The sequence below is a fragment of the Halobellus sp. Atlit-38R genome (assembly GCF_003665925.1).
GTDB classification, from domain to species: Archaea; Halobacteriota; Halobacteria; order Halobacteriales; family Haloferacaceae; genus Haloquadratum; species Haloquadratum inordinatus.
In genome coordinates, this window is sequence record NZ_QXIJ01000004.1 from 1 (window position 1) to 57,671 (window position 57,671).

A 57,671-nucleotide genomic window follows, 5' to 3' on the forward strand; every position below is an offset into this window, starting at 1 on the left:
CCGCTGTGTCGGTTTCTTTCCCTCGACCTCCGCCAAGACCTGGCGGAGGTCGTCGGTAGACACGTTGTCGAGGGAAGCCATATCGAAGCAACGTACTCCTGTTTGAAAAATATTCAGCCGTCAGTATGAACTGAACGATTCCTGTGTGGGTGTGGGAAGTCTTCTATGACACCCTGTCCACGAGCACAAGCAAGACGAGCCCGAGTAGGACGCTCGCCAGTGCGATCCGTCGTTCACGCGGGGTGAGTAGACGCGTGTCGAGAGTTTGTTTGATGACGACGCCCAGCACCGTGCCCGTCGCAGCGAACAGAATCACTCCGAGGACGACGTTGCGGGAATAGATCCAAGTGAATCCTCCAACCAGGGCGCCGAGCAGGAATCCGACAGCGAACCCCACCCTCTCTGGGTACGCCTGTGCGGACGATTCAACTTCCATATACAGGGTGTCATAGATGAGTTGCCACGGTGTGTATTTCACGGCTCGACAACTGAATTGGCCGTGAGAATTTGATTGCATATCTCGCATTGTGTGAAACTGAAGCCCCCGATAAATGGCATTCTTTGTGGTAAACAGTCGTTTGACCCAAGACTGGGTTTTTGATTGGACCGTCTCATCAATGAATTATGAACCGACGCCAGTATCTCGCTGTTTTGACGAGCATACTCTCTCTTGCTGGCTGTACCGGAAGGCCAGGGGATCCCATAACGATGCTCGCCGTCAACCAGGATGACGCTTCCCATACTGTGACGGTCTGGACTATCCAGAGGGAGAAACTGGCCGTGGCAAACACGGTTGACGTGGCGAGCAAGAAGACCGCCCAAATCGGTCAAATGACGTGGAAGAGTGGCCAGTACCGAGTAACGGTTCAGCTAGACGGCGATGTCGCTTTCGCCAGGGAGTTTCAGTCCGATGAATGGTTCAATCAACTCGATGTTTTTATCGACAGCGATGGATCAGTCGAGTTGAACCGAGGGCGAGCAGCGTGAACCCCCTTTCTATGGCCAGCCTGTAGTGAACGATTCCTGTGTGGGTGTGGGGAGTCTTCTATGACACCCTGTCCATATATACAATACACGCGATGACAGAGAATACGTGACTGTGCGTCTCACTATCTGAGAACCGTCTCCACCGAACTCCCCTCGGGGCGGCACTTGCGTTCCTCCAGCACGCACGGCTTTCGAGGTCCTCTTGGTCGCTGTTTCTACAGGCGGAGCGGGCCGAGTGCCTCGGGGCTTGACCCCGAAGGTGAAGGCCGTAAGCGCTTTGCAGCTATCCACTCTGACTCTCTTATCTGAACAGTACCCCACCAGAACAGGTTCATTCGCTTTAGTAACGAGGACGGTGGTGCTCAGGCGTTGGTCGTGTTCTGTGTTTCTTTCCAGCGGAGAGCCGGGGATGCGATCTCCGGTACGACGTGTATTCCATCCCGCGTAGCGTGATACCACCAAGCCACCACAGCGATTCCTATGACAGCACCCACTAGCCGAACCAAAACCGCCTCAAGGGGGAAGACGAGCGACTCCTGAACAGTCGTCGCTGCAGTCAGTTCAATGAGACTCGCATACTGTGGGTTTGAACCAGCGAGGACACCAGCGAAGTTGAACCCGAAGTGAATCCCGATCGGGACGGAAAGTTTACCACTGAGAACATATCCAAGGCCCAGAAGAATGGAGATGACCCCGACCATACTCCCGTACACAGCGCCTTTCGCCACGGTATGGGTCTGATAGAAGAATAGTGAAGAGACAGCGATTCCGACGGCCGCAGCCACACCTCGTGGGATTGATGGGACGCCATCAAGCCCTTCTGTAATGTTCGTGATGATGTAGCCACGGACGAAGAGTTCTTCGGGTACGACGAAGAGTAACTGGAAGAGTGCGCCACCGACTGCGACTACAACCCAGACACCAAGTCCCGTTGGCAGCCCCACGCCGGTGAGTTCGTAGTAGCCGATTCTCAAGCCGACGATAATCGCTAAGAGAGTGACGCCGGCACCGACCAGTGTCCCTCCGGCGAGTCCACGCCACCACTGCCGGTTAATTTCAAGGCCCAAGTCAGTGATCCGACGACGATCAACGAGAATCGCTGCAATGATAACGGCGAAACCGAGTCCTAGTGCGTTCGGTAATTGGGCGGTCAGCATATTGATGACCTCCCCGATTGCGTTGTTCCCTGTTATGGGTCGTGGCTGATACTGGTTCCCGGCCCCGGCCAGCACCAAGAAGAGTAGAAAAGCCACTATGAGACGGATGGAAGCGCGGGGCCGCCGTTCAGCTGGAAGCCAGATCAACCGAACCACTCCGTGGAAGCGGTGACCAAGCTTGCTGCGAGCAGATGACTCAGATTTGTCGTCCATATGACTCAACACCCTATCCGGAAACCGATGCTGGACGGTATTAAAATTCGGCTCTTACCGTCTTTGACCGCCAGTAAACTAGAACGTATGCAGTGGATCGGGTCAGTTAAACGCGCAGTGTCTTCTCCCGGCGGGAAACCAAGATTTGCTGAATACATTCTCTGTATCTCGCACGCCCCTTGTGTCAACTGTTGAAATGCTCAACAGAGCCATCGGTCGGATCTCCCCGAAAAGTCGGACACGATCAGGACCGTGGTGGCATTGTGAGTTCAAGTGCGAACAGCATCGCGAGCCAAAACGTGGCAAGTGGCCACGACAAAGAAAATTCCTTGACGACGAGCGCAGTCGAAAGCCACAGCAGACCCGCATACACGGCTGCAACACCTGCCCGCCCAAACTGTTCCAGGGTCCGGCCAGTAGGATCGTCGACAGCCGCGTCCAACGCGCGACCAGGCATCAGTAGTCGCTCTCCCAGACGGATCCAGCACCGCGGACTACCAGCCCTCCGTCCTCGGTCGGACGCATCAACACTGTCTCACCTGCCTCGAAATCAACCTCGCTGACGACTTCTGCCGGAATCGTGATGCGAACCGACCCATTGCTCTTCTGGACCTTTGCGTCACGCGTCGGCAATCCAGCACTCATAATCGATGGCACGGTGGTAACGGTCAAAAAGAGTCAGACGGGACGATTCCCGGCTCACCCGTAGATGGGTAGAACGGGCAGATTCTGGCTCTTTTCGCTCTAAATCCCGCTTTCTGAGGCGACGGCCGGCCCGGTCGCTCCGGATCACCGGTCGGAGCCAGACTATGACTGGAAAACGCGGGGCTTCCGCCCCGAACCCCTCCTTTTCAGACAACGAGGAGGGCCGAGACGACAGGCGAACAGATTCCAAGCAACGCGAGCGTGTCGAACCGTCTGCCACGTGGCAAGAGTTCGATAACGCCGGGAGGCCGCTGTGACTGGCGAGGTCGCAGTCCGCGAGAACGGCGGAGTCACGGCTATCGAGGCAGACTCACTCGACGGCAACGTCTCCGTCGACCTCGATCACGACCCGCCGATGGTCGGCGTCCCCGAGGAGACGGCAGTCGTCTACGAAGCGGACGAGCTCGAGGCGACCGACGCCGACGAAGCCGTCGCGACCGATGGCGGCTTCGTCCGCGATCGTGTGACGATGCGCCGGTACGGCCTCGGACTCAGCTCCGGCAACCGCAACATCATCCTCACGGTAATGGCATTCGCCTACGCCGCTGCGGGCTATCTCGTCGGCGTCGGTGAAGGAACGGCCGCGATCGTGACGTTCGCCGCAGCCGCTGCGGTCACGTTCTTCCTACAGTACCGGAGGCCCGACCGTGACTGATCTGCTCGACGAGACGCAGCAGTTGCGCCAACACGTCGAGCAGACTGAGCGCGATCGGCAGGAACGAGCGCTTTCTGATGCCGAGGAGGCCGATGAGTGACGTCAGCCAAGTCGACATCGGCCTCGACGCGAGCGACGAGTTCCGGCAGTATATCGCCCGTCTTCGACGCACGTGGCCGAAGCGACAGTACAGACAGGGCCTCCCGCGGCCCGACACGCGGGCACACTTCTGAGGATGCCATCCTGGGAATCCTACCAACATCACGACGCAGGCAAACAGGCCCACGAGGGCCGCATACGGACGAAAGCACGGCGACTCAAAGAGCGACTTCTCGGAGTTCACAAATGAAATCCAGTACGCAGTATCGGCAGTGGCATCGACAGCGATCACACACACCTTCTGACGGAGGCTCGCGATGAGCCTCCGCGAGCGACTTCCGAGCATCGGCGCTCGTGGGCTCGCGATCGCGCTCGTTACGCTCGTGCTGTTTTCGAGCGTGGGCGCGGCCGCGGGCACGGTCATCTTCGGGAACGGTGCGACACCCTCGCCGTACATCAACGAGGACCAGCTGACGAAAGCAGCCCACCCGACCGGCCAGGCTGTCACGACCTACGAAGCGAATGACGGCTCACAGGCCAGTCTCGACGCCATCGTCAACGAAACCGACTCGCAACCGAACGTCTACACCTTCTCACCCGCGCAGATCGAAGCCGCCGACTACGGAGCCTTCCCGCACGACAAGAGCGACGTGTCGGCGCTGACGGCGAGCGAGTGGACGACCTCGGGTGCATCGGTCTCCGATACCGAAACCGGGCCTGGCGTCGAGGCCGTCCAGATCACGACGTCGGCCGCGGGCGACTCCGCGTCGTTCTCGAACTTCTCGGTCACGAGTGACGAGAACAAGAAGTTCGGCCAGATCGGCGTGGTTGTCCACTCGATTTCCAGTGACGGCACGGTGAACGTGAACTTCACCGACGCCGACGGCGACTACAAGCAGGCGACGATCAACACCTCTCAGGACGTCACGGGCAACGCAGCGGTCATCGCGAACGGCACCGGGACGTACGTCTGGCAGGAGCAGTTCGGTCAGCTGACGACGAACTCCGTCAGCGGCTCGGACGGCACGTTCAACGACATCGAGTCGATCAGCGTCACCTCCGCGACCGGGACGGTCGACGCGTCGATCTTCGCGCTGAACGCCGAGAAGACCGGCGAGTGGCAGTTCGGTGATCACCACTACCAGAATTCAGACGACGAATGGGAGACCGAAACCGTGACCGAGCCGATCGGTGACGTCTCGATCGCTTCGATGGGCTCGCTCGGGCCGACCTTCTCGGGCGACAACAACGTCACGGTCCACGACCTGCGCTTCCCCGTCCACTACACGAGCTCGGCGCTGCCGGCCTCGGACACGCAGGCAACAGTCTCGGACGCGGGCAACACCTACCCCGCCTACGACAAGCAGGCGACGATCTACACGCGCCTGTCCGTGCCTGAAGCGTACGATCTGGGCCACCAAGGCCTCTCGCTTCGCGTGAACCAGTCGCTCCCGAGCGACCGCTACGTGAGCGTTGAGGTCGCCGAAGGCACCTCCGACACGAAGTTCTCGGAGATTTCCAACACGGCGTGGACGGACGTCACGGGGCAGTTCTCCGGTGAGAACGAGACGCACGTCCTCGACGACACGATCCAGCCCGGTCAAGAGATCGTCGTCCGGTCTCAGCTCCGGCTGACCCAGGATGACGTCACGGCGATGCAGCAGAGCCCCGCCGGCGGTGGCGGCGGCTTCTTCAGCAACGCCGGTGGTAACGGCGGCATCTGGGGCGCGATCGTCGGTGGCGTCGGTGGCATCGTGGCGATCATCGGCAACTACCTCCGGAAGGCTCGGAAGGCGGTGTGAGCCAATGAGTTCGAGCGGCAGTGACGTCCCGAGTTCGAGCTCGCTCGTCGACAGTGCCCGGAGCGCATCGTCCCTCTCAAAGTTCCTTGCCGGCGGCGCTGGCGGCGTGTTTATGGCAGCCATCTACGTGATTGTCGCGCCAGTTCGAGCGACTGCAGCGGGGCTTGGTGGGTTCGCCAGTGGGTTCTTCGCAGAACTCGATTCGCTGTTCAACACGAACTTCATCGGCGGCCTCTCAGGACTGCTCTCCGCCGGTCAGGAGGGAACGGCTGCGTGGCTGAGCACCGAGGCGTTGGGGTTCATCATCGCGTTCCTGATCGTCCTCGTGCTGGCGTGGCTCTACAGCCTCTGGCAGGACCTCACCAACCAGGACGTCCCGTTCCTGGGGAGTGTCCCGTTCTTCGGCCCAGACGACGCAGAATAATGATCGCACCATCAGTCCCCCGACAGCGAGGTGATCGCGGTGGCCGATAGCGACCGCTACCTCACGAACTGGGGCGACGATGGATCGATCTTCGACCGCGTCGAGGATGGGGACGGCACTCCCAGTGTGAAAGTCGGGCTGCTGACGAAGACTGCGGCCGGCTCAGGCCTGATGACTGTCCTCTACGGGATCATCGCGTACTACCGCGCGGCCGCGCAAGCACTCAGTGACCTCGTCGACGCAGGATTCGACTTCCTGAACGACCTGGTTGCGGTGCTGTTCGGCGACGGAACGTGGATCCTGCGCGGAATGGACCTCATCTCGATCGATGGGCCAGGAGACTACGTCGACGCCGTCTTCGACAGCGCAGAAGCCTCAGTATCGGACGCAGCGCTGGGTTTTCTGCTCGCCTTTGCGCTGATCATCGCACTGGCAACCGTGTTCTGGGGGGTGCGCAAGTATGCGCTGTGACCCGCTGGAGGTGCGGTGATGTCTGTCCCAGATTCAGGCGCGTACGTCAGTGACGACGGCGACGAATCGTGGGACTCCGATAGCGGATCCACCAGTGACGACACGACAAGCAGCGGCGGCGGAGGTATCTCGGGCTGGGGCGACCTCTCGCTCCCGGGCTGGCTCACGAACCTCAAATCCGTCGCGAACAGCCCTCGCCGCTTCGTGCTGGGTGTGCTGCTCTCGACGCTCGTCGGGTACGTCCTGACAGCGTTACTGCTGGGGATCAACCTCTCCCGGTGGATTGCCGGCTTCGAGGTCCCCGGCCAGATCACCGTCGACGGGAGTTCGGTGAACGTCCCGTGGTGCTCCTCGAACGAGTGCGATCTGTTCTCGTTCGTGGACATTCCGGGCTACGTCGCTGACGTCCTGATCGACGAATTCGGGCTCGGCGGGATCCAACTCCTGCAGGGCATCGAGACGGTCTGGACGTCCATCCCGAGCGACGGTGGCCTCGCCGGTCCGGCGATCCTCTTCCTGCTCGGACTCGGGTTGACTGTCGGGCTGTTCTGGCTCGTTCGCATCATCATCGCGGCCGCACCAGTGAGTAGACCATAGAATGAGCGTAATAGACATCTTGAAATCGCCGTTCGCGTGGGCGACGGGGTTCTTCGGAGCCTTAGGGCTCCAGCAGTTGGTCCCGTTTCTGACGGCCAACGCGGGGACGCTGTTCGCCGGCTGGTCGCTGTTCTCGATTCGGATCCTCCCGAGTCTGGATATCGACCCGTCCGTCCAACAGCAGCTGATCCTGATCGGCGCGGGGGCCTACCTGGTCTTCCTCGTCCGTCGGCTCTGGCTCCGTTGGCGCACGCGCACGGATGGAGGCACAGCGTGACGACTACTGCAGCCCGCTCTACCGGGGGTAACCTCTGTCGATCCGGACACAGAGCGGCCGCAGTCTCCCGACAACCGATCCAATCGATATGCAACGCCAGACTCCGCAGTCGATCGGACAGCTTCCAGGGGGACCGTAGCTGATGTCCCTCCTCGGTACTCTCGGTGCGATCCTCGGAGGGTTCCTGATCCTCCTGCTGATGGTCGTGCTGTTCGGGCTCGCCTACGTGAAGAAGGGACGGCTGCCATCGATTCCGTTCCTGTTGAGCGTGCTCTTGGTGGGCCTGCTCGGGTCGCTGCTGCTCCCGTGGAACGTGTCGATCATCCCGACGTTCGGACTCGGCGAGCGGCCCGTCATCGTCGGCGTCGCGCTGCTGATGCTCGCGTGGATGGTGCTGGAGGCCTGGTGGGCGTCCTCGGGGAATCCCGAGACGATCGCCCGAAGCGTCTCCAGACGACTGCAGCGACTCTTCTCAACGTGGGTAGCGATCGGGACGCTCGGCATCTCGCTGGGCTTCTCGCTCGTGGTGATCCTCGCCGGCGAAGGCGCGGAGGTCGCGGGTATCGTCGCCCAGGTCGTCGCCGACGTCCCGCTCATCTCGTCGAATATCGGCGCGATCGGGATCGGCTGGCTCGGCGCTGGCGGACCTCTCCCGCTCGTCGGCGGGACGCTCCCAGCACAGTACCAGACACCGGCGCTCATCGCGGGCACGATCGCGTTCGTGTTCGTCCTCGCAGTCGGGGTGACCTACGCAGATTAACAAGACAATGATACTACAGACAGAATCCCTCACGATCGGCCCGCAGGCCCGCCTCGCACTGGCGAGTCTGCTGGTCGTGGTGATGTTGTATTGGCTCGTCCGGCGGCTCCGAGGCAACGGCGAAGATGCCTCTGTCCGGTCGCAAATGACCTCTGAAACTGGTACGATCAGTTTCCTCGCGTCGGGGACGATGGCGTTCGCCATCCTGGCTGGACTGGCCGGCCTGTTCCTCTCGCCGGAGATTCTCCGGCGACCCATCCTCGGTGTCGCGCTGCTCGTACCCGTGCTTCTCGCGTGGATCCTCAACAAGCGGGAGGTGTCGTCGTGACCCGCCGGAAAGACGTCGCGACGCTCTGTGCGTCGATTCTCGTCGGCTTCGCGAGCGTCGCAGGCGCGCTCGTCACGCTGTTCGGGAGCGGACCGGCGATCCTGCTGTGGGTCGCACTCCCGCTCGTACTGGCGCTCGCGCTGGTCGTCGAGGCCGGCGTGGTCGGTGAGACTCCGACCGACGACTCTGCTCCGGAGGTGAGCGAGTAGATGCGCCTCTGGCGTTGGCTGTTGGTGCTGCTGATCGCTCCGACAGTCTTCTTCGCAGCGCTGGTGGCGACCGGCGCGATCGGTGGAGCCGTCACGGGCCTCGTGGGCGTGAAGATGCCGCTCGCAGTGCTGGGCTTCGCGCTGATCGTGGCGCTCGCAGCGGTCTACAAGAGCGGGAGGATGGTGCTGGACTGATGCGGCGAGTCGCCTTCGCATCGCTCGCGATCCTCCTGCTCGTCGGCCCTGTCGGGATGGGCGTCGGGACGGCAGTCGCTGATCTGTCGGCCGACCAGCGGCCGATGCAGGCGACGTCGCCCACTCAGGCTGACGCGGGCTACACGATCGACGAGCTGCGACGACAGGGCACGAAACCCGATCCGGACTCACCAGACTCAGTCCGCAAACTCGACACGTACACGTCGCTCGCCGTCCGCTACGACGGCGTCGGGTTGCTCCACGCGACCGATAAGTTCCTCGAACACGGGACGACCGTCCGGCGCGATCGCGTCAACCTCGATTCGATTCGGTACGGCCGCCCCGAGAGCGACGAGACGCTCGTGATTGTCTACTGGGAAGCCGAGCAGCGCGAAGTCGCTGCTCCGAACGGGAACGGCACGATCCAGAAGACGGTCGCCGTCAACCAGACGGTCGCGCGGCAGAACCTCACGATCGAGGAGAACCGCGACCGGGCGAACATCTCGCTGCCGAGCCACTCCGAGCCGACGCAGGTGACGATGTGGATCGAGGGCCATCCGGACGTCCGCTGGCACTTCACCCATCACTCGGTGCCGTTCGCTCAGAACATCCTCATCACCACCGAGGGCGGGTTCTGGGAGCGGGCGCTCATCCAGATCGTCTTCCCGACGCTCGGCACGACCGCCCTCGCCGGGTTCGCCGTGCCGGCCGCGATCCGTCGCGCCGGAGCCGGTCCGCAGTGGGGGCTTATGCCGTGGCTCGTGATCCTCGGGTTCGCGACGTTCTTCGGCCTGTTGTTCGCCGCGACGTGGCTCTCGGGCATCATCGTCGCGTTACCGTTCGCCGTCCCGCTGTTCGTCGGCGGGCTCGTCGGGATCGTCTTCCTCGAACGCTACGAGGACGGCGTCAGGCGCGTCGTGCTCTTCCGGATGGACACGGACGCGAAGAAGACCCCTTCCGGTGACATCGCCCGTGAGGGCATCGCTGGGCAGTTCCGCACGATCAAGATCACCAAGACTGCCGGCGGGGCGCTCGCGGTGATCCCGACGGGCCTGCGGGCGTTCTTTGCGCGTGTCTTCGGCGGCGCGGCCGTGCTGGCCGGGGCGTCTCGGATCAACTCCGAGATCGACCTCTACAACTCGCCGGCCGACAAGATGCTGTTCATCGCGACAGATGCGGATTCGCTCGTCGACGTCGAACGCGAGCACTTCAACTTCCGCTCGCCGATCTACGACGAGGAGGGCAACTTCGACATCGGCGGCCTCCTGGAGGCGCTGGTCGTCTTCGCGATTCCGGCGACCGTGTTCTTCCTGCTCGTCGGCCCGATCGTGGCCGTGCTGGCTGGCGTGGTCGGTGTCGCGCTGATCTACACAGAAGCGCACAACGGGACCGCGCGGATCCTGCCCGCAGTCGGGCAGGCCCAGGATGCCTACGCGACCGCGATGTACCTCGAAAAGTCGCTCGAAGAGTACCAGACCTTCGAGGGGCTCATCCAGGAACTCCGCTCGGAGAAGAACCGCCACGAAGACATCCTCGAAATGATCGAGGAGCAGGGCGCGGAAGCGCTCATCCAGCGCGCCCACGAGCGCGAGGATCCGGAAGCCCTCGACGAGCTGTGGTCTGAGGAAGCGAAGGGGGTGACCGAAGCGTGAGTTCGGAACCCTCCGCCGCTGCACACTGGGACGTCGACCCCGACGCGAAAGACCCGCTCGACGAGCCGGACCCACGTCGCCCGGCGCTCAACCGCCTGCGCGAGGAGCAGCTCGAAGCGCTCCAGACGTTCCGTGAAGACGGATTTGCTTCGAGGCAAGCGCTGCTGAAGTGGCTGCATACGTTCCAGTACCGCACGCTCGGGCGTGTTGCCGACTGGGTGTACTATCTGCTGCCAACGCAGGACGTCACCGTCGCGTGCTGTCTGAACAACGCAGAAGCCCGTCGACGACACCATCCGCGGTCGTTCCTCACAGCCGAGCAGCGGGCCGACGAGCGTCACCGACAGGCGGCGAAGCATCTTCGCCCGGCCTGCCGGAAGGCGCTGCGCGACCTCCGAACCCGAGCGACGGAGTACGTCGACGAAGACAACCCCGCACCAGATCCAGACGAATCGCCGCACTCAGTCCTTCGACCGACACTCGACGAGTATCAGCAGCGCCAGCGCATTCGGCTCCAGCGCTGGTTCGACGGCTTCGAGTCGCTGTCGGAGCTCGAGAACTGGGTCCACCAGTTCGACTACGACACGCTCGGGGAGATCGAGAACATCCCGGGCGGCCAGGAGTTCGACTTCGAGCTCATCCAAAAGCGCGCAGGCAGGCGCGTCGCGTTGGGCGGGACTGAAGCGTACGCCCGCGGGCGCGAGCAATTGGCCGCCCGCTATCTTCTACCCGCAACGAACCGCGCAGTCCGTGAGTTAGCGGCGAGTGCAGGGGAAGCGACTGACGAACGATCCGCGGATATGCACATTCCTTCAGGATGACGAACAACAGACTCACTCCGACCGAAAAGAGCGCTCCAGAAGACCGTGACTGGGGCCAGAAAACGCAACAGTCCGTGCGGACGCACTCCGCACCGAAAGACGAACCGACGGACGCCGACGAGATCCGACGCCGATACGGCATCGGTCAGCTGGACATTGCCGACTTCACCAAAGACAGCGACGAACCCTCTCGGATTGTCTACCCAGACCTGCTGATCCACGAGCACGACGCCGAGCGCACTCGTTCAGAGGGCGGCACCGGCGCCCTGCTCGTCGGAAAGCGTGGCTGTGGGAAGTCCACGCTGCTCTCTCAGATCGGCACGCGGCTGATCGACGAGAACGGTGAAATCGTCGTCTGGCGTGGCTCTCCGATGCGCTCAGAGTGGCTGCGGCTGAAGCGCTGGGTTACGCTGTGGCTCCCCGCCGATGCCGACGTCGAGGCCACGTGGATGACCGAAACGGGTGACGCTCCGACCGAGAACGTCGACGATCTGGACGAAGTTGTCCGCGACGTCTTCACCTACGAGGATCCCCTCGACCTCCTGGAGCAACTCGGCGACGGTCCCGAGGGAACGATCAACGTCGTCTACCCGGATCCGACGTTCACCGGCTGTACCCAACTCACCGCGGAGACGAATCGTCCAGGGACGAGTGACCCGCTGCCGTTCCGTCCGTCGTGGGAAACGAAAGAGAGCGAGCCGCCGACGCCGCTGCAGCACTGGTGGTTCGCGTTCATCCTCGCGGCCGTCGAGCATTCGAGTCACTACGAGTGGCTCTCGCTGCTGTTCGACGAACTGGGTGACCTCGTTCCCGAGGACGCGAAACAGGACGCTCACCGCACCCACGACAAGGTCACGCTGTTCCGCTCGTGTATGTCCGATTCGAGACGCGCCGGGTTCTCGCCGTTCGGCGCGATCCACTACGAGGAGAACATCCACCACAAGGGCCGTCGTGAGTGGGAATGGCGCATCTCGATGCCCGACGGCCGACCGAACCCGCGGACGTCGCGAATGTCCTCGATCCCGGTCGGCTTCGAGACCGTCCCGATGGAGTCCGACGTCATCTCGGGCTTCGACGTCGGCACCGGGCTCTGCTACGCTGAGTGGGGTGCGACGTGGTTCGGCTGGGAAGACATTCCCTTCGAGTCGGAAGACAAGCACCGCTGGCTGCGGATTCGCGTCGACGAACCCGAAACGGGGTTCGACGTCGACGAGGAAGCAGATCTCCAACTGCAGTTCGACGACCAGATCTTCGCCGAGTGGCAGAACGCCCACGCACACCGCCTCGTCGTCAAGGATCCCGGCTCTGGACAGCTCTCGGTCGAATCCGGAGCCGTCCTCGATCCGCTCGAATCTCCGATCGAGGCGCTGGCGTTCGACGAACTCCAGGACGTGCCGGGTGGCAAAGAGCTCACGATGACCGGAGAAGCCGGCCAGATCACCGTGGCGCGTATCCCTGTCGACGGGGAGACGCCCAGCTCGGCCAGCGACATTCGGGGGGTGGGTGCTGATGATTGAACGACTCGATCAACGAGATCGCGCTCTGCTTCGCTCACTTCGGGTCTTTAAGTACAGGGCCCACCGGCGGGAGCCGGCCGGGATCTGGGGGCAAACCGCCGAACCTCTCAGATATCCGAGTCGCTACGCACGCGCGAATATAGATTACCTTGGAGGGAGTCCCCCACGCGTTGGGGGGCCACCGCGTGCGGTCCAACGTGCGGGCGGGCGTGATCTCGCGGGCGCATTTATATACGGTCGAGCGGTCGCCCGCGGGCGATATGAATTCCGGAAGTGTGCGCGCCGGCGCGGCAACCGCACGCCTGCGCGGGCGCTGAATTCACACGCGCTCGCTGCGCGTAACGGAGGTGTGTGCGCGTGAGCAGGCGAGTCGCGTCCGCGGTGCTCGCGTTCGTGCTCGCGCTTTCGCTCGTAGCGCCTGCGCTCGGCGGCGCACTCGCTGGCTCGGCTGCGGCCGCGCCCAGCGGAATGGTCACCGTCGCCGACTCGCAGATTACCCAGGAAGTCCCAGAAGGCGAGTCGATCCCGGTCTCGGCGGCTGACCTCGAAGGCTCTGTCCTCGCGTCGAGCGGCCACGCCGACTCGCTCGAAGTGATCGCGACGACGCCGGGACACGCTGATGAAGTGATGGGTACCGACGCGAACGTCGTTGGTGGCGGTCAGATGGCGCTGGTCTTCCGCGACAGTGCCGACCACGAGTCGCGGGAGATTGCCGTCGACGCCGGACTACTGCGAGAAGCACTCGGCTATACGCCCGAGACCGTCCGCGGGACGCACTCCTCGGGCGAGACCTGGCGCTCGGAAGCTCGCTATGAGGACGGCTCGCTCGTGATGACGATCGAGAGTTTCTCGTCGAACACAGTGACATTCTCCGGACAGGTCGACGTCTCACTGGCCGGCGCAACCAACGGCACGTCCGCACAGTGGTCGCTCTCAGACTACGACAGCGCCTCGGACGTGACGATAAATACGACGGGCGTCGAGAATACTGAAGTTGAGACTGTTTCAGCATCAGCCGTCGGAAATGGTGCGACAATTTCCGCGGACATCGCTGGGAATCGCGACCCTCCGAGTACGTCGGTCACATTCACCGGCTCGGGATTCACTCGATCAGACTCGGCATCAGCAAACGGCCTTTCTGACGGCCAATCATTCTCGCTGGATGTTGATGGCAACCTCGAACCGACCGGCCCCTACAATAGCGAGCCCGAGGTGACGTTCACCGGAGTCTCCTCTACGTCACAGTATAACGTCGTCTCTTCAGATGGCGATGGCAGCACCGGTGGGGGCAATGGCTTTGTCGGAGACTTGTACGGTGATCAGATAAAAACAGCCATCGAGTTCACGCCCGAAAAGAGCGGCCAGTTGACCGAAATATCCGTGCATATCTCTTCGGCCGAAGGATCGGACTACCTCTCCTCAGTTCCGGTTTATTTCGACAGCGGCGACGTCGACTCGTCTTACACTGATGGAACACAGGTTGCAACCTGGGATCCGCAGTGGTCAACCGGCACCCAGACGATAACGCTCGATTCGCCTCAGCAAGTGACTGCAGGAAACAAATATGAAATTTCCTTCGCCGTGGCGTCATCTGACGGTGACGGGACTAACGACAACTTGAACATTGGGACTGACGATAGCGCTTCGGAGACGCGATGGTACTCAACAGGTGCTGGGGCTCAAAATTATTGGGCAGACGTATCATATACCATCACGCAGGGCGTACAGAACCCCGGCGTTGACGTGGACGGAGACGGCACCGATGAAGCGTCCTATGCTGGAACTCTCTTAGAGGGAGAGACGGCGACAGCGCAACTTTCGGCCCTCTCAAACACGGACACGTCAGCCACTGTATCGACGGATGCCGGAACCGTCGATGTGACAGTCGATTGGACAGAACGACAGGGAGTCTACGACCCGTCGGTCGACATCGACGATGATGGAACTCACGAGGCATCTTACTCGGGGACACTATCGGAAGGCGAGGCGGTATCAAAAACCATCGACCCAGCCTCCGGAGACGACATATGGACTGTCTCAACAAACGGAGGAAACGTAGACGTATCGGCCGAAATGACCGAAACGACGGTTTCGGACGATCTCGCAATCGAACTTAACGGCAACACCACGCAACTCCACTCCGGCACGCTGGCCGACGGCGAGACCGTCCAGACCACGATCCCGAAGAGTCAGCTTCGTGAGGGATCGAACCAACTGAACGTTTCGCTCGCCGATGGCTCGCTCTCCGCTGACGCGCCGGCGATGCAAGCCGACATCGATCTCGCCCACGATGCATCCGACCAGATCGAGGTGAGCTACCAGACGAGTGCGTTCGAGGAGACCTACAACGTCTCTCATACGTACGCGGATGCGACCGCGGACGCACAGATGACGATCCCGTTCGCCTCCGAGCGGATCGTCGAGGTCGCCTCTCTGGAATATCGCATCGACGGCGGAACGTGGCAGTCCGTGAGTGCGCAGCACTACCGCCTCGATGGGACGACACTGGACGTCTATCTGAGTGACGCCTACGGTGGCGACATCCCGAGCGGTTCGACGGTGGACGTCCGAGCGACCGGTCGCCGGATCGACGTCGCGAACGGCGCGGTCACTGTGACCGAAGCCACCGCGCCCGGCGACGAACTCGACACGCAACTCCGGATCGATTCGCGATCGCCCGGCTTCCACGTCAACGTCGGGCCGACCGCGAACGGTGAACGGATCCACCACGCGACGTCGAGTGACTACCCAACCACGGACTACGCGATCATCGAAGCAGACGGCGACCAGAAGCTCTATCTCCCGAACTCCAAGACGGGCGATCACTTCCGCGTCAACTACATCCAGACGATGGCGATGCCCGAGAAGGGCGACGTGAAGATCACCGTCGAGAAGGCCGGCTCGGATCCAGAGCTGGACATCGACCCCGGACCGATGGGTGCCGGTGATCCGGTGACCTACAAATACTACCGGACGACGTCGGGCGTCGAGTACATCCTGAACTCGATCACGCAGGGCGTCGTGCGAGATTCCGACGTCGCGAACTCGCCCGCGATCTTCGAGGACGACGACTCCGACGAACTGCTGTCGATCTTCGCTGAGAGTGCCTCCACAACCGACGACGGTGGCGGAGCCGGCGTCTGGGACCGCGCCAGTAGTGCTGTGGGGTCGGTCCAGACGCCGTCGATGTCGGTCCCGAGTTGGCTCCCGATCGCTGGGGTCCTCCTGCTCGGTGGCGGCGCGGTCGTCGTGGTCTCACGCCGCGTCTTCGGTAGTAGTGAACCGCCGGCAGCACCCACGGAGGATCCGCGATCGCGGCCGGCTGGTTCGAGTAGCTCCTCGTCGTCAGGTGGGCTCGTCAGCCGACTCCTGCGCGGGAGCGGTGGACTGCTCGTGAGCGTTCTCACCGGGAGTGGCCGGCTGCTGGCGTGGATCACCCGTCGCGGTGGTCGTCTCGGACTCGGGCTCCTGAAACTCCTGAACAAGGCGCTGATGCGCGTGCTGGCGAACACGTACGCGGCCGTGCTCCTGGCGGTCGGGGGCTTCCTCTTCGCCGGCCAGCTGGGACTGGTGCCTGGCCGGGCTATCACGCTCGGGTCGGTGATCGGCCTCCTCGTCGCGACGCTGTGGGGGCTCCAGAAGCTCGGGATCTACTCGAACCGGCTGTTCCTGCTCATCGGCGGGCTGGTCTCTGTCGGCGCTGTCGAACTCCTCTCGCCGGGACTGCTCCAGCAGTTCGTCGGCCAACTCCCGATCGCCCTCCTGGCGATTCTCGGAACGTCGATCCTGGCGATCTGGTTCATCTTCGTCCGGCGGACGGAAGCCTCGACGCCGGAGACGGTCAACACCTTCTCGTTCCGAAGTGGAGGTGGCGGCAGCAGCGACGACGGTGATAACGGGGGCGAGCAGTAGTGCTGGCGCTCCTGATCGGTGACCTGCTGACCCGGACGCTGCAGTACCTCGGGATCGGCGGGCAGATCGGTGTGGTCGCGCTCCTGTTAGCCGTCGCGCTGTACGGCCGCAAACTGCTGTCTGTCGGGTCGGTGCTCCGGAACGCCATCGGCTACCTGATGGTCTTCGCCGTGCTGTTAGCCATCGTCCTCGCCGCTGGCTGGGGCCGCCTCAACGTCGCCCAGATCCTCAACGACACCCAGATGCTGTACGAGCACGGGAGCGACCTGGCCGCAAACGTCGACGTCGAGATGCTGCGGGGGCTGCTGCCGTGATCCGAGTCATCGCTGTCGGTGTCGTCGGCGCGATCGCGACCGGCACCGGGATGGCGCTGTACGAGCGAGACGCACTCCGGCCCGTCCTGGAGGCGCTCGGGATCGTGGGCGTGCCAGTCGCGCTCGGGCTTTTGATCCACCCGTTCGTGGGACTCACAGCAGCGCTCATCATCCTCGAAGCGCTGTACGAGGCGCACCAGTCTGGGATTCTGGCGGAGCGTGAGGAACAACTCCAGACGCTCTGGTACCGGCTCCGTGCTGACACCCGGCGGGGACGAGAGCAACTGCGCCAGCGGATCGATGCGTGGCTCGCTGCCCGTGGGGGAGACCAGACAGCCGCTGACGAGGAGCGTGAGTCGCTGTGAGTCGACAACAGCAGTGCGAGCAGGTCCTCCGAGAGGCGTTCGCTGACGACATCCGCGCGCTCGTCGACGAGTATCCGGAGACGCGCCGGCTGACGCTGGACTGGCAGCGGCTCGCTCGCTGGGAGATCGACGCCCTCGGAAGCGACGTCGAGTGCGACCTCGACGACGTCCGCGGGCTCGCCTCCGACGTGATCGCGCGTCCCGAGTCGCTGCGGGAGACTTTCGCGGACGCGCTCAACGACGTCGTCCCAACGGTCACGGAACGCGAGCGCCCGCTCGGGCAGGCCCACGTCGCCTTCGAGAACCTCCCGGAGAGTGCGACGTTCACCGTCGGCGGCTACTCACCCTCGGAACAGGCCGAGCGCTTGTTCGCGCTGGAGGGCCAGATCACGAAACGGACCGAAGTGAAGCCGCGTGTCGAGGAGGCAGTATTCGAGTGCCAGCGCTGCGGAACCCGGGCACGGATTCCACAGCCGCCGTTCGGGTCGATTCGCGAGCCGCAGGGCTGTCGGGGCTGCGACGACCCGAGTGCGTACTTTTTCCACAAGCGGAGTGAGTCGGAGTTCGAGGACTACCAGAAGATCCGCCTGCAGCAACCGCCCGAAGACGCCCGGGGCGACACGGAGAACATCGACGTCCACCTCGCGGACGACCTCACCGGAACCGACCGCGTCGAGTCCGGCGGTCGCGTCACCGTGATCGGGCGACACCGGCCGCTGTTCACCGGCGAAGTCGTCTTCGACGAATGCGTCATCGGCAACGAGGTCGTCCCCGACGAGCCGACGATCGCCGACTACCAGGACGAGCGGCACCAGCAGGCCGTCGAGGAGATCGGCGCGGCCGACGACCCGGTCTCGGTGCTGTGCGGGGCGTTCGCGCCGAACTTCGAGGCCGCAGGTGACCGTGACCAGCAAGTGATCGAAGCGCTCGTGCTGCAGCTGATCGGCGGCTGGACGCGGACGACTGACGACGGCGCCCATCACCGCGGTGAACCGCACGTCTTCCTGCTCGGTGATCCCGGCGTCGGGAAGACCGTGCTGGCGCGGGCCGCCTACGAGATCGCGCCGCGCGGCGCGTTCACTGACGGGACCGGCTCGTCGGCCGCAGGGCTCACTGCAGCGATCGAGAAGGACGATTTTAGTGATGGTCAGTGGTCGATCTCCGCGGGGACGCTGGTGCGGGCGCACGGCGGGCTCGCGGTCGTCGACGAACTCGACAAGGGCGACAACTCCGATCTGGACGCGCTGCACACGGCGCTCGAATCGCAGGAGGTCCACGTCAACAAGGCCGGGAAGCACGCCACGCTCCCGGCGGAGACGGCGCTTTTGGCGGCCGGGAACCCGACCGGCGGGCATTTCGACCCGACCAAGGAGTTCGCCGAGCAGGTCGGCTTTCAGTCGCCGCTGCTGTCGCGGTTCGATCTGATCCTGCGGATGCAGGCCCGCGAGCAGCGCGAGCTCATCGTCCGCGTCGCCGAGCAGATGATCAGCGCCCGGAAGGCCGCCGGGAAGCTGGCTCGTGGCGAGGAGCTGACCGACGAGGAGCGCGTCTTCGTCGAAGGCGAGTACGACAGCGACCAGCTGGCCGCCTACATCGCGCATGCCCAGGAGTATCGACCGGTCCCGAGAGGCGACGTCGAGGACGAGATGGCCCAGTGGTTCGCCGACCTGAAGACGTCGCTGCCGGAGCGCTATCAGGACGCGATGGGCGACAGCGAGTACGACGGGCCGCCGCTTCCCGTGACGGCGCGGAAGCTCGACGCGATGCAGCGCTTCGCAGAAGCGGCCGCCCGCGCGCGGCTGGATGATACGATTCGGATGTGTGACGTCGAGCGCGTGAAGCCGTTGATCGAGCGGTCCCTCGCCGACATCGGGATCGCGCCGGCGAACAACTCGGCGTTCGGTGCTGTTGAAGCGACAGCGTCGGAAGTCGGTCTGTGACCTTCGGGTGGCTGTCGTCCTACGAGTCCAGGGAGGATACTGCGCGTTTGTCCAGCGTGTGGACGGGGCCGACGAGTGATCTAACTCCACGCTGTCCGCTGTTTCTTGGAGTGGAGAGATATGGAGACGAGAGAGATCGGCAGCGCCCCGACAGGTGGGCGTTTGTGAGCGGAAACACCGCGGGAAATGGGGACTGCCCGCGGTGTGACGGAGACTCGGTAGTGGGTTGGGTAACGGGCAAAGCCCGCAGTCAGCGAGAGGGCCAACGATAACAAAAATCGTGCGCCGATATTCAGGCTCTGCACATTGACTGGAGTGACCCGTTCGCGGGTACTGGGCATTCGAAACCTCAGGAATAGTCCTATCGGTGAGGAGACTCGCCTGCTCACCAAGATACCTCTTCTCCCGGCCAGTACGGAGAAACACGCTCTTCGGGACGCGTTCGTCCGCAGGCTTTTGAGCCGTGGTGGGGTAACCCACAATATGACGTTCAGCGCGAGTTGGCACAACCTCCTCGAAAACGCGGAAGAGCTGCCGTCGGACGCGACACTCCTCACGCCGCTGTCTCGAAAGCCGTTCCGGATCACGGACGTCCAGGAACACCGCATCCTCATCAAGTACCGCGACGGCGACGACACGATCCCACTCCAACGCGAGCAGTTCGAGACGCTATACGGCCACGTCACCGATGGCTGGGGCGGCTTCAGTCTCGATAACCTGCCCTCGGACGCCGAACCTTACGCGACAGTCTTGAGTCTGCACCCGCGGTTCGAGATCGACGACCGAGAGGGAATGCTCGCGGAAACCGACACGCCGACGAGCTCCCCGTTAGTCGATGCCCACGAGGTCGAAACCGACGAGGACGACCGAGCCGAACCGGACATCTCCGTCTACGCCGATGCGCTGCTTCTCATCGACGCGCTCGAACGTCACGACCCGACGGACCTCGAAGGAATGGAAACGCCGGCACTGGTGAATCTGTACACGCTCCTCTCGGACGTCCAGCGGAACGCCAACGACCTCCGGCAGGACGTACGGAGCGTGCTGCTCGCCCGTCTCCACCACGACCAGCCCGTCTCCGGGCAGTACGGGTCGGTCCAGCGGACGTCCCGGCGCAACCGGACGCTGAAAGACGACGAAGAAGTACTGGAGACACTGACAGCGGCCGGGATCGACCGTGAGCGCGTGACCAGTGTGGACGCCAGCAAGGTCGACGACGCGCTCGAAGTGACGGAGCTCTCGGAGTCGGACGTCTACGAGATCGAAGAGAGCGAGTACGTGCGGAAGGCGGACGTCGACGACGAAAGCAAAGAGTCGCGCCTGCAAGGGCTGAAAGACCAACTGGCCGCCACCGACGAGGACACGGCAGACCTCCAGGCTGAAATCGAGGAGTTAGAACAGCGGATCGACGATCTCACGAGTTTCGACTCCGCGGCATCGTTCCATCCGACAGCAGGCGAGGAGTCGTAGCTGGGACTTGCTCAAGACAGTACAAGAGGAAGGATCTGATCGGGTTGTCCGGGTATTTTTCCACCCACAATAACAGATTGTGTTTATGCCAATTATGTCGACTGATGACTTCTCTTTGCATACCGATGATTGTGAACACGTAGAGGATGGGATGCCGATCTCAGACCTCCCTGATGAAGTCGAGTCAATAGACGATGTCGACTGTGAGTGCTGGAATGAGTTCGATTCGCTTGCAGAGTTCGAGTGAATACCGGCTGTCCTGGTTTGCAGACGGATTCTGACTGGTGAATAGACATCGGAGTGGTGAAACGTGTCGCCTTGTGGGGCGTCCGATGCCGCGCTCGAACGGACGTAAGAACGGCACGCTGGCCTGAGTTCATCCAGTAGTGGCTCACTAATTCACCGGACAATGTAGTCGAATTTCCCGCACGCAGCCGCTGAAAAGTATTATTCTTTGACAGCCTGCCCGCAACTCTCTAATCGTCTCAGTGCAATTTACTAAGCACGAGTGCCTCTACTCAATTTCCTTTTAGGATCAGCCTTTTCTGATGATCGAGGGGTATCTCCGGTAATTGGTGTCGTTCTGTTGGTGTCACTGACTGTTGTCTTGTCAGTTTCAGTTGGTGCATTCGGACTCGGGTACGTCGGTGGTCTCGATCGAAATGATCCATTGGCGTCGTTTCAACTGACTCAAGATGGGTCGACGGCTACCCTCTCATATACCAGTGGAGATCCACTTGATGGCGAAGACGTATATCTTGCCTCTGAATCAGCTGGCCAGTTAGGCAATTATGCCGGTACTGATGGGCAAGCCTGCAATAGGGCGATCGCCACAGTGTCTCCAGGGACAAAGTGCCAGATCTCTGGAGCACCGACCGGAGAAATATACGTTGTTTGGCGTTCGAATGGCCGTTCTGCTATTCTCTTTCAATCACGGATACTCGGTGATGGAGCAACACCAGTACCCACGCCAACCCCTCCTGCAACACCCACATCTACACCCACCTCAACACCGACTTCGACCCCGACAGCAACGCCGACCGCCACACCCACGCCGGCGCCAGATCCAGTGGTAAGTGGCTACACACTCCAGGATACGTCAGAGAATACGAACACCAATTACGAGTTGATGTACGATATCGACGAGACTGCGGACTTCGCTAACGTCGTAGTTACCTTCGATAACAGAAACAACAACTGGGGGGATACCACGAGTTCAACTACGGCAGAACGGGATACAATCACGTTCTCCCAGGGCGGTCAGATGGGTGCGACATACGATATCACGATCACGGTATTCGATACTGATGGCACGATCACGGATACTGTTCAGATAACTGATGTGGCAAATGGAGATTCCCAGTCGGCTGGCGATCTGACCGATAGTGACAGTCCGTCGTTTGCAGGGACCGTGGTCGATGATCTTGGTGGGAGCCAAGCGAACTACGAGGTGTCATATAACGTCTCGGATAGAGCGAATTTCGGATCGGTCAGAGTCAAATACACGAACCTCGACAGTAGTGGGGCCGATGCGACGTATTCCAGCTCTGATCCCCGACACAATATCGACGACTATGCAGAAGCGTTCTTTGGCAACACAGCTGGTGACAGCTACCGTATCCGCGTTGAACTCGTTGACACGGATGGCGTCGTCGTAGATGAACGTGTAGTTTCCGACGTGGCCGACGGTAGCTCCCCGTCTGGGAACGCTGACTTAACTCGGCCCAGTAGCCCCGCTCTATCAACATACTCTATCGCGGACACGACCAACAACAATAACGGCAGGTACACGTTACAATATCTGGTTTCAGGTCCGGATACGGACTTCTCGCAAGTTGAAGCAATCTTCTTGAACACCGATCGCTCGTGGGCAACGCAGACGAAATCCAGCTCGAACCCAGACGGGACGATACAGTACAATCAGGGCGGTGTCGGTGGAGATGAGTACAAGATTACGATTCGCGTCCTCGACAGTGATGGGATTGTAGTCGCCGAAGTGACGGAGACGGACACCGCGGACGGTACAAACCCGTGACCGAATGACATTCTGAAGAATCTGTCCGGCGTGTGGTCGCGACCGACGAGTGGTCTAACTCCACACTGTCTGTTGTTTCCTGGTGTGGAGAGATTTGGAGACAGGAACGATCGACAGCACCCACGACTATCGGCGCTTGTGAGCGGAAACACCGCGGGAAATGGGGACTGCCCGCGGTGAGACGGAGACTCGGTCAGTGGGTAGGTTGGGTAGCGGGCAAAGCCCGCAGTCAGCGAGAGGGCCAACGATAACAAAAATCGTGCGCCGATATTCAGGCTCTGCAGTCACACCCCCGAACCGGAATCGCACGGTATCGGGTGCACCGTCAAAGAAACAAAATTTACATTTCATCTACATACCATATCCGACGATGATCGTCAAACACGTAGAATGCGGAAATTGCGGACGTGTGATCTCGCCAACAATCCACAACGACAGTCAATGCTCGGCAAAAGAGGGCGGCACCGTCGTTATGATTGGAGGTACGTGGCGATGTATGGCGTGCGATGCCAAAATCTCGGGGAAGACGTCCTGTTCTGAATGCGGTTGGTCCACGAAGAACTGGGAAGACTACGGCCATCCCATCAAGATGGACGAAAGCGAACTCTGAGTCGCTCGCGGCAACTCTGCGCCATTTCACAGGTGTCTACGAGGTGACCAAGTGACGTCTCTACGCTCGATACAGGACGTTCGAGGGTAGTGATTGGATGGACGGGGGGAGTAATGGGTGTGCGGCCCCTCGTATGATGGAGTGGCTGACCTGATTACCGAATACGCCGAGTACGACGAGTTCGCCCGTGAGTACCATTCAGGGACCCTCGCCGACTACGATGTCTCGCTCGACGAAGCCAGAAGACGGGGACTTCTCGACGAGCAGCGGACCCAGAAATTGTGGCAGTTGTTAGGGCTTCTCGACTCCGAGGAACTGCTTATCCAACTGCCGGAATGGCTGGCCGAGAAGAAGGTCGAATCCACGAACAGAACTCCGCCCACGATGTTCGTTGGATACATCTCTAATCAGACTGAAGAGGCGGTTCTGTTCGAATCGTCGGCAGCGGCTCGGCCCCTGATGGAACGCGCACATAGAATACACTCGCTCGAAAGAGGGATCAGACACACAGAAGACGGTACCGACCGTCACGGGCAGCTGGTGGAGCGGCTTCGAGAGTACGAGCGGAAGTTTGAGGACCGTGATGAGCTACTCAGCCTCTCCGACGAGTGGCTTCCGAAAAGCCAACTCGGCACGGTTGTCCGGCGGCGTTCGTGACTCGGATCCCGGCTGCCACTTCGGGATCACTGTGCGAGGATCGCACACTCGTTCTGACGGGTGATTCGCTTGTGCAAAGAACACTCGTGAGCGGATCTATGCCTCCCTCGTTCCGGGCGTTCTCCGGAACGCGGTACGATGCCGAGGGCTAACGGTCACTTTCATTACAGCCTCGCGACAACCCTGGGTCATCTCACAGATGTCTACTCAGGGGTCACAAGCGGAATTCGACTTCTCTGCGTTCGATACGGAGGTCACACGAGAAGCGGAAGATCGGATTATCGAGGCGATCGCCGGAAGCATCGACCGGCTTCGCGAGCAGCTCGACGACGACACGCTCGACAAAACGTTCTCACGGGGATGGGGAGAGTACGTTCCCAAATCGAGATACACGACCGACCAACTGGACCCCGAGCCGCTGACGAAGAACCGCGTTATCGAGCCGATGCTCGATTCGCTCGGCTACGAGGACTACGGGTACGAGGCCGGGAGCTTCGCCACGGAGCGCGGTGAGCAGGCCGACTACGCGATCTCGCTGCGGGACATCGAAAGCGTGGATTCGAGTCGGCTGCTGATCGAAGCCGAGCCGCTGAAGAAACCGCTCGAAAACCGCGGGCACGGGCTCGACCAGGTGAAAAGCTGGCTGAGTCAGCGGGAGTTCGAGTCGGACTTCGGATTTGCGACCGACGGTCTGCGGTGGATCTTCGTCCGCTACGACCCGGACTCGTACACGCACAACATCATCGAGGACGTCGATCTGCGCCCGGTCTTTCTGACGCTTTTCGACAACGCGACGGGCGCGAATCGACCGCCGACCGAGGTCGTCACGGAAGCCGAACGTGAGCTGGTCGCGACGCTGCTTCGGACGTTCCAGTACGAGAATTTCGTCTCGATCATCGACGACGCGCGGGAGGTCATCAAAGAGAAGCAAGAGGAGATCACCGACGAGTTCTACGACGACTACATCCGCGTGGTCTTCGGCGTCCAGGAGGACACCGACGACCGGCGGGCGCGGAGTCTGATCGGTGACGGGATCGTGCCGCCCGAAGAGGCCGACGGCGACGAGGTGCGGCTGTTCGCCGTCGACCTGATGAATCGGCTGATCTTCGTGAAGTTCCTCGAAGACAAGCGGATCGTGCGCCCGGATCTGCTCGACGTGCTCACCGAGACCTACGAGGACGGGATCTACCCGCAGACGCTGTATAAGACGTTCTTCGATCCGCTGTTCTACGACGTCTTCAACGAGAAGCCGACGAATCGGGATCCGCAGGTCGCAGACCTCGACGTGTTCGAGGACATCCCGTACCTCAACGGCGGGCTGTTCCGTCCGGAACTGAACAGCGCGTCGGACCTCGACGAGCGCGACTTCAACGTTCGCGACAGCGTCCTGGAGTCGATCATCGACCTGCTCGAACGCTACCAGTTCTCGACGGACGGTGGCCCGACGGACATCGACCCGAGCGTGCTGGGCAACGTCTTCGAGAAGACGATCAACTACCTCACGGCGGATCCGGGCGACCAGAACGCCGACCTGGGCGCGTACTACACGCCGAAGGAGATCACGCGCTTCTCCGCGGAGGAGACCGTGCGGCCGGCGCTGATGGACCGCTTCAAGGAGTACCTGCTCGACGAGCGCGAGTGGCCCGAGCCGGAGGTCGACCAGTACGAGACGCTCTACGAGCTGATCGACGGCCTGCCGGGATCGAAGGACCTGGTCACGGCGCTTCTGAGCGAGATGGACGACTTCTACGTCGTCGACCCCGGAATGGGATCGGGGCACTTCCTCACCTCGGTCATCGAGGAGATCGTGAACGTCCGGCAGGCGCTGTGGTCGAAACGGGAGGAGCACCCGCGTCGGCACCGCCTCAAAAAGACGACCGTCCAGAACAACATCTACGGCGTCGACATAATGGAGCCCGCAGTCGAAATCGGGAAGCTTCGGCTGTGGCTGTCGATCATCTCCGAACTGCGGGAAGAGGACCTCGAAGAGCTGAACGTCGAAGAGATCGCGCTGCCAAACATCACGTTCAACGTCCGGCAGGGCAACACCCTGATCGGGTACGTCGGGTTCCCCGAGGAGACCGACGACGGACTGGCGACGTTCGAGCGCTGGAGCGAGGACAGCGTCCGGTCGCGCTACGAGGACGTGATCGAGCAGATCGAACTGCACGAGGAATTCAGTGCGTTCCCCGAGAAGTCGAAAGAGCACCGCGAGAAGGCGAACGAACTGCTCGAAAAGTATCGCGAGGAGTTGGATGACGACATTTTGGCGGACTTCCGGGCCGTCGTCGACGGTGTCACGGAAGACGACCTCGACGAGTACACGCCGTTTCACTGGGTGCTGGAGTTCGCGGAGGTGTACGTCGATGGCGGCTTCGACGTGATCATCGGGAACCCACCGTGGGACCGACTTCGAGCGACTCGCGACGACTTCTTTATGCGGTACGACGAGCAGTTCCACTCACTCCCACCGGCGGCAAAGGACGAGCGCCAAGAGGAACTGCTGGAAGACGAAGACATCGCAGACGCTTGGGAAGACTATCAACACGAAGTGGAAATCGCAACGAGGTACTTCCACGAATCGGACGCCTACACACTACAGGATCCGACTGTCGGCGGACAAAGCCAGAGCACGGAGAACGATCTGTCGTCGCTGTTCTTCGAGCGCGTCTTCGATCTGGCAAAGGACGGGGGATACGTCGGTCAGGTCCTTCCGGGGACGATTTTCAACGGGGCGTCAACGAAGGATCTCCGTGTTCACCTGCTCGACGAAACGTCGATTCAGTCGCTCATCACGTGGGAGAATCGGGACATCTTCGAGGCAGTCGACGGGCGCTACAACTTCGGGGTCGTCGCATTCAAGAACAGCGGGACCACCGACGAACTCCGCGGGATCTTCCAGCAGCACGGACTGGATATCATCTCGCAGTTCGAGGAGCGCGCATTGTCCATTCCACGGAAGGTGCTGCTCGAATACTCGCCAGAAGCACGGATCTTCCCGCAGCTGCGCAAACAGGAGGAAGTCGAGATCCTCGAAAAGATCGTCACCCATCCACCGATCCGGCAGGAACAAGGCGACGACTGGTTCGCGCAACCGTACCGAGAGCTGGACCGGACGAACGACCGGGATCGGTTCGTCGAAGACGAATCTGAGGGTGACTATCCGGTCTTAGGCGGCGGGAATATCTATCAGTTCAGTCACGATCCGTCGTTTGTCGATATCGACCCACCGGAATTCTGGAGCGTCAACGAAGATGTCGATCCTGAACTGAGCGCGAAGCAGCGAATCCGTGAGAAGAGCGTTCGGAATCTCAAGCGGGCGATCTATGACGAATTCGACGGGACGGGATCGCAGGTCAGCTTCGTGAATGATCTGTTGGAGGAATACCGTGGAGAGGGTCTTTCGGAATCTGACGTGCTGCTCGATTCCATGGAGTATAGAATTGTCTACCGAGACGTAACGAAGTTTACCAACGAGCGGACGATGATCGCGGCAGTGATTCCAGATGGCACTGTCTGTCACAATAAGCTCCACACAGTTAGGCCGTACACAATCGACCCCTCTGAAGAAGATCTGACGGATTCTCCACTCCACAGCGTCTACAAGAGAATATTCACAGACCGGGAATTATTCGTTGCGCTCGGGCTAATCAACAGCGTTCCCTTCGATTACTTGATGCGAACCAAGATCGACACAAGCATCGTGATGTACAAATTCAAAGAGTCGCAGGTCCCGCGTCTCACCGAGGGCGACGACTGGTTCGAGTACATCTGGCGACGAGCAGCGCGCCTCAATTGCTACGGAGAGGAGTTCGAGGAGATGCGCAATCGACTGGGCGGAATCGAGCCGGCGACCGATCCTGACGAGCGTGAGCGCGTACAGGCAGAACTGGACGCGGCTGCGTTCCACGCTTACGGGCTGGAGCGCGAGCAGACGAAGTTCGTGCTTGACGATTTTCACCAGGTGCAGAATCCGCGGCGGATGACAGACGAGTACTTCGAGTTGGTGCTGGAGAAGTACGACGAGCTGGCGTAGAAGGGACAGCCGCCTCTCTACCACCAGTAATGCACAAATCGACGCTATAACGGCTCCAAACTGCCGTATTCGACTCTCAAAGAAACTTATTTCACCCTTCCAACGAAGAACCCAGTAGGACACGTTAGGCCGTGTCCACACTGAGTAGTTGATCCAACGAGACGACTACACTGTGGTCGTGGCCGCGATCGTGACGAAGACCAATCCCGCGTCCTTTCCATAGATTGCGAGGATCGTTCCGCAGATCGCGACCACGATCAATCTTGCTTCGGTGATGATGACTCACCTCCCAGAACTTAGTTAGACGCCTAGGCTGGCGTCGTCCCGAACAGGACGATATGTTGTGGGTGTGGCAGCTCGGTTAAGGCTTCGGTATCCGGACTTCACCGTGATAAATATCACATACTATACCTAATTTCTGACCGGCCGCGCCACGTGTCCGACGTGGCAAAATAGCGTATGCGAAGAGCGGGTATGAAGGTTGGCAGACCGACGTGAAAATTAATAATTGATTAGTATATAATTTTGCGTATTAATTCACTGGTTCAACCTCGGTTTCTTGACCGGCTTCAATAGGTAGCGAGTCTACACGGTCCTGAGCTAAATCGTGGAACGCTTCCATCGCGATCGTCGTTGAGTGACTCACTTTCACTGGATCCCGGGTAGCAAAGTAGATCTCAAATCCTTGCATAGAAAATCCAGCATCGCGGACATTGGAGAGCTCCTTCACAAACTGTGTTAGTTCAGATTGTTCGTCGTCGTCAAAGCGCTCAAAGTCCTTTGGAAGGCTGGAAACCGACGCTTTCGTACTATTATCGTAGTGTCGAATTGTTATTTGGGTCGTTGATCGGCCATCTCTGAGTTTGTAATTGAATCTGCTGAGCGTCGGTCTGACCTTTTCATACTTACCGAGTCTCAGCGGCTCGATCTGCTCGATGGATTCCCGAACCGCCATTCGAGCCTGCCCTTGGTACGAATTGTAGCTGATAATAATCGAGATGGAACTGAGCACGATTGTAAACGAGATCCCGATCAATTCCGGGGAGACCACATTCAATACCCCTGCCAGTTCTGCGAGCAGCGCTTCCAACACCTCTCCCGATTGAGCGAAGATCATACTATCCAAACCCGGCCCACCACCCAGGTCGAACAGCGTGCGGCGGCCGCGGAGCTGGAATCGGTCGACGAAGATTCGCGTCGATCTCGCCTTTCAGATAGAGCCGACCAATAGTTTGGATTTCGTACATCGACGAACCTTCACGAACCGGCGCGATCATATCCGCATCAGACAGAACCTCACACCGATCTGCAATCCGATCCGCTGAGGTAGTAAACCGAAAGTGCTCACTCATTAGCGCGGGATCCGACCACGTCTTGTCGTCCAGGTATTCGAGGATACGTTCGTCGAGCTTGTGCATCCACTCGGCAGATTGGCGCATCAATTAGCTCTCCTGTCCGTTTTCGTCTTCAGTAGGCGCGTGCGTGCCAGCGGTCGCTGCTCCACCGTTTTCGTCGATCCGTACCCAATTCTGAGTGTCGAGTTTGCCGTCTAAATACGCCTCACCGTCTTCTGTGATGACGTAGATCCCGTTTCCGAGATGTTCTACCAAGCCCTCTTCAGCCAATTTCTTGCACCGCTTATCGATATACTGCCGAGAGTAGTGTATTGGGCCCTCACGCTTCATCTCTGTAGGCGATCCAGAGCCCTGCTCTCGGAGATATTCCAGAACCCGGTCATCTACGAGAGCCATCCAGTCTCCAGAGTGTCTCATATGGTGTCTCCTGATGCGGAGAGCTGTAATACAGCCGATTAGCATCCTTTGAAGCTCGCAATATCTACTAATGCCCTCGTAAACTATAAGTGCTGGCCGCATCCAGTGATGCTCACGGGACCGACGCGAGGCTCAGTTGGCACTCAGTGAGATTTTATCGGTGACGCGGACGGTGCTGGAACCACCGCCCGCGTTACGGTTCCGGTCTGAGTATGCAGACCGCGAACGTAACCGGACAAGAATCCGGCACGACCAGAGACGCACCGACTCCAAATAACAGCGGCGACTGCGCCTTTTGCACGAACCGAGCGACCGGCATCGACGCGCGCACCGGAAAGGCGGTGTGCCGATCGTGTGGTCGGGCACTCGACGACAGCGGGCACCGACTCGTCACCGACGGCGGCTACCCCGAACCGGACGTGCTCGACGTCGTCGACGCGCCGGAAGGGAAGTCCTGCCGGCAGTGGGTCGAAGGCGACGACGGGAAGATGGTCGTCTGCGGCGAGCCGGCGGCCGTGATCGTGGTCTTCGACGCGATTACGAGACCCAATCGAACGAAGCCCCGGAATCTGCTCGCCTGCGACGACCACGGCTGGATGCGCGATCGCGACGTGCGACCGGCGGTCGCGGGAGGTGCCGCGGAATGAGCGGCAGCACCTCACAGACTCGATTCTTCTCGGAACCGTCGGGCGAATCCGTCGAAATCGAGACGAGCGGCCGCACGATTCGGCCGCTGATGGCGCTGCCGACGGTGCTGGTGGACGAAGCGAAACTGCGGTTCGACGCGGGCGGCCTGCACACGACGGCCGTCGACCCGGCGAACGTGGGAATGGTCGGGATCAACGCGAAGCCGGCGGCCTTCGAGGGCTATCACGTCGACGGCGCGGACGACGTGCTGATCGGCGCGAATCTGACGCGCCTCAAATCCTCGCTCTCGGACGCGCGACTCGGGAAGTCGACGGACGACCCGGTCGAGTTGGACATCGACGCGACGCGGACGCTCGTGAGCATCGATCGCGAGTACGACGTGACGACGCTGTCGCGGACGGACGAACTGCTGAACATCGAACCCGAGTCGATCCGGCAGGAACCGGACATCCCGAACCTCGAACTGTCCTACCGCGCCGAGCTGGACGTCGAGGCGTTCTGCGACGCGGTCGACTACATTCCGACGGACCACGTCGAGCTCGGCGAGTTCGACGGGCACCTGATTCTGAAAGGCGACGCCGACGGCGACGAGATGACGCGCTCGACGCGAATCGACGTCGGCGACGTCGCCGAGCCGATCACGGAGACGCCGACCGAGAACGCATCGAGCATCTACTCGATGGATTACCTTCGCGATATGGCGAAGGGCCTGAAGAAGGCGAAGGTCACGTCGCTGTCAGTCCGGTGGGGCGAGGAGTTCCCGCTGATGCTCGACTTCCAGCGGTGCGACGACGAGACGGTGCTCTACGAGGGCCGGTATATGCTCGCGCCGCGGATCCAGTCGGGAGGTGCCGAATGACCGACGACGCGCTCACGCTCCGCGCGTCCGGTCCCGCGCTGACGACCACCGAGACGGAACGCGACGGCGTCGAAATCGAGACGACCGTCACGGTCGACCTCGAAGCCACGCTGGACGTCGACGTCGACTGGCTCGACGAACACGCGGCCGTCTTCCGCAGCGGCGGCGCACAGCTCGCCCACGCGAACGTCGCGCGCTTCGTCACCGAGACGCTGAGCGACGCGGAAGCCGAGTACGAGCCCGAAGACGAGAGCGAGTGGGACCTCCGACTCAGCGGCTCGATCGTGGCGTGGCAGGCCGCGGTGGTCCCGCTGGCGAAGCGCCACAGCTCGCGGGTCGCGGGCGAGGACGACGTCGCGAACGCGGTCTGTGCGATCCTCGACGACCTCAGCGAGCACGCCGCGAGCGACCGCCCGCAGTTGGCGCTGCTGGACGTTCTCGAAGACTACGACCCAGACGACTACGCGAAGCAAGACGTCCTCAGCGCGCTCGCTGCGCCCGACGAACCGACACCGGATGCGACCCCTGCTCCGGAGGCGGTCGCCGATGACTGAGGTGCTCGCCTGCCCGAATTGCGACTCGTCGGCGAACATCTTCCGACGCAGTCCCGAGAAGGCCGTCTCGAAACTCGACGACGGCGACGGCCGTTGGCGCTGCTCCGATTGTGATTCGGAGTTCGACGAGCCGATCCGTCGGGAGTCGAAGCGCGGGCCGCGCCCGCAAGGCGGGCTCGCCGGCCGGCTGATGGACGCCGACAGCGGCGACGTGACCGGGGTGGCAGATGACTGAGTACGTCGAGATGATGGTCCGTGCCGATCGGGCAATGCACGACGTCGCGCAGTTCCACCTGCACGAGTTCGCGGCCGACGTTACGGGGGTAACCGACGGTCGCGGCCGGGAGGGTCCACAGTGAGCGATCCGCCAGAGTTCGAGCCGCGGGAGGCCGCAGAGCGTTGGTTGGAGCGACAGCGGCTCGACAAGGCCCGACAGACGGTCAAGGGCTACCGTCACCAGCTGAAGCTGTTCTGGGAGTTCTGCGAGCACGAGGATATCGAGAGACTCGGCGAGCTGACGCCGTGGGACATCCAGCAGTTCGAGACCGCGCGCCGGGCGAATGATCTGGCGACCGTGACGCTCCGGAACGAGCTACTGACGCTGCGGCAGTTCCTGGAACACTACGAGTCGCTGGGTGTGGTCGACGAGCGCGTTATCGACTCGATCGAGCTCCCGAACGTCTCGAAGGACGAGCAGACCTCCGAGACGATTCTGGAGACTGCGGCGGCGAAGGCGCTCCTGCAGGCGTTCCGCGAGGACGAGACGCGGTATCCGCGGGGCCACGCGTTCCTTGAACTGACGTGGTATACGGGCGCTCGGATGGGCGGCATCCGGTCGCTCGATATCGACGATGTCGACTTCCAGGAGGGGTACGTGCAGTTCCGGCATCGGCCAGATCAGGACACGCCGCTGAAGAACGCCTACGACGGCGAGCGGGCGGTCGGAATCAGCGACGACGTGATCCGAGCGCTTCGTGAGTACGTCGTCGAGCACCGACCGAGCGTGACCGACGATTACGGACGTCGGCCGCTGTTCGCGTCGGTCTACGGACGGCTATCGTTGAACGCGCTGCGGGCGACCTCGTACTACGCGACAATTCCGTGTCGCTACGGGAGATGTCCGCACGGCAAAGAGCGGACGGCGTGCGGGTGGACGTCACAGAATCAGGCGTCGAAGTGTCCGTCGTCGCGATCGCCACACCAGATTCGCGCCGGCTCGATCACCTGGCAACTGAACCGCGGGATTCGGGCTGACGTGGTCGCAGAGCGCGTGAACGCCTCGGTCGGCGTGATCGAACAGCACTACGACAAGGCGGACCCGGTTGAGGAGTTCCGCCACCGACGGAAACGGCATCTGGACAAACTTGATTTCGGAGAAGAAGACAAATGAAATTAACCAAAATCGCAGGACAGCGTGGGGGTAAGACTGCCCCAACCCACTTCCTTTTACGCGTAATCGACACACGGAGAACGCCCCTTATACCAGCCGGTCTAGCAGGGATACGTCCCTTGAGTAGCGGCACGTATCCACCGTAATCGGTAGGTCTGGGGGGATTCCAGAGCCGTTTTGCGAATTCTGTGGGCGCTTCACGGAAGACAGCGAAAACTGCCGTTCGTCCACTGCTGCACGCTCCGCAAACTGCTCGTCGTCGACAACGAAGCCAACGACGGGGCGACGATCGCTTCGTCGCGGTCATCGTCGAGAGACGGTCTGAAGTATCGCTGGGCAGGAACCTTTTAGGACTGGTATCCAAGCGTCAGATATGGACCTCAACCTCGGATTAGAAGGCAACGTGGCGCTGGTCACTGGGAGTGCGACCGGCCTCGGTCACGCCTGTGCGGAAGCGTTCTCGCGGCAGGGGGCGAAGGTCGCGCTCGCCGCGCCGAATCTGGACGACCTCGCGTACGCCAGCGACAGGCTCCACGCGCTCGGCGAGGGCGAGATTTTCGGTCTCGAACTCGACGTGCGCGACCCTGACCATCTGGGGGCCCTCGTCGAGGAGACTGTCGACCAGTACGGCGGCATCGACCACCTCGTGACGGGACCGCGACCACTCGAACCGGGGCGTTTTCTCGACGTCTCCAACGAGGACTGGTTCCGCGGGTTCGATCGGCTGTTTATGAGCGTCGTCTGGGCCATCCGTGAGTCTGCCGCGCACCTCGAAGCCTCCGATCAGGGGACGGTCGTCACCGTTGCCAACCCCGCTATTCCGGCACTCGCAGAGGAACTGTCGGTGGCATCCGCGTACGGGCGCGCGGTGCAAGGGCTCGTCGAGAGCCAGGCCACGGCGTTCGCGCCCGACGTCCGCGTGAACGCAGTCGTACCGGGACCTCACGAGACCGCAGACTTAGAGGAGTTGCTCGCCAGACGGGTCGAAGCCGGCGAATTCGCCGACCTCACGTCGGCGTGGGACGCCGTGCTCGCGGACTGTCCCTACGAGTCGCCGGGGCAGCCGCTCGACCTGGGGAAGGTGGTCACCTTCCTGTCCAGCCAGCACGCGAGTTTCGTCAACGGCGCGACCGTCCCGGTCGACGGCGGGTCCGGACTCTGATACTGTCGGACAGAGCTATGTGAAAATCATCGGCACGCCGTGGGTGCCACAATGATTCACGAACGTCTGTCCGACAGTATGAGCGTCGGTGTCGAATAGCCGCGGCGAGCGAGACCCCCGACGAGATACCGCTATTCCAAACGTTCGGGGTCTCCGCGACGTTCGCGCTGCATAACCCCGCCCGCGAACAGCCGCAGTTTCGAGACGAGCTCGGCCTCCGTTTCGTACGTGGCGACGCGGAGATCCCACCGCACCTTGGCCGAGCGGATCATCGCGCTCGTGACGTCGTCCTCGTGGAGGAAGACGAGCCGATCACTGTGGGTTTCCGAGAGAGCCTGCAAGACGCTTCCGGCTTCTTCACCGACGCCGAAATTGTGGCCGAGAAAGGGCAGCACAAACGCAGTCGCGTTGCCGCACCGTGTGTATTCGAAGCTCTGTGTCGCCGCGTCGACGTCGGTCTCGTGGAGAAGCGCCAGCGGACGGAGCGGGGACGAGACGGTCTCTACACGTACTACCGGGCGACCGTGTTCGGAGCGGTGACGTTGACTGAGGGCGTCGACGAGCTGATCCGCGGCGAGCAGGAGTTCGAGTCGATGTACGACAGTTCCGCCGAGGACTGATTCGGCCCGCGTGTACTCACTTTAGCGAACCGATTCGTGTTCGGTCCGCAAAGCACGGAGTTTCCCGGACTTCGGGAACTCTCGTATTAGCGTCGCGTGTCGGAGCTATCGATCTGGAGCGTTCTGAGTGTCCGACTCGGACTTCTTCGGGAGCGAGAGGCTTCGTCGCTCGGAAAAGGAGTACAGGATCACGATGAAGCCCGCGGTGGGGACGACGACGCCACCCTCACGACCGCCAGTACGACGGCGTCAGGAGCACCAGTACCGGGATGATCTCGATTCGCCCAATCCACATCAGAAACGTCATCAGGAGTTTCGTCGAGTCCGGAAACGGCTCGTAGCTTTCGAGCGGCCCGGCGATCCCGAAGGCGGGCCCGACGTTGAAGAACGTGGCCGCAGCCGCGCTCATCGCCTCGAACTCGGAGACGTTCAACTGTACTCGCGAGGCGTCCACGACGACGATAATCGTGGCGACGATGAAGAACACGAGGCTGACGAGAGTGTACGCGTAGATGTCTCGGATCGTCCCCTCGTCGACGACGTTTCCACTGAGGCGAACCGGCCGGATCGCGTTCGGATTCGAGGCCGTAAACAGATCCCGGCGGAACGCCTTCACGACGACCAGCCAGCGAAGCGTCTTGATCGAGCAGGTCGTACTGCCGGCCATCCCGCCGATAAACATCCCGACGAACAGGAGATGCTTGGCTCCCGACGACCAGAGATTGAAGTCCGTACTCGCATAGCCAGTCGTCGTCACGATCGAGACGACTTGGAACAGAGAGTGCCGAGCGATTGCCTCGACACTCGTGTACGGCGAGCCGTCGATGGACAGCACAGTCCCGACACCGAGCGCGAGCAGCGCCAAGATCCCAACGTAGAACCGAAATTCGTCGCTTCGTCTGAGCCGCTCGGAGTCCCCTCTGAGGACGAAGTAAATCAACATAAAACTCGTCGCACCGGTCGCCATAAACGGGATGATCGCCCACTGGACGGCGGGAGAGAATGCGGCGATGCTCTCCCCGCGTGGTGAAAAACCGCTCGTCGAAATCGTCGTGAAGGCGTGCGCGACGGCATCGTACAGCGTCATATTCGGGGCGTGTCCGAGCAGGTGGAGCCCATAGAGGACGGCTATCTGAAGCCCAGTGAGTCCGAGGTAGATCTTCCACAGCAGGGTTGCCGTCTCTGAAATCCGGGGCGTGAGTTTGTTGACGTCCTGTGTCTGCGTTTCGGTCTCCATCAGCTGTGCCCCACCGACAGAGAGCTGGGACAGCACCGCCGTCGCCAACACGAGAATCCCGAGCCCGCCGATCCACTGGAGGACTGCCCGCCACAGCAGTATCGCTCGCGTGTGGCGGTCGAAATCGACGATAACCGTCGCTCCCGTCGTCGTGATGCCGCTCATACTCTCGAAGAGCGCGTCGACGGGCGCTGCAATCACACCAGAATCGGCGAGTACGAACGGCACTGCGCCGACCAGTGCAATGCTCAACCACGTCAGCGAAACCATCAGAAACGCCTCTCGCGTCTGGAGGTCCCGGTCTTCGGTCAGTTGTTCGAGGCCGACGCCAACGACTACAGTGCCGACCATCGGCAGGGCGAACGGAAGTAGCGCCGTTCCGTCGTAGAGGGCGAGTCCGAGCGGGAAGACGAGCGGGACCCACAACCATTTGAGGATGGTCCCGACCAATCGGCAGCTGACGCGCCAGTTGACTCGGATTCTCATATCGCGTTCATCACAGCAGTGAGGGTGTCTGCAGACACGAAAAGAACCACGTGATCTCCGGGCTTAATCACCGTATCTCCCCGGGGAACGACGAGGTCGTGGTCGCGGGCGATTGCCCCGATAACGACCCCCGCAGGGAGCGCACGAACGCTCTCGCGGATCGGCCGTCCAGCGAGAGTGCTTTCCGTGTCTACTTCGATCTCTAGCACCTCTGCCTGACGGTCCTCTATGAGCGAGAGGTTCTCTATTTGTCCTTCCCGGGTGAATCGGACGATCTCCTCCGCCGTGGCCTTGCGTGGGTTGACCGCGGCGTCGATGCCGACCGCCTCGAAGAGACTCGCGTAATCGCCCTGCTCGACCACGGCGACAGTTCGTCGAGCGCCGATGTTCTTCGCGAGCAGCGAGACGAGGAGATTCTTTTCGTCACTGTCGGTCACTGCAATGACTGCATCTGCTCGGTCGACGCGCTCGCCAGCGAGGAACTCCACGTTCGTCGCGTCGTGTTCCAATACGATCGTTTTCGGCAGGCTTTCGGCGAGTTGCCGACCCCGCTCGGAGTCCTGCTCGATCAGGCGCGGTTCGATCCCGCGCTCCTCCAAGAGTTTGGCTGTGTGATATCCGATGTTGCTTCCGCCGACGATGACAATGTCACGGGCGTCGTCAGGCGTTGCCGCCGGTGCGACAGTTCTCGAAAATGCGTGGACACTCGCCAGGCTGCCGATGACGATGACTCTGTTTCCGGCCTCGATCGGCGTCTGCCCCTGAGCGATCACGACTTCGCCGTCCTGCACCAACGCAGCGAACGTCAGCGCCTCGAATTGGTCCGCCTCTTCGACGGTGCGGCCGGCGATCTCGCTGTCCCCTGCGACCTCGAATTCGGCCATCTGGACGAGTCCGCCCGCGAACAACTCGACGTCGACCGCAGCCGGGACCCCTACCACACGCACGATGTCGTTCGCCGTCAGCAGGTCCGTCGACACCATAAAGTCGACCCCGAATGCGCCGTCCGACTGCGCCCACGTGTCGAGAAAGTTCGCACTTCGTACACGAGCAATGGTGAAGACGTCGCTTGCGGTCTTCGCCGTCCCACAGGTGACGAGGTTCGTCTCGTCGACATCTGTGCTGGCAATGAGCATCTCCGACTCACGGAGACCAGCGTCTTCGAGTGTCTCCAACGAGGTCCCGTCACCCTCTATCGCCAGGATGTCACTGGTGTACGTGAGTTCCTCTACCTTTTCGGGGTCGACGTCGATGACGATGACGTCGTGGTCCCCGGCGAGGCTGGCTGCGATGTTGGAGCCGACTTCGCCGGCTCCGACGATGATGACCCGCATCTGATCTCCCTCGAGGTATCCGCGATAGTTGCGGTTGCAGGTCTGCACGCACTGATCGCTCGACGGCGTGCGATCGGGCGCGCACTCAGTGGCAACCGCTACTGTAGGTGTACCTATCACCCGTGCAATACAAAAAGACACTCCCAGTCAGACCCCAGTGATGACGAAGCGCGCGCCGCCGTCGACGCTTTCGCGGACCCGGATCGACCAGCCGTGCGCCTCGACGATGGTCCGGACGATCGCCAGTCCGAGTCCCGTCCCGCCAGTCGTGTACCCCCGGTCGAACACGGACTCGCGCGCATCCTCCGGAATCCCGGGGCCGTCGTCTGCGACGTAGAACCCCTCCGCGCAGGGTCCGACCCGGACGCGGACGTCGTCGCCGCCGTGTTCGACCGCGTTGCGAAAGAGGTTCCCAAAGACTTCGCGAAGCCGGTCTGGGTCGCCGTCGACGGTGCCGAGCCCGTCTTCGATCCGTAGTTCGGCCGCTCGGGTGTCGATCGTGTCCCACGCGCTCTCGACGACCGACCCGACCCGGACAGGGCGGGGGTCGCTGATGTCTTGACCCTGTGTGGCTAACGTCAGTACCTGCTCGATGAGGTCCTCCATCCGGTCGGCCGCGCGGGCCGCTCGGTCGACGTGCGGCGAATCGAGGTCCTGTTGTGCGAGACGCAGGGACCCCGTCACGACGTTGAGTGGGTTCCGGAGGTCGTGGGAGATGACGCCCGCGAACGTCTCCAGTCGCTCGTTCTGGGCTTCGAGTTTCTGCTCGCGCCGCACGCGACCCAGCGAGTGCGTAATCATATCGGCGACCGTCCGCAGGAGGTTCACCTCCGTGTCGTCCCACTGGCGGTGGGGCTCGACGACGTCGAATCCGACGAAGCCTTCGAGCGACCAGTTGTCGACCATCGGCAGAAAGACGGCCGACGCGACGCCCTCGCTCGACAGCAACTCGCGGAGATGGGCGCTCCGTGGGAGGTCGCTCGTCCGAACGACCGTGTTGTCGAAGCGTTCGAGCCGAGGGTGCAGCCACTCGAACTCTTCGAGGGCGAGCCGCTGGGCGCTCCACGGAACGACGCCCTCGCCGGTCCACTCGATCGTCCTCTCGAAGCCGCCGTTCTGAGCCTGGAAGACGTAGCCACGGTCGGCACCGATCTGTGTCCCGACGCTTTCGAGCCCCCATCGCAGTTTCGTCTCCAACTCGTCGGGCTCGGCGCTCATCAGACTCGTCGAGATGTCGAGGATGAGGTCGTAGAGTTCGATCTGGTGGGACGCGTCGGTCTCCCGGGAAGACTCGAACTCCGATCGACCGTCGGCTTCTTCGCCGAGCCCGTCCATACACGCGGTTTCGCCGATTCGCGTTGTATCTTTTGCGCTCCAAATATCAGCGGTGAGTCTCGCTCGAGGGCGGGGCGGTCGGAGATGAAAACTGTAACGGCCGCCGCGATGCACACGTCGGAGTCACAGGCGTCGCCAGCAGCTATTTAATTTCAGGAGACAAACACTTGTGTATGGGACTCAGTGCCCGCAACGATCTGGCTGGAACCGTGACCGCGATCAAGAAAGACGAGATCACGGCGGAGGTGGTGGTCGAACTCGGCGACGGTCAGACAGTTACCTCGACGATCACGCGCGGGTCCGCAGACCGGTTGGACCTCGCGGAAGGCGACGAGGTGTCGGCCGTGATCAAAGCGAGCGAAGTGATGATCGCCAAAGAGTGACGCCGCGCGACTGCGCGATTAGCCCGCTTTCGGAAGCTCGACCACGAAGACGGCTCCGTCCGCGTCGTCGCCGGCGTTTCCTGCCGCCTTGTCTTCGATTGCGACGTCGCCGCCGTACATTTCGACCAGCGTCTTGACGAGATACAGTCCCATTCCGGTCCCTTCGCTTTCGAGTCCTTTCTCGCCACGTCCGAATATCGTGTCTTTCTGACTGTCTGGCACGCCCGGCCCGTTGTCGGCGATTCGGACGGCGACGGTCTCCTCGCGCTCTGTCGTCGACACCTCCACTTTCGGGATCTCCTCGTCGTTGTGCTGGACGGCGTTCGTCAACAGATTCCGGAAGACCGAGCCCAGCATCTCGTTTGCCCACACCGCCACCGAGGGAACCGTCCCCGAGACGGTGATTACCGCCTCCGAGTACGTCGAACGGACGTCGTCGAGTTCGGTTTCGAGCGCGTTTGCGAGGTCGACCTGCTGGCGCTCCTCGTCGGTCGTGAGCATCACGTCCGCGATGCTCCGCGCGGTTCGTGTCAGTTCTACCGCGTGCATCGCTCCCTCCTGAATCGTCTCGATGTGCTCTCGGCCCTCGTCGTCGACGTGGTCGGTGAGGAAGTCGGCGTACGCCGTGACCAACTGCAGGTCGTTTCGGATGTCGTGGCGGAGCATCTGGTTCAGCACGTCGAGGTTGTCCCGCTGTTCTTTGAGCCGCTGTTGGAACCGTTTGCGCTCGGTGATGTCCTGCACGACGCCGTCGATGACTGTCTCACCGCCAACCTCTCTGGCGATTGCGGTGACCGCCCCCCAGATCGTCTCGCCCGCGAGGGTTTCCAGTTCGAACTCCTCGTCCTGGAGGAACCCCTGATCGAGCAGGCGATCGGCGAACTCGCTGTACTCGCTCGGGTCGACGTAGAGATCGCGCACGTGTTGCTCGCGCAGGTGAGCTTTCGAGTCGGCGTCGAAAATGTCGACCATCGCGTCGTTCAGGAGCGTGAACTCGTCGTCGGGGCCGGGTGTGTGCTGATAGACGCCGACCGGGAGGTTCGTGACGAGTCGTTCGTAGCGTTCGAGCGCCTGTTCGCGTTCCTTGCGCTCGGCGATGTCTTGAACCACCTTGTGGACGTGTTCGTTGCCCGCCGCGTCTTCCGACAGCGACGCCGTGACGATCACGTCCTTCGTCGCGCCGTCGAGGGTTTCGAGTTGCACCTCGCGTCTGACCTGGTCACCGTCGGTGTTCCGTAGCGCCTCCATCAAGTCACTGCGCGCTGCAGGGTCTACGTAGAACTCCGCCACGCGCCGCCCGCGGAGTTGGTCGGCCGAGGTGGCATCTAAGAGCGACACGAGCGCGGGGTTGACGTACTCGAACGTGCCGTCCGGCGTCGGATCGGTTCGGAAGACGCCACTGGGAACAGTCTTCAGCAAATTGTGGGAGAGCTCGAGCTTCTGTCTGTACTGTTCGCGTTCGGTGACGTCGTACTGGAAGCCGACGTAGTTGGTGAGCGTGCCCGCGTCGTCGTACAGCGGGGCGACCGTGATCCGGTTGTAGAACTCGGAGCCGTCTTTGCGGTAGTTGCAGAGTTCGACTGTGACGGGTTCCTCCGCATCGATCGCCTCGCGCATCGCCGCGACAGCGTCCGGATCGGTCTTCTCGCCCTGCAGGAATCGGCAGTTGCGGCCGACAATTTCTTCCGTGGCGTAGCCAGTGAGGTCCTGAAATGTCTCGTTCGCGTAGATCAGCGGGTTGTCTTCCTGGTCGGGGTCGCTGATCGTGATCCCGATCGGAGCTTCGTCGACGACCTTCGATTTTCGTTCGAGTTCGGGTTCGTGTGTGCCGGATGACACCCGTCTCACCCGAACGAGTACGAACTCCTCGCCACCGTCGTCACCGTCGAGCTCGACAGTCGACGTACGCAGTTCGACGGGGACCACGTCGCCGACGCCGGTCGTCAGTCGAACGACGAGGGTATCAGCGCCAGTGTCGTCGCCGCCGAGGGCCGAGGCGACGTCTCTGTCAGACGACGTGAGCGTCGCAAACGCCCGACCGACGAGGTCGTCTCGTTGCCGACCCACGACACCGCAGAACTGTTGGTTGCACTCGCGAACGACGCCCGCCGGCGAGTCGAGAAGCACGAGGCCGTCCGGGTCGGCCTCGAAGAGGGAGTGATAAGCTGACGCTGAGAGAGGCATAGCGAGGGTAATCCCACCGTACTCATAATCAGTTCGGAGCGACGGCGCCGAGTCACAACGCTCATACCGTGAACCTCAAAGTAGGAGACATCTACCGTCGCACCGATGTTCAAGCCACATAGCGTAATTATCTTTTTCCTGGTAGTATTCGCCGGCTGTGCCGGATCTCCACAGACGGCCGAGACGCCGGCGCCGGAGCCAACGCGGACCGCGACAGCCACGACCACCCAACCGTCGCACCCGCCGAACCTCGATCAGCGATTGTACGGGCTCGTGACTGCCGATAACCGATCCGAGTACGCGTCAGAAGCCGGTCTGACCTACGACAATGGATCGGTCCAGGTCGTGGTCGAGTTGACTGCGGGCGCATCGCTTCCGGAGGGGTACGACGTGCGCGTCGAACTGCGGCACGGCCAACTCGTCCAAGGCTACGTCGCAGTCGACCAACTCGTCGGCCTCTCGCGACACGAGAACGTCTCTGCGGTCCGACCGCCGAAGGAGCCACAGCCGACGTAAGATGGACCGAAAAACGCTTCTCGTCCTCGCGACGGTCACCGTCCTGATTGCGGCGGGTGCGGTCCCTGCGGTCGGGGCCGGTGGTGCGACGAATACGGCAGCTCGCGACAGTAGCTCGCTGTCTGCCTCCGACATTGGAACACCCACAGATCAGAGTGCGACTGCCTCGAACGACGACGCGAACGCGACTCCACCGGAGGTCAAGATCGAATCCGGACTCCTCGACGATCAGACCGCAACGTCGTCGTCTGGACCATCGCTCACGACTGACGCACAGAGCGGAACGGCACAGAGCGGAGAGATGGTCGACGTCGTCGTCGAAGCAGCGGCAGGGGACGGGGACGCCGTCGCTGATCGCGTTCGCGGCAACGCAGGCAACGTCGCACTCAGACACGGGAATCTCGTGCAGGCGCGGCTCCCGCGATCGGCGCTGACGGCCGTCGCGAACACGCCCGCCGTCGAACGCATCCGCCGGCCGAACCGTCCGACGACGGCCACCGTCGACCGCGGGAGCGTCGTGAGCGAAGGGCTGGCGACGATGAACACCTCCGGCGCGTACACTGCAGGCCACTACGGCGACAACGTCACCGTCGCCGTGGTCGATATGGAATTCAATGCGACGAATCCGGAGATCAGCGACAACGTCGCCGACGTGTACAATCCTGGAGGGGGCTTCACGAACACCTCGGACGCACACGGGACTGCGGTCTCGGAGGTCGTCGTCGACACCGCTCCGAACGTCTCGCTGGTGCTGATCGACGTCGAATCCGGCGTCGACCTCCTCGATGCGATGGATTACATCCGCGAGGACACGTCCGTCGACGTGGCCGTGATGTCGCTGTCGTGGTACAACGTGGGGCCGCTGGACGGCAGCGGCGCGTTCAACGAGGAGTTCGAGCAGTCCGCGGCAAACGGCACGGTCTGGAGCGTCTCCTCCGGAAACGCGGCCAACGGGAATCACTGGCACGGGAGTTGGCAGGACGGTGACGGCGACGGCTGGCTGAACTTCACGAGCGACCGGGAGTTGCTGACCGTCGAAAGCAGTGGAAGCGGGAGCGTGTGGCTGCAGTGGGACGACTGGCCCACAAGCGACCAGAACTACGATCTGTACCTGTACGATAGTAAGAGCGCTTATCCCGACGATCGGTTAGACCGGTCAACCAACACTCAAGACGGATCTTCTTGGAAGCCAACCGAGCAATTAACCGTCGGTTCGGGCACCTATTACCTCGCCATCAAGCGTGAAAACGCGGCGACGGAACCAGTCAATTTCACGCTGTTCAGCGGCGACAAACAGTCGCTCACGCCGTCCACAGCTGCTCGGAGCGTGACTAATCCGACGACGGACGCAGTGCTGACCGTCGGTGCGACGCGGTACGATACCGACGAGGTCGAAGCCTTCTCCTCGCGCGGGCCGACACTCGACGGCCGAATTAAGCCCGATATCGTCGCACCTGATGGGGTCTCGACGGACGCGAACGAACCCGATCGCTTCTTCGGAACGTCCGCGTCGGCCCCCCACGCCGGCGGCGTCATCGCGCTGTTGGCAGACAAGAACGATTCTCTGAGCCCGAGCGAGACGATCTCGGTGCTCGAAACGACCGCGAACGAGAGCGCCGTCCCTGGGACTGAGCCAGACAACGGCGCCGGGTCGGGCCTCGTCGATGCCGCTGCAGCGGTCGGATCCGTCAGCTATTCAGAGACCACGTCGCCGTCGCTCACGAACGCCGCCGCCATCGACGCGACGGACAGCGACGGGGTCGTCGTCGAAGGCGACACGGTGACCGTCAACGCCACCGTGACCGACGACGACAGCGGCGTGAAGAACGTCACGGCGAACGTCTCGGCGTTCGGCGCGGGGACGATCACACTCACCGACTCCGACGGGGATGCAGAGTACAACGCGACGTTCACGGTCGACGCGCCGCCGGACGCCTACGGTGCGGCGTACACCGTTCCGATCACGGCGTACGACGTTGCCGAGAACGACGACACGATTCAGACGAACACGCTCCAGTTGACCGACGCAGAACCGCCGTCGATCACCGACGCGACAGCGGTCGACCTGTCGGACGGCGACGGAGCGGTGACCGCACTCGATTCGGTGACGATCAACGCGACTGCGACTGACGCCGAGAGCGGAGTGGATCGCGTGACTGCCGACGCCTCCGCCTTCGGGGCTGGAACGGTCACGCTCACCGACGCTGACGGCGATGCAGTCTACAACGCGACCTTCGCGGTCGACGCCGACGAGACGTCGCCAAACGGCAGCTACGCGGTTCCGATAACCGCAGTCGACTACGCCGGCAACAGCAACGCGACGGACACGAACGAACTCCAACTCAACGTCAGCGATCGCACGACGCCGAGCGTCTCGGGATTCTCGGTCCGGGTCATCGACACGCGGACCCTGTACACGACGTTCAGCGCGAGCGAGACGCTCTCTGACGTCGAAGTTCGGATCACCGACGCCGCGACCGGAACGACAGTCCAGACGTTGACCGAGGGCGATTTCGGCAGTGAAGACGGATTCTACTTCAACGTAACCGGCCTCAAAGAGGCGGGTCGCTACCGCGCCACGCTCGTTACGGCCAACGACTCGGCAGGAAACAACGGCGCGAGCGGCCAGAGCGCGAGCGTCCAACTCGTCGTGGAAGACGTTACGGTCGAGCATCTGAGCGGCCCCGAACCGGACAGCGCCAACCTCACGTCGCGAGTCTACCTCACGCAGGGACCCGACGGACTGCTCCAGATGCAACTCCGGGATAAATCGGATTCGGACCTCGTCAACCGCACGGACCTCTCGGACATCGGTGTCGCCTCGGACACGCGGCTCGCGATCAACGTCACCGTGGCCGACTGGACCCCGCGTCTCCTCCTGGGTGCGGGCCGAAACGCGACGTGGGACACCACCACCCTGGATGCGGATACGACGACGATCAACGTCACGACCACCCCAGCCGACGTGCAGTACAACCAATCACAGCTCGACGGGACGAACGCCCCCTGGTCGGAGACCGACCGCGCAGACGTCAGCGCGAACGCGTCGATCGATATGGCGGTCTCCGATCTGGGATCGTTCGACCCCGCGCGGCGCGACAGATTCGCGGGCGCGATGCTGACGACCGACGCACAATCGTTCGGAGCGCCGGAGTACGACGAAACTACCGGCGGACTGCGTCTCTACGTCGCCGCTCCGCACTACAACGTCGACGGCGGACAGAACCAGGGATTCTTCACCGCGTTCCTCCCGACGGCCGTACTCGACGACTGGGGCGTCTCCGATCCGGCGAACATCGAGGTCTCAGCGATCGGGACGACGGCGGAGCCAGCGTCGAGCACAGTGACGGCCGAGGGCATCCGACTCGAAGTCCCGATCCACTACTCCGCGGGTGACGTCGAAGTCGCGCCGGACGCGACGCCGCCGACGGTGCGAAACCCGACGATCAGTGACCAGACGGACGGCGACGGGACGGTGGCCGACGGCGACCGCGTCCGGGTCGCGGCGACCGTCACAGACGGCGGCAGCGTCGCGTCGGTCGAGGCCGACGCCTCGGCCTTTGGTGGCGGGACGATCGACCTGCGCGATGCGGACGCCGACGATACCTACACCGGCAACTTCACCGTCGACGGCGCTGCGATCGGACCGGACGAGTCGTATACAGTCGCGGTGACCGCGACCGACGCAGTTGGAAACGCGAAGACTGCGTCGACCAACGCCCTTTCGGTGCCCGGCAGCGGGGACGGCGGGAGCAGCGGTGGGAGTAGCGGCGGCAGTGGTGGCGGCGGTGGCGCACCCGCACCGGCGCCTGCACCGACCGCGACACCCACGCCGACTCCGACGCCGAAGACGACCTCGAATCTCACTGAAACCGACGGCGGTGCCGAACTCAGCGTCCGGAACGCCAAGTCCGGTGAGACCGTCGGCGCGGCGTTCGGTAATCGGACGCAGTCGGACGTCGGCGCGGTGACGGAGGTACGTATCACCCCAGCCAGCGACACGGAGAGCCTGCGAGTCTCGGTGACGCCCCCGACGCGGACGACGGCGGACGTGCCCGAACTGACCGACGGGGACCCCGTCGGCTACTTCCACGCGGACGCGACCGGCGTGTCGGACGACCAGATCAGCAACGCGACGCTACGCGTCTCCGTGTCGAATGCGTCGCTGGCGGCCGGAATCGCTCCCGAGCAGGTACGGCTCTACCGGCACCACGACGGCGCGTGGCAGCGACTGAACACCACGCACATCGGGAACGGTACGTACGAGGCATCTACACCCGGGTTCTCGGTGTTCGCGATCGGAACCGAGTCCCGTGACGGGAGCGGCGTCTCGGCCGCCGAAGAGTCGACGATCACGCCGACAGTCACCCCCGCTGCGTCGTCGGCGGTCGGACCGGCAGAGACCACTCAATCCCAACCGACGTCGACAGCGACGACGGCACCGGCATCTACGGAGCAGTCCGCGCCCGGGTTCGGGCCCGCCGCCAGCGTCGTTGCCGTGGTGGCTGCCGCGCTCCTCGCGCGCCGACATCGGTGACCCCGGGCAGGCCGTCCCGCGGGTGACCCGGGTCGTCGAGCATCGTTTTCAGCGCGTGGCATTGAGGAGAGGACTTAACCCCGTCATCTCCTAAGCCGTGCGCGTGGAGTCGCCGTACGACGTACTTGGAATCGACGCCGACGCCGACGAGGACGAGGTCGTCAGGGCGTATCGCCGGCGAGTCAAAGACGCCCATCCCGACCACGGGGGGTCGCTCGCGGAATTCAAACGCGTCCGGCGCGCGTACGAACACATCACTGCCGGTCGAGACCCGTCCACGTTCGATGCGCACCTGGAAAACGGACACGCCGATACTGCCCAGTCTGGTGGGGCAGGTGCGGCCGACCGCGAACGGGAACCCGGGACGTCAGGGACGCAGCCCGGAGCCTCCGGTGCGGAGGAGGAAGAAGACGACGAAGACGAGGAACTCGGTCCCACCGTCGAGTACCTGGATTACGAGGTCGTCGAATCGCAGGGCTGGGAGCTGACCGACAAAGACCTCTTCGAGAAGGCCGAAGCAGCCGACCTCGGTGTCGACAGCCACGGCCTGCTCGTCGTCGAGCCCCAAGAGACTCTCCTGGAAGCCGCCGAACGGTACGGCTTCTCGTGGCCCTACGCCTGCCGGGGCGGCGCGTGCGCGAACTGCGCTGTCGCCGTCGTCGAGGGCGAACTCGAGATGCCGGTGAGCACCGTCCTGACTGACGAGATGAAAGAACAGGGGATCCGCCTCTCCTGTATCGGAGAACCAGTCACCGACGATCTGAAAGTCGTCTTCAACATCGAGCGGCTGCCCGGCCTCGCCGAGCTCCGACTGCCCGCAGAGCAGTTCGACAACGCGCGGGCAGGCGACTGAGGCTGATCGGATCGGGCGAGACCGTCGAATCGGTCACGTCCATCTCGTCAGGACTCGAAACCGCGGGCGGTCGAGCTATTTCGGGTGTCGCTGCTACCAGTCCGCTGGGAACGGGACGAAGTTTCAAGACAGCAGCCGGCGTACGACCAACTGGAGGCTACTCCGACTATGGATATTACTGATATTGCCACTCCTGATTTCGTCGAGGTCGACGTCGACAAGCGCTTAGGGAAGATTCGTGCCATCTTCGAGCGGGAAAACCCCCGCGGAATTGTCGTCACGGAGGACGGCGACTACGTCGGCGTGATCGGCGAAAAACAGCTCGTACGTTCCCGGATGGAAGACGATACGAAGGCCTCCGTCGTTATGAAGTCCGCGCCCCGCGTCGACCGCCACGAGGACGTCCGGGAAGTCGCACGGATGCTCGTCGAAGGCGACGTCAAGGTCGCGCCCGTCTTCGAGGGTGAGAAGCTCTACGGCATCGTCGCCAGCGACGCGATCCTCGAGGCCGTCATCGACAGCCTCGATGCGATCAGCGTCGACGACATCTACACCGAGGACGTCGTCAGCGTCGGCGAGAAGTCCCACGTGGGACAGGCGATCAACAAACTCCGGGAGCACGGAATCTCGCGACTCCCCGTCGTCGACGAGGACTCCGGCAAGCTCGCCGGTATCGTGACCACCCACGACCTCGTCGAGTTCGTCGTCCGCGACGACAGCCGACAGGGTCGCGGCGACCGGCGCGGCGATCTCGACCGGATGCTCGATCTGCCCGTATACGACCTGATGTCTTCGCCGGTCGTCACGACGACGCCCGCAGAGAGCGTCGACGAGGCCGTCGAACGGATGTTCGAAAACGACATCTCCGGCCTCGTCGTGACCGCGGACGACCAACTGATCCAGGGGATCGTCACGAAGACGGACGTCCTCCGGGCGCTCACCTTCACCGAAGAAGAGAGTATGGACGTCCAGATCACGAACGTCAGCCTGCTGGAGACGCTCTCCCGTCAGGAGATCGTCGAGTCGATCACCACCGTGGTCGACAAGTACCAGCAGATGCAGGTCTTCCACGCGCACGTCCGCTTCCACGAGCACAAAGAGAAGCTCCGGGGCACGCCGCTCATCCAGTGTCAGATCCGCCTGCGGACCAGCCACGGACAGGTCGCCGGCAGCGGTGAGGGCTACGGCGCAGAGCACGCCTTCCACGTCGCGCTCGACAAGCTCGAACGCAACGTCTTAGAGATGAAAGGCCTCAACGCCGACGAGAAGTACCGCGGGCAGCTCATCCGGAAGCTCGGCGAACTGTAACCGGCTCTCCCTGCCTTTTTCGACTGCCTACAGTTCGACAGCCGACAGGCCGTCGCCGGTGATCTCGAAGGTCGCAGACTCGCCGGCGGGCTTCGCGCGATGCTTTTCCAGCGTCGCTCGGCGATTCCCGCCGCGGAACCGTTCGAGTCGCACGACTGCGCCGGTCCAGTGTTCCAGCGTGTGACCCCCGAGCGCCCTCGTGCGGTCGCTGTCGGGGTCGGTGAACACCTGATTCGTGATGGCCACCGCGAGGTCGTGCTTTCGCGCCAGCGAGAGCAGATGCGTCACCTGCCGGGCGACGCGGCGGAGCGATTCGCCGGCGTCGCCGTCGCCGGTCCGTTCGAGCCGGTAAAACCCGGTGGCGCTGTCGAGGACGATCAACTCCGCGCGCTCGGCGAACCCTTCGGCGTCGCGGACGGCCTCCTCTTGCTCTTCGAAGTCGTGGGCCTCCGAGACGATGAGCCGGGAGGTGACGTCTTCGACCGTTTGCCCCTCGTCGGACGCGGCCTCCGCGAGCTGTCGGAAACGATCGACCGAGAGCCCCTCGGTGTCGATGTAGACGGCCGTTCCGCCGTCGGCCGCGACGTTGACGGCTGCAGAGAGCGCGACGTTTGTCTTCCCCGCGGCCGGCGGGCCGTAGAGTTGCGTGACGGTGCCGCGCTCGAGGCCGCCCCCCAACAGGTCGTCGAGCGCTCGGCACCCCGTGGTGAGTGCGTCGGACACGCCGGAGTCTCGGGCGGCTTCGGCGAAAAACTCCCCGGTCCCGCGCGCTGCCGTGCCGCCCGATCAAACGACCCGTCGCACCGCGCCGGCCAGCCCTCGAGGCACGACACCTTTTATACCGAGACGCCGAAACACCGCGCAGTGATCGTCGTCGCCACCGACGACTTCGAGCTCTATCACGACGTCGTCGACGAACTGCGGGATCGCGGGGTGACGTTCACCACCCAGACGCCGAGCGAAGCGCTTCCCGAGCGCGCTCGGGTGGTGATCCGGTCACCCGAGGACGACCTCACGCTCCCGGCAGGCGTCGATTCGGTGACCGCGACGCCCGAGGAGGCCCGTCGTGCGGTCGAGGAGGCGGTTTCGATTCTCCGCGGGGGCGGCGGCCGAACGATCGTCGGGGTCGACCCCGGAACGCGCCCGGGAATTGCCGTGCTCCACGGCGACACGGTCGTCTCCGCGTTCCAAGTCCCACTCGCTGACGCTGTCGAGACCATCCGGCGGGAGATCGGCGACGCGCCCGACCCGCTCGTCCGCGTCGGCGACGGCGCGCGACTCCAGGGCTCGCAGTTGATCAACGACCTCGACGACGTGACCGTCGAACTCGTCGACGAGACCGGCACGACGCCGTATCTCGGGACCGGCGCGCGCGGGATGGGTGACGTCCTCGCCGCGGTCAACATCGCGCGGCTCTCGGGCGAGGAGCGGGAGTCCAGAGAGATCGAGCCGACCGCAGGCGAACTCCAGCGCATCAAGGACCGTTCGCGCGAGCAGTCGGCCGACGGACGAACGATCGACGAAGGGCTCGCGCGGCGCGTCGCCGCCGGCGAACTCACAGTCAGCGAGGCGCTCGCGACGCACCGCGAGCGCGACGCAGAGGACGGGGACGAGGGCGAGAACGAGATCGAAGACGAGAAATCGCGAGAGCAGCCACGCAGCGACAGTAACTGAGGCCGAGCCGGTTACTCCGCGTCCCGGACGGCGTTCTCGGCGCGCCGCATCACCTCGCGGACGGGGAGGTCGGTCGCCTCGGTGACCGCGAGCGCGTCGTCGTACTCCGCGCTGTAGTCGTAGATCTCGCCGTCCGCGTCGGCCGCGACCTTGACGGCGACCTCGTAGCGTTCGCCGTCGACGTCCAGCGTCGCCGTCCGGAACTCGCGGGAGGCGACCCAGCGGTGTCCGGCCCCGTGCTCACGGACGCCGAGCGTTCCGGTCTCGACCGCCAGCCGGTGGGCGACGCGCTCGGCGTCCTCGGGCTTGGCGATCACTTTTACCAGGTGGCCCGGCCGCGACTTCTTCATCGTCGCCGGCAGGATACTCACGTCGCGCGCGCCGGCTTCCTGCAGCGTCTCCTGGAGGCTCCCGAGCAGTTCGGGCGCGGCGTCGTCGAGGTTCGTCTCTAAGACGGTGATCTCGTCGCGGACGAGCCGTTCGCCGCCGTCGCCGACGATCGCGCGGAGGACGTTCGGCCGGTCCGGGAAGTCGTATCCGCCTGCCCCGTAGCCCGCGGCGTCGACGTCCAGCGTCGGCAGTGTGTCGACACCCTCGGCGATGTGCGCGAGAATTGCCGCGCCGGTGGGTGTCAGCAGTTCCGCGTCGACTGGGCCGCCGCGGAGCGCCCAGTCGGCGTCGGTCGCGATCTCGACGACGGCGGGCGCGGGGATCGGATATTCGCCGTGGGCCATCCCCTGCGTCCCGTCGCCGGTCGAGAGCGGCGTCGTGACCACGCGCTCGACGTCGAGGTCGTCGAGCAGGAGTGCGACGCCGACGACGTCCGCGATGGCGTCGTCCGCACCGACCTCGTGGAAGTGGGTGTCTTCGAGGTCGGTGTCGTGGACCGTGGCCTCGGCCTCCCCGAGCCGGCGGAAAATGGCCGTCGCGTCCGCCTCGACGCTCGCGGGGAGCGCCATCGCCTCGACGAGTTCGACGACCTCGGCGTAGGTTCGGTGCGGCCCGTGGCCCTCGGCGGGGGTCTCGGTCGGGTGGTCGTGACCGTGATCGCCGTCGTGGGAGTGGCCGTGACTATGAGAGTGGTCGTGGTCGTCGTGAGAATGCTCGTGGGCGTGGGTATGTGTGTGGCTGTGGGAATAGTCGTGGTTGTGACCGTCCTCGTCGTGACCGTCCTCGCTCTGGTCGTGATCGTGACCGTGATCGTCGGACGCTGCCTCGTCCTCGTCGAGCAACACCCGGACCCGCATCGCGGCGATCCCGTTTTTGTCGACGGTGTCGACGTCGTACCGGATGCCGAGCGCGTCCTCGACAGGAGCGAGAACGTCGGGGTCCGCACCGGCCGCCAGCAGCGCTGCGAGCAGCATATCGCCGCTGGCTCCCATCCGGCCGTCGAAGGCGAGTGTACGCATACTCGATCCCTCGCTGTGCGGCGGCAAAGATCCACGCATCGATGCCGCGGTCGGTAAGGATTTGTACCCCCGAAGCCAACATTGTCATAGAGTGTCACGGGACGGGTTCGGTCCCCGTACTGGAGGTATCAGGGAAGGACTTAACCGGTGCCGTGACCGACTGGCGGGACGTATCCCCGCGACCCAATCATGAACGAAGTTCAACTCGAAGTGGCGAAGGCGTACCCGAACGACTCGGGCCGCGGCATCGCCCGTCTCGACCCGGACACGCTGCTCCATCTCAAGCTCTCTCCGGGTGACATCATCGAAATCGAGGGCGCCGAGACCACTGCGGCGAAGGTGTGGCGCGCGGACCGGCAGGACTGGAACACCGACACGGTCCGTATCGACGGCTTCACGCGACAGAACGCCGACGTCAGCATCGGCGAGCGCGTGACGATCCGAAAAGCCGAGGAGACGAAAGCCGACAAGCTCGTCCTCGCGCCGCCCGAGGAGGCGAGCGTGCAGTTCGGCTCCGACGCGGCCGGGATGGTCAAACGGCAGATCCTCAAGCGGCCGGTCGTCGAGCGCGACATCGTGCCCGTGATGTCGTCGACGAACCATCCGTTTATGCGGTCGCCGGGACAGGCGATTCCGCTCATCGCCGTCGAAACCGAACCCGACGGCGTCTGTCTCGTGACCGAGGACACGGAAGTCGAACTCCGCGAGGAGCCCATCTCGGGCTTCGAGAAGACCGGCGGCGGGATCACCTACGAGGACATCGGCGGCCTCCAAAGTGAGATCCAGCGCGTGCGGGAGATGGTCGAACTCCCGATGAAGCACCCGCAGATCTTCAAAAAGCTGGGGATCGAACCGCCGCAGGGGGTGTTGCTCCACGGCCCGCCCGGGACCGGCAAGACGCTGCTGGCGAAGGCGGTCGCCAACGAGACCTCCGCCAGTTTCTTCTCTATCGCGGGGCCGGAGATCATCTCGAAGTACTACGGCGAGTCCGAACAGCAGTTACGCGAGATCTTCGAGGACGCCACCGAGGAGTCGCCGTCGATCATCTTCATCGACGAACTCGACTCGATCGCGCCCAAGCGCGAGGACGTGACCGGCGAGGTCGAGCGCCGCGTCGTCGCCCAACTCCTGACGATGATGGACGGCCTCGAAACCCGCGGCCAGGTCATCGTCATCGCGGCGACGAACCGCGTCGACAGCGTCGACCCGGCGCTCCGTCGTCCGGGTCGGTTCGACCGCGAGATCGAGATCGGCGTCCCCGACGAGGTCGGCCGGAAGGAGATCCTCCAGATCCACACTCGCGGGATGCCGCTGTCGGACGACGTCTCGCTCGATCACCTCGCCGACGAGACGCACGGCTTCGTCGGCGCCGACATCGAGTCGCTGACGAAGGAAGCGGCGATGAAGGCGCTTCGGCGCTACCTCCCCGAGATCGACCTCGACGAGGAGGACATCCCGCCGAGTCTCATCGACCGGATGATCGTCAAGCGCCAGGACTTCCAGGGCGCGCTCGCGGACGTCGAACCCTCGGCGATGCGCGAAGTCCTCGTCGAACTCCCGAAAGTCTCGTGGGACGACGTCGGCGGGCTCGAAGATCCGAAGCAGACGGTCAAAGAGAGCGTCGAGTGGCCTCTGACGTCCGAAGACAGGTTCGAGCGGATGGGCATCGACCCGCCGAAGGGCGTCCTGCTCTACGGCCCGCCCGGGACCGGCAAAACGCTCATCGCGAAGGCGGTCGCCAACGAGACGAACGCGAACTTCATCTCGGTCCGCGGCCCGCAACTGCTCTCGAAGTGGGTCGGCGAGTCCGAGAAGGCCATCCGCCAGACGTTCCGGAAGGCCCGGCAGGTCAGCCCGACGATCATCTTCTTCGACGAACTGGACAGCCTCGCGCCCAGCCGCGGCGGGGAGACCGGCAACAACGTCTCCGAACGGGTCGTCAATCAGCTCCTGACCGAACTCGACGGCCTCGAAGAGAACGGCAACGTGATGGTGATCGGCGCGACCAACCGGCCGGATATGATCGACCCCGCGCTCATCCGCTCGGGGCGGTTCGACCGCCTGGTCCTCATCGGCCAGCCCGACGAGGAGGGACGCGAGCAGATCCTCAAGATCCACACCCGCAACTCCCCGCTCGCGCCCGACGTGAGCCTGCGCGAGATCGCCGAGATCACCGACGGCTACGTCGGCTCCGACCTCGAAACGATCGGCCGCGAGGCCGCGATCGAGGCGCTCCGCGAGGACGGCGACGCCGAGGAGATCGAGATGCGGCACTTCCGCAAGGCGATGGAGTCCGTCCGGCCGACGATCACCGACGACCTGATGGAGTACTACGAACAGATGCAGGACCAGTTCAAGGGTGGCGGCCGCGAAGGGCTCGGCGAGCGCCGCGACGGCCGGATCGGCTTCCAGTAGCGCGCTCGCTCTCTTTCCGTCTTCTTCTCTAGCGGACGATCGTCACCGGCACCGGCGACCGGCGGGCGACGTGTTCGGCGACGCTGCCGAGCACCAGCCGCGAGACGCCGCGCCGACCGTGACTCCCGACGACGACGTGGTCGACGCCGAGATCGCGCGCCGTCTGGACGATCGTCGCTGCCGGACGGCCGACCTCGATCTGTGTCTCGATGTCGCCAGTCGTGTCAGCTTCCACGCCGTCGGCCGTGAAGAGTTCCCGTCCCTCCGCGAGAATCTCTCCAGCGTCCGCCTTCGCCTCCTGATACCACTCCTCGGAGCCGCTGGGGAGGACGCCGGCGCTGTAGCCCGCCTGCACGGGATTGATGACGTGTAGCAGCGTCACGCGGGCGTCGCTCCACTCGTCGACGACGAAGCGGAGTGCGTGGCGCGACTGCGGCGACCCGTCGAGGGGGACGAGCACGTGCCTCGGCATACCTGCGGGTAGATTCTCGGGGTATATAAAACGGCCTCTGGCGGCTCGCGACCGCTTCTGTCGGCGCTCACTCGCCGTGGCGGGTGAGACAGACCGGTAGCCCTACGAGTTCGACCGGCTCGGAGTTGTCCGGGGAGTAGACGACGGCCTGTCCCTTCTCCATATACGGGACCTTGTCTTCGAGTTCCGGCGGGATGTTGACGCTCTTGATCGCGTCCTCGTCGCCGAGGTTGAGCACGAGTCGGGTGTTGATCTGCTTGAACACGGACTCGGCGACGTCTTGTGGGTCCTGTGTGACCAAGAACAGGCCGAGGCGCTCTTTGCGACCCTGTTTGGCCGCCTCGGTGAACTTCGAGATCACCTTGCGCGCCTGGACAGTGTCGGCGTCGGCGAGGAAGTTGTGGGCCTCGTCCATCCCGAGCAGCAGGGGCGTCTCTTTGATCCGGGTCGAATCGGGCGCGTTCGAGAGCTTGTCGTCGATCAGCATACTGGAGACGGCGAGGACGAACAGTTCCTTCGCGCGGCTGGTCGAGAGGTGATAGGTCGGGATGACCGTCAATCCGCCGGGGCGGACGAGCTGGTGATCCAACTCGGTGATCGGCCGCGCGGACTGATCGAAGACGCCGTTCGGCACGCCGTGAACGCGACGCTTGACCGCGTCGAACGTCGATTCGTGGACCCGGCCGGACTCGTCGAGTTGCTCGCGCAGGGCGGGGTCGTCGAGGAACGTCAGGAACTCCGCGTACGTGCCGCTGTTTCCGTACTCGCGGAAGAACCGTTCGAGGAGGTGTTTGAGCGCGGGGTACTGATTCTCGTTGAGGCTGCTGCCCGCGACGAGCCAGGGGCGGTCGCGCGCCATCGAGAACGGGATCGTGAACTCTAACTGCTCTGCGCGGTGGTTGTCGCCGCCGTAGGGGACGCCGTCCTCTTTCGGGACGAGCGCCAGCGTGTCGTCGTGGCCGCCGTGGACGATGCCCTCGCGCTCGTAGCGCCGGGCGGTCGCGTCGTCCATCGCGGGGTTGTCGTCGTGCATCTGCGCGTACTCGTCTTGGGGGTCGAACTGGACGACCGCGAGCCGGGCGGACCGGCCGTCGTCCATCTCGTAGGTCCGATCCTCGGCGAGCAGTTGGCGCAGGACGTTCTTCGTGGCGTGTGTCTTCCCGGAGCCGGTGCCGCCGGCGACCAGCGTGTGTCTGAAGACGAGGGGGTCGCCGTGGTCGTAGTCGTCTCTGAGCCGGTAGTCGATCGTCGGCGGCTGTGCCGCGGTCCGCACCTTCTCGCCCCCTACCGAGAGATGGCCGAGGAAGATGCCGTCGCCGGGGATTTTCAGCCCCGTTTTGATCTGGTCGGGATCGGTCGCCTCGGCGACGACGGCGCCCGGCTTCGGCACGCGATCGACCATCCGGCGTTTGAGGTCGCCGTCGCTCTCGCCGGACTCGCTCTCGCCGCCGCTCTCGTCTTCGAACAGGACCGCGAGCGGGTCCAGCGAGGCGACGAACTTGTAGTCGCGTTCCTCGAACTCGTCGCGGCGCATCGCCCGCCGCGCGTGGATCTCGGTGGCGTCGTCTGTCTGGAACTCCTGGGCGTACTCCAGGGCCGTAATGCGGGAGAACAGCAGTTCGTCGTCCGGATAGGGAACGAGGAGGTACTTTCCGAGACGGACGGTGTCGCGGTTCCCGGTCGTCACGTACGCTCGTAGCGACGTGTCGTCGCCGTCCTCGGCGACGCGGAGACCTTGCGAGACCGCGATGGCCCCGATCCCGCGGTCCTGTCCCGCCGGAGCGGCGTCGTAGCGCTCGAACGCGACGTCGCCAGTTGAATCGTCTGACTCGGCCGGGCTCGACGGCGTGCGATCCGCCGACGTCGCTTCCGCGTCCGTCTCCTCGCTCGTCGACGGCGCGGCGTCCTCCGCGGTCGATCGGTTGCTACCTGCTTGCCCGGAAGCGCTCTCGCCCGAACCGGGCTCGAAGTCGCCGAGATCCACCATATGTCTCGTGACTGCGCCGGCGACGATTAAAACACCTCGCCCGCCGGGCGACCGTCGGTCGGAAGCGCGTCCCCCGGTCGACGGTCACTGGTCCGTCTGTCGGGCCCCTTTTCCCCGCCGGGACCGAAGATCTGGTATGCTTCTCATACGCGGCCACGCCGGCGGGACCAACCTGACCGGGACTATCTTCGAGCGCGGCGAGCGCGCCCCTTCCTACAAGGGAGCACCCGACGAGGACGCGCCGTACGTCTGGGTCTGCGACGAGTTCTACGAGGTCGAAAGTGGCGGTTCGGAGACGACCATCGACGGCGAGACGATCAACGTCGCG

51 protein-coding genes and 3 pseudogenes (1 of these 54 running past the window's edge) are annotated in these 57,671 nt (G+C 63.0%); 40 read left to right on the top strand and 14 right to left on the bottom strand.

The window, feature by feature from the left end; all coding sequences use genetic code 11:
* Positions 1–163: 163 nt before the first annotated feature.
* Entirely contained in the window at positions 164–436 is a 273-nt protein-coding gene (locus D3D02_RS06640) for a hypothetical protein (protein ID WP_147435578.1), read from the bottom strand.
* Between the two features lie 188 nt (positions 437–624).
* On the opposite strand from D3D02_RS06640, the gene D3D02_RS06645 reads away from it, so the two are divergent.
* The gene (locus D3D02_RS06645) at positions 625–987 is read left to right on the top strand and encodes a hypothetical protein (RefSeq protein ID WP_147435579.1); all 363 of its coding nucleotides are present in this window, start codon (positions 625–627) and stop codon (positions 985–987) included.
* A 362-nt stretch (positions 988–1,349) separates the two neighbouring features.
* Here the strand turns inward: D3D02_RS06645 and D3D02_RS06650 are convergent, their stop codons facing one another.
* Positions 1,350–2,357: a CPBP family intramembrane glutamic endopeptidase gene (locus D3D02_RS06650; protein ID WP_121569212.1), complete on the bottom strand. Its 1,008-nt coding sequence runs from the start codon at positions 2,355–2,357 to the stop codon at positions 1,350–1,352.
* Between the two features lie 456 nt (positions 2,358–2,813).
* Positions 2,814–3,002 carry an AbrB/MazE/SpoVT family DNA-binding domain-containing protein gene (locus D3D02_RS06655; protein WP_121569213.1) on the bottom strand — a complete coding sequence of 63 codons (189 nt, stop codon included), beginning with the start codon at positions 3,000–3,002 and terminating at the stop codon, positions 2,814–2,816.
* A gap of 313 nt (positions 3,003–3,315) precedes the next feature.
* On the opposite strand from D3D02_RS06655, the gene D3D02_RS06660 reads away from it, so the two are divergent.
* The 23 genes and pseudogenes from D3D02_RS06660 (at position 3,316) to D3D02_RS06760 (ending at position 28,208) form a co-directional block, all read left to right on the top strand.
* Entirely contained in the window at positions 3,316–3,717 is a 402-nt protein-coding gene (locus tag D3D02_RS06660) for a hypothetical protein (RefSeq protein ID WP_121569214.1), read from the top strand.
* A gap of 92 nt (positions 3,718–3,809) precedes the next feature.
* Positions 3,810–3,950: a hypothetical protein gene (locus D3D02_RS20605; RefSeq protein ID WP_158599325.1), complete on the top strand. Its 141-nt coding sequence runs from the start codon at positions 3,810–3,812 to the stop codon at positions 3,948–3,950.
* A 183-nt stretch (positions 3,951–4,133) separates the two neighbouring features.
* On the top strand, positions 4,134–5,618 hold the full coding sequence (locus tag D3D02_RS06665) for a hypothetical protein (protein WP_121569215.1): 1,485 nt from the start codon (positions 4,134–4,136) through the stop codon (positions 5,616–5,618).
* Positions 5,619–5,622: 4 nt separating this feature from the next.
* The gene (locus D3D02_RS06670; protein WP_121569216.1) at positions 5,623–6,042 is read left to right on the top strand and encodes a hypothetical protein; all 420 of its coding nucleotides are present in this window, start codon (positions 5,623–5,625) and stop codon (positions 6,040–6,042) included.
* A 39-nt stretch (positions 6,043–6,081) separates the two neighbouring features.
* Positions 6,082–6,513: a hypothetical protein gene (locus tag D3D02_RS06675; RefSeq protein ID WP_147435580.1), complete on the top strand. Its 432-nt coding sequence runs from the start codon at positions 6,082–6,084 to the stop codon at positions 6,511–6,513.
* A gap of 18 nt (positions 6,514–6,531) precedes the next feature.
* Positions 6,532–7,110 (top strand): hypothetical protein, encoded by a 579-nt coding sequence (locus D3D02_RS06680; protein WP_121569218.1) that lies wholly within the window; start codon positions 6,532–6,534, stop codon positions 7,108–7,110.
* A 1-nt stretch (position 7,111) separates the two neighbouring features.
* A complete protein-coding gene (locus D3D02_RS06685; protein WP_121569219.1) occupies positions 7,112–7,387 on the top strand; it encodes a hypothetical protein in 276 nt (91 codons plus the stop codon).
* A gap of 142 nt (positions 7,388–7,529) precedes the next feature.
* The gene (locus tag D3D02_RS06690) at positions 7,530–8,147 is read left to right on the top strand and encodes a hypothetical protein (RefSeq protein WP_121569220.1); all 618 of its coding nucleotides are present in this window, start codon (positions 7,530–7,532) and stop codon (positions 8,145–8,147) included.
* A 7-nt stretch (positions 8,148–8,154) separates the two neighbouring features.
* Positions 8,155–8,475, top strand: coding sequence for a hypothetical protein (locus tag D3D02_RS06695; protein WP_121569221.1), 321 nt, complete (start codon positions 8,155–8,157; stop codon positions 8,473–8,475).
* On the top strand, positions 8,472–8,684 hold the full coding sequence (locus tag D3D02_RS06700) for a hypothetical protein (RefSeq protein WP_121569222.1): 213 nt from the start codon (positions 8,472–8,474) through the stop codon (positions 8,682–8,684). The genes D3D02_RS06695 and D3D02_RS06700 overlap by 4 nt, the downstream gene beginning before the upstream one ends.
* A complete protein-coding gene (locus D3D02_RS06705; protein ID WP_121569223.1) occupies positions 8,685–8,879 on the top strand; it encodes a hypothetical protein in 195 nt (64 codons plus the stop codon).
* Complete coding sequence (locus D3D02_RS06710) at positions 8,879–10,531, top strand: hypothetical protein (RefSeq protein WP_121569224.1); 1,653 nt, start codon at positions 8,879–8,881, stop codon at positions 10,529–10,531. The genes D3D02_RS06705 and D3D02_RS06710 overlap by 1 nt, the downstream gene beginning before the upstream one ends.
* Positions 10,528–11,352, top strand: a complete 825-nt coding sequence (locus D3D02_RS06715) for a hypothetical protein (RefSeq protein ID WP_121569225.1) — start codon at positions 10,528–10,530, stop codon at positions 11,350–11,352. The genes D3D02_RS06710 and D3D02_RS06715 overlap by 4 nt, the downstream gene beginning before the upstream one ends.
* Positions 11,349–12,869: an ATP-binding protein gene (locus D3D02_RS06720; protein ID WP_121569226.1), complete on the top strand. Its 1,521-nt coding sequence runs from the start codon at positions 11,349–11,351 to the stop codon at positions 12,867–12,869. Before D3D02_RS06715 ends, D3D02_RS06720 begins: the two co-directional genes overlap by 4 nt.
* Positions 12,870–13,226: 357 nt before the next feature.
* The gene (locus D3D02_RS06725; RefSeq protein WP_147435581.1) at positions 13,227–16,781 is read left to right on the top strand and encodes a hypothetical protein; all 3,555 of its coding nucleotides are present in this window, start codon (positions 13,227–13,229) and stop codon (positions 16,779–16,781) included.
* A complete protein-coding gene (locus D3D02_RS06730; protein WP_121569228.1) occupies positions 16,781–17,095 on the top strand; it encodes a hypothetical protein in 315 nt (104 codons plus the stop codon). Before D3D02_RS06725 ends, D3D02_RS06730 begins: the two co-directional genes overlap by 1 nt.
* Positions 17,092–17,460, top strand: coding sequence for a hypothetical protein (locus tag D3D02_RS06735; protein WP_121569229.1), 369 nt, complete (start codon positions 17,092–17,094; stop codon positions 17,458–17,460). Before D3D02_RS06730 ends, D3D02_RS06735 begins: the two co-directional genes overlap by 4 nt.
* Entirely contained in the window at positions 17,457–19,400 is a 1,944-nt protein-coding gene (locus tag D3D02_RS06740) for an ATP-binding protein (protein WP_121569230.1), read from the top strand. The genes D3D02_RS06735 and D3D02_RS06740 overlap by 4 nt, the downstream gene beginning before the upstream one ends.
* Before the next feature lie 483 nt (positions 19,401–19,883).
* Positions 19,884–20,870 (top strand): hypothetical protein, encoded by a 987-nt coding sequence (locus D3D02_RS06745; protein WP_121569231.1) that lies wholly within the window; start codon positions 19,884–19,886, stop codon positions 20,868–20,870.
* A gap of 508 nt (positions 20,871–21,378) precedes the next feature.
* A pseudogene (locus D3D02_RS21625) lies at positions 21,379–21,627 on the top strand (type IV pilin); the annotation flags it as partial.
* A 372-nt stretch (positions 21,628–21,999) separates the two neighbouring features.
* Entirely contained in the window at positions 22,000–22,905 is a 906-nt protein-coding gene (locus D3D02_RS21140) for a hypothetical protein (protein ID WP_233560597.1), read from the top strand.
* 751 nt (positions 22,906–23,656) lie between these two features.
* Positions 23,657–24,172, top strand: a complete 516-nt coding sequence (locus D3D02_RS06755; protein WP_121569516.1) for a hypothetical protein — start codon at positions 23,657–23,659, stop codon at positions 24,170–24,172.
* A 199-nt stretch (positions 24,173–24,371) separates the two neighbouring features.
* A complete protein-coding gene (locus D3D02_RS06760; RefSeq protein ID WP_121569233.1) occupies positions 24,372–28,208 on the top strand; it encodes an Eco57I restriction-modification methylase domain-containing protein in 3,837 nt (1,278 codons plus the stop codon).
* 532 nt (positions 28,209–28,740) lie between these two features.
* Here the strand turns inward: D3D02_RS06760 and D3D02_RS06765 are convergent.
* Together D3D02_RS06765 and D3D02_RS06775 are read right to left on the bottom strand one after the other, a co-directional pair.
* Entirely contained in the window at positions 28,741–29,325 is a 585-nt protein-coding gene (locus D3D02_RS06765; protein WP_121569234.1) for a hypothetical protein, read from the bottom strand.
* A 325-nt stretch (positions 29,326–29,650) separates the two neighbouring features.
* On the bottom strand, positions 29,651–29,980 hold the full coding sequence (locus D3D02_RS06775; RefSeq protein ID WP_121569236.1) for a phage repressor protein: 330 nt from the start codon (positions 29,978–29,980) through the stop codon (positions 29,651–29,653).
* Between the two features lie 212 nt (positions 29,981–30,192).
* Here D3D02_RS06775 and D3D02_RS06780 point away from each other — a divergent pair, with 212 nt between their 5' ends.
* The 7 genes from D3D02_RS06780 to D3D02_RS06805 all read left to right on the top strand — a co-directional run bounded on the left by D3D02_RS06780 (position 30,193) and on the right by D3D02_RS06805 (position 34,593).
* Positions 30,193–30,627, top strand: a complete 435-nt coding sequence (locus tag D3D02_RS06780) for a hypothetical protein (protein ID WP_121569237.1) — start codon at positions 30,193–30,195, stop codon at positions 30,625–30,627.
* Positions 30,624–31,487, top strand: coding sequence for a hypothetical protein (locus D3D02_RS06785; RefSeq protein WP_121569238.1), 864 nt, complete (start codon positions 30,624–30,626; stop codon positions 31,485–31,487). Before D3D02_RS06780 ends, D3D02_RS06785 begins: the two co-directional genes overlap by 4 nt.
* A complete protein-coding gene (locus D3D02_RS06790; protein WP_121569239.1) occupies positions 31,484–32,041 on the top strand; it encodes a hypothetical protein in 558 nt (185 codons plus the stop codon). Before D3D02_RS06785 ends, D3D02_RS06790 begins: the two co-directional genes overlap by 4 nt.
* Positions 32,034–32,276 (top strand): hypothetical protein, encoded by a 243-nt coding sequence (locus D3D02_RS06795; RefSeq protein WP_121569240.1) that lies wholly within the window; start codon positions 32,034–32,036, stop codon positions 32,274–32,276. Before D3D02_RS06790 ends, D3D02_RS06795 begins: the two co-directional genes overlap by 8 nt.
* Positions 32,269–32,400 (top strand): hypothetical protein, encoded by a 132-nt coding sequence (locus tag D3D02_RS21470; protein WP_255410146.1) that lies wholly within the window; start codon positions 32,269–32,271, stop codon positions 32,398–32,400. Before D3D02_RS06795 ends, D3D02_RS21470 begins: the two co-directional genes overlap by 8 nt.
* Positions 32,397–33,431 carry a tyrosine-type recombinase/integrase gene (locus D3D02_RS06800; protein ID WP_121569241.1) on the top strand — a complete coding sequence of 345 codons (1,035 nt, stop codon included), beginning with the start codon at positions 32,397–32,399 and terminating at the stop codon, positions 33,429–33,431. Before D3D02_RS21470 ends, D3D02_RS06800 begins: the two co-directional genes overlap by 4 nt.
* A 373-nt stretch (positions 33,432–33,804) precedes the next feature.
* Entirely contained in the window at positions 33,805–34,593 is a 789-nt protein-coding gene (locus D3D02_RS06805) for an SDR family NAD(P)-dependent oxidoreductase (RefSeq protein WP_121569242.1), read from the top strand.
* A 131-nt stretch (positions 34,594–34,724) separates the two neighbouring features.
* Here D3D02_RS06805 and D3D02_RS06810 read toward each other — a convergent pair.
* A pseudogene (locus tag D3D02_RS06810) lies at positions 34,725–35,048 on the bottom strand (hypothetical protein); the annotation flags it as partial.
* On the opposite strand from D3D02_RS06810, the pseudogene D3D02_RS06815 reads away from it, so the two are divergent.
* Positions 35,028–35,213 (top strand): annotated as a pseudogene (locus tag D3D02_RS06815) (ArsR family transcriptional regulator); the annotation flags it as partial. The pseudogenes D3D02_RS06810 and D3D02_RS06815 overlap by 21 nt on opposite strands.
* 226 nt (positions 35,214–35,439) lie before the next feature.
* Here the strand turns inward: D3D02_RS06815 and D3D02_RS06820 are convergent.
* The 3 genes from D3D02_RS06820 to D3D02_RS06830 form a co-directional block, all read right to left on the bottom strand.
* Complete coding sequence (locus D3D02_RS06820; protein ID WP_121569243.1) at positions 35,440–36,936, bottom strand: TrkH family potassium uptake protein; 1,497 nt, start codon at positions 36,934–36,936, stop codon at positions 35,440–35,442.
* A complete protein-coding gene (gene trkA, locus D3D02_RS06825) occupies positions 36,933–38,270 on the bottom strand; it encodes a Trk system potassium transporter TrkA (RefSeq protein WP_121569517.1) in 1,338 nt (445 codons plus the stop codon). Before trkA ends, D3D02_RS06820 begins: the two co-directional genes overlap by 4 nt.
* Positions 38,271–38,417: 147 nt before the next feature.
* A complete protein-coding gene (locus D3D02_RS06830; protein WP_121569244.1) occupies positions 38,418–39,605 on the bottom strand; it encodes a HAMP domain-containing sensor histidine kinase in 1,188 nt (395 codons plus the stop codon).
* 173 nt (positions 39,606–39,778) lie between these two features.
* On the opposite strand from D3D02_RS06830, the gene D3D02_RS06835 reads away from it, so the two are divergent.
* Entirely contained in the window at positions 39,779–39,988 is a 210-nt protein-coding gene (locus D3D02_RS06835) for a molybdopterin-binding protein (RefSeq protein WP_121569245.1), read from the top strand.
* A gap of 18 nt (positions 39,989–40,006) precedes the next feature.
* Here the strand turns inward: D3D02_RS06835 and D3D02_RS06840 are convergent, their stop codons facing one another.
* A complete protein-coding gene (locus D3D02_RS06840) occupies positions 40,007–42,172 on the bottom strand; it encodes a PAS domain-containing protein (RefSeq protein ID WP_121569246.1) in 2,166 nt (721 codons plus the stop codon).
* A gap of 105 nt (positions 42,173–42,277) precedes the next feature.
* Between D3D02_RS06840 and D3D02_RS20265 the strand changes: the two genes are divergently transcribed.
* The 4 genes from D3D02_RS20265 to D3D02_RS06860 all read left to right on the top strand — a co-directional run bounded on the left by D3D02_RS20265 (position 42,278) and on the right by D3D02_RS06860 (position 49,386).
* Complete coding sequence (locus D3D02_RS20265; protein WP_147435582.1) at positions 42,278–42,688, top strand: hypothetical protein; 411 nt, start codon at positions 42,278–42,280, stop codon at positions 42,686–42,688.
* A gap of 1 nt (position 42,689) precedes the next feature.
* Positions 42,690–47,225 carry a S8 family serine peptidase gene (locus D3D02_RS06850; RefSeq protein WP_121569248.1) on the top strand — a complete coding sequence of 1,512 codons (4,536 nt, stop codon included), beginning with the start codon at positions 42,690–42,692 and terminating at the stop codon, positions 47,223–47,225.
* Positions 47,226–47,328: 103 nt separating this feature from the next.
* The gene (fer, locus tag D3D02_RS06855; protein WP_121569249.1) at positions 47,329–48,078 is read left to right on the top strand and encodes a ferredoxin Fer; all 750 of its coding nucleotides are present in this window, start codon (positions 47,329–47,331) and stop codon (positions 48,076–48,078) included.
* A 168-nt stretch (positions 48,079–48,246) separates the two neighbouring features.
* Positions 48,247–49,386 (top strand): CBS domain-containing protein, encoded by a 1,140-nt coding sequence (locus D3D02_RS06860; RefSeq protein WP_121569250.1) that lies wholly within the window; start codon positions 48,247–48,249, stop codon positions 49,384–49,386.
* Between the two features lie 27 nt (positions 49,387–49,413).
* Here the strand turns inward: D3D02_RS06860 and radB are convergent, their stop codons facing one another.
* Positions 49,414–50,109 (bottom strand): DNA repair and recombination protein RadB, encoded by a 696-nt coding sequence (gene radB, locus D3D02_RS06865; protein WP_121569251.1) that lies wholly within the window; start codon positions 50,107–50,109, stop codon positions 49,414–49,416.
* 141 nt (positions 50,110–50,250) lie between these two features.
* On the opposite strand from radB, the gene D3D02_RS06870 reads away from it, so the two are divergent.
* The gene (locus tag D3D02_RS06870) at positions 50,251–51,060 is read left to right on the top strand and encodes a hypothetical protein (protein ID WP_121569252.1); all 810 of its coding nucleotides are present in this window, start codon (positions 50,251–50,253) and stop codon (positions 51,058–51,060) included.
* 11 nt (positions 51,061–51,071) lie between these two features.
* Here D3D02_RS06870 and larC read toward each other — a convergent pair whose 3' ends face one another.
* Positions 51,072–52,469 (bottom strand): nickel pincer cofactor biosynthesis protein LarC, encoded by a 1,398-nt coding sequence (gene larC, locus D3D02_RS06875; protein WP_121569253.1) that lies wholly within the window; start codon positions 52,467–52,469, stop codon positions 51,072–51,074.
* Positions 52,470–52,658: 189 nt separating this feature from the next.
* Here larC and D3D02_RS06880 point away from each other — a divergent pair, with 189 nt between their 5' ends.
* Positions 52,659–54,884, top strand: a complete 2,226-nt coding sequence (locus D3D02_RS06880; RefSeq protein WP_121569254.1) for a CDC48 family AAA ATPase — start codon at positions 52,659–52,661, stop codon at positions 54,882–54,884.
* Positions 54,885–54,912: 28 nt separating this feature from the next.
* Here the strand turns inward: D3D02_RS06880 and D3D02_RS06885 are convergent, their stop codons facing one another.
* Positions 54,913–55,356: a universal stress protein gene (locus D3D02_RS06885; protein ID WP_121569255.1), complete on the bottom strand. Its 444-nt coding sequence runs from the start codon at positions 55,354–55,356 to the stop codon at positions 54,913–54,915.
* A 67-nt stretch (positions 55,357–55,423) separates the two neighbouring features.
* Positions 55,424–57,343, bottom strand: a complete 1,920-nt coding sequence (locus D3D02_RS06890; RefSeq protein WP_121569256.1) for an ATP-binding protein — start codon at positions 57,341–57,343, stop codon at positions 55,424–55,426.
* A gap of 136 nt (positions 57,344–57,479) precedes the next feature.
* Here D3D02_RS06890 and D3D02_RS06895 point away from each other — a divergent pair, with 136 nt between their 5' ends.
* On the top strand, positions 57,480–57,671 hold the 5' portion of the coding sequence (locus tag D3D02_RS06895; RefSeq protein WP_121569257.1) for a hypothetical protein. 156 nt of this gene lie beyond the right edge of the window; 192 of the gene's 348 nt are visible here — the first part of the coding sequence; it begins with the start codon at positions 57,480–57,482; the stop codon falls past the right edge of the window.

What these genes read in the sequence shown, in the direction of transcription:
- D3D02_RS06640 (WP_147435578.1), bottom strand. Translation starts at nt 436, where the DNA reads ATGGAAGTTGAATCGTCCGCACAGGCGTACCCAGAGAGGGTGGGGTTC.
- D3D02_RS06645 (WP_147435579.1), top strand. Translation starts at nt 625, where the DNA reads ATGAACCGACGCCAGTATCTCGCTGTTTTGACGAGCATACTCTCTCTT.
- D3D02_RS06650 (WP_121569212.1), bottom strand. Translation starts at nt 2,357, where the DNA reads ATGGACGACAAATCTGAGTCATCTGCTCGCAGCAAGCTTGGTCACCGC.
- D3D02_RS06655 (WP_121569213.1), bottom strand. Translation starts at nt 3,002, where the DNA reads ATGAGTGCTGGATTGCCGACGCGTGACGCAAAGGTCCAGAAGAGCAAT.
- D3D02_RS20605 (WP_158599325.1), top strand. Translation starts at nt 3,810, where the DNA reads ATGAGTGACGTCAGCCAAGTCGACATCGGCCTCGACGCGAGCGACGAG.
- D3D02_RS06665 (WP_121569215.1), top strand. Translation starts at nt 4,134, where the DNA reads ATGAGCCTCCGCGAGCGACTTCCGAGCATCGGCGCTCGTGGGCTCGCG.
- D3D02_RS06670 (WP_121569216.1), top strand. Translation starts at nt 5,623, where the DNA reads ATGAGTTCGAGCGGCAGTGACGTCCCGAGTTCGAGCTCGCTCGTCGAC.
- D3D02_RS06680 (WP_121569218.1), top strand. Translation starts at nt 6,532, where the DNA reads ATGTCTGTCCCAGATTCAGGCGCGTACGTCAGTGACGACGGCGACGAA.
- D3D02_RS06685 (WP_121569219.1), top strand. Translation starts at nt 7,112, where the DNA reads ATGAGCGTAATAGACATCTTGAAATCGCCGTTCGCGTGGGCGACGGGG.
- D3D02_RS06690 (WP_121569220.1), top strand. Translation starts at nt 7,530, where the DNA reads ATGTCCCTCCTCGGTACTCTCGGTGCGATCCTCGGAGGGTTCCTGATC.
- D3D02_RS06695 (WP_121569221.1), top strand. Translation starts at nt 8,155, where the DNA reads ATGATACTACAGACAGAATCCCTCACGATCGGCCCGCAGGCCCGCCTC.
- D3D02_RS06705 (WP_121569223.1), top strand. Translation starts at nt 8,685, where the DNA reads ATGCGCCTCTGGCGTTGGCTGTTGGTGCTGCTGATCGCTCCGACAGTC.
- D3D02_RS06710 (WP_121569224.1), top strand. Translation starts at nt 8,879, where the DNA reads ATGCGGCGAGTCGCCTTCGCATCGCTCGCGATCCTCCTGCTCGTCGGC.
- D3D02_RS06720 (WP_121569226.1), top strand. Translation starts at nt 11,349, where the DNA reads ATGACGAACAACAGACTCACTCCGACCGAAAAGAGCGCTCCAGAAGAC.
- D3D02_RS06745 (WP_121569231.1), top strand. Translation starts at nt 19,884, where the DNA reads ATGACGTTCAGCGCGAGTTGGCACAACCTCCTCGAAAACGCGGAAGAG.
- D3D02_RS21140 (WP_233560597.1), top strand. Translation starts at nt 22,000, where the DNA reads ATGTACGATATCGACGAGACTGCGGACTTCGCTAACGTCGTAGTTACC.
- D3D02_RS06760 (WP_121569233.1), top strand. Translation starts at nt 24,372, where the DNA reads ATGTCTACTCAGGGGTCACAAGCGGAATTCGACTTCTCTGCGTTCGAT.
- D3D02_RS06765 (WP_121569234.1), bottom strand. Translation starts at nt 29,325, where the DNA reads ATGATCTTCGCTCAATCGGGAGAGGTGTTGGAAGCGCTGCTCGCAGAA.
- D3D02_RS06775 (WP_121569236.1), bottom strand. Translation starts at nt 29,980, where the DNA reads ATGAGACACTCTGGAGACTGGATGGCTCTCGTAGATGACCGGGTTCTG.
- D3D02_RS06780 (WP_121569237.1), top strand. Translation starts at nt 30,193, where the DNA reads ATGCAGACCGCGAACGTAACCGGACAAGAATCCGGCACGACCAGAGAC.
- D3D02_RS06785 (WP_121569238.1), top strand. Translation starts at nt 30,624, where the DNA reads ATGAGCGGCAGCACCTCACAGACTCGATTCTTCTCGGAACCGTCGGGC.
- D3D02_RS06790 (WP_121569239.1), top strand. Translation starts at nt 31,484, where the DNA reads ATGACCGACGACGCGCTCACGCTCCGCGCGTCCGGTCCCGCGCTGACG.
- D3D02_RS06795 (WP_121569240.1), top strand. Translation starts at nt 32,034, where the DNA reads ATGACTGAGGTGCTCGCCTGCCCGAATTGCGACTCGTCGGCGAACATC.
- D3D02_RS21470 (WP_255410146.1), top strand. Translation starts at nt 32,269, where the DNA reads ATGACTGAGTACGTCGAGATGATGGTCCGTGCCGATCGGGCAATGCAC.
- D3D02_RS06805 (WP_121569242.1), top strand. Translation starts at nt 33,805, where the DNA reads ATGGACCTCAACCTCGGATTAGAAGGCAACGTGGCGCTGGTCACTGGG.
- D3D02_RS06820 (WP_121569243.1), bottom strand. Translation starts at nt 36,936, where the DNA reads ATGAGAATCCGAGTCAACTGGCGCGTCAGCTGCCGATTGGTCGGGACC.
- trkA (WP_121569517.1), bottom strand. Translation starts at nt 38,270, where the DNA reads ATGCGGGTCATCATCGTCGGAGCCGGCGAAGTCGGCTCCAACATCGCA.
- D3D02_RS06830 (WP_121569244.1), bottom strand. Translation starts at nt 39,605, where the DNA reads ATGGACGGGCTCGGCGAAGAAGCCGACGGTCGATCGGAGTTCGAGTCT.
- D3D02_RS06835 (WP_121569245.1), top strand. Translation starts at nt 39,779, where the DNA reads ATGGGACTCAGTGCCCGCAACGATCTGGCTGGAACCGTGACCGCGATC.
- D3D02_RS06840 (WP_121569246.1), bottom strand. Translation starts at nt 42,172, where the DNA reads ATGCCTCTCTCAGCGTCAGCTTATCACTCCCTCTTCGAGGCCGACCCG.
- D3D02_RS20265 (WP_147435582.1), top strand. Translation starts at nt 42,278, where the DNA reads ATGTTCAAGCCACATAGCGTAATTATCTTTTTCCTGGTAGTATTCGCC.
- D3D02_RS06850 (WP_121569248.1), top strand. Translation starts at nt 42,690, where the DNA reads ATGGACCGAAAAACGCTTCTCGTCCTCGCGACGGTCACCGTCCTGATT.
- D3D02_RS06860 (WP_121569250.1), top strand. Translation starts at nt 48,247, where the DNA reads ATGGATATTACTGATATTGCCACTCCTGATTTCGTCGAGGTCGACGTC.
- larC (WP_121569253.1), bottom strand. Translation starts at nt 52,469, where the DNA reads ATGCGTACACTCGCCTTCGACGGCCGGATGGGAGCCAGCGGCGATATG.
- D3D02_RS06880 (WP_121569254.1), top strand. Translation starts at nt 52,659, where the DNA reads ATGAACGAAGTTCAACTCGAAGTGGCGAAGGCGTACCCGAACGACTCG.
- D3D02_RS06885 (WP_121569255.1), bottom strand. Translation starts at nt 55,356, where the DNA reads ATGCCGAGGCACGTGCTCGTCCCCCTCGACGGGTCGCCGCAGTCGCGC.
- D3D02_RS06890 (WP_121569256.1), bottom strand. Translation starts at nt 57,343, where the DNA reads ATGGTGGATCTCGGCGACTTCGAGCCCGGTTCGGGCGAGAGCGCTTCC.